At 71.4% G+C, this 41,443-nt stretch carries 39 protein-coding genes, 3 tRNA genes, 2 rRNA genes and 1 pseudogene; 40 read left to right on the top strand and 5 right to left on the bottom strand.

Annotation, left to right across the window (positions count from 1 at the left end):
- The 20 genes from AWQ70_RS35560 to AWQ70_RS35465 form a co-directional block, all read left to right on the top strand.
- A 23S ribosomal RNA gene (locus AWQ70_RS35560) occupies positions 1 to 74 on the top strand; the annotation flags it as partial.
- Between the two features lie 120 nt (positions 75 to 194).
- Positions 195 to 311 (top strand): 5S ribosomal RNA (gene rrf / locus AWQ70_RS35555).
- Between the two features lie 547 nt (positions 312 to 858).
- Positions 859 to 1,263: a VOC family protein gene (locus AWQ70_RS35550; protein ID WP_067186335.1), complete on the top strand. Its 405-nt coding sequence runs from the start codon at positions 859 to 861 to the stop codon at positions 1,261 to 1,263.
- A 164-nt stretch (positions 1,264 to 1,427) separates the two neighbouring features.
- Positions 1,428 to 2,711, top strand: a complete 1,284-nt coding sequence (locus AWQ70_RS35545) for a bifunctional folylpolyglutamate synthase/dihydrofolate synthase (RefSeq protein WP_067186340.1) — start codon at positions 1,428 to 1,430, stop codon at positions 2,709 to 2,711.
- Between the two features lie 50 nt (positions 2,712 to 2,761).
- On the top strand, positions 2,762 to 3,124 hold the full coding sequence (locus AWQ70_RS35540) for a DUF4233 domain-containing protein (RefSeq protein WP_067186333.1): 363 nt from the start codon (positions 2,762 to 2,764) through the stop codon (positions 3,122 to 3,124).
- A gap of 11 nt (positions 3,125 to 3,135) precedes the next feature.
- On the top strand, positions 3,136 to 4,653 hold the full coding sequence (locus tag AWQ70_RS35535) for a hypothetical protein (protein ID WP_067186331.1): 1,518 nt from the start codon (positions 3,136 to 3,138) through the stop codon (positions 4,651 to 4,653).
- Positions 4,654 to 4,771: 118 nt separating this feature from the next.
- On the top strand, positions 4,772 to 5,182 hold the full coding sequence (gene ndk, locus AWQ70_RS35530; RefSeq protein ID WP_067186329.1) for a nucleoside-diphosphate kinase: 411 nt from the start codon (positions 4,772 to 4,774) through the stop codon (positions 5,180 to 5,182).
- Positions 5,183 to 5,378: 196 nt separating this feature from the next.
- Complete coding sequence (locus AWQ70_RS35525) at positions 5,379 to 6,410, top strand: rod shape-determining protein (protein ID WP_067186327.1); 1,032 nt, start codon at positions 5,379 to 5,381, stop codon at positions 6,408 to 6,410.
- Positions 6,411 to 6,419: 9 nt separating this feature from the next.
- Positions 6,420 to 7,514, top strand: a complete 1,095-nt coding sequence (gene mreC, locus AWQ70_RS35520; protein WP_067186325.1) for a rod shape-determining protein MreC — start codon at positions 6,420 to 6,422, stop codon at positions 7,512 to 7,514.
- Positions 7,515 to 7,519: 5 nt separating this feature from the next.
- The gene (mreD, locus tag AWQ70_RS35515) at positions 7,520 to 8,023 is read left to right on the top strand and encodes a rod shape-determining protein MreD (protein WP_067186323.1); all 504 of its coding nucleotides are present in this window, start codon (positions 7,520 to 7,522) and stop codon (positions 8,021 to 8,023) included.
- 13 nt (positions 8,024 to 8,036) lie between these two features.
- A complete protein-coding gene (gene mrdA / locus AWQ70_RS35510; protein ID WP_067186318.1) occupies positions 8,037 to 10,100 on the top strand; it encodes a penicillin-binding protein 2 in 2,064 nt (687 codons plus the stop codon).
- The gene (gene rodA / locus AWQ70_RS35505; protein ID WP_067186316.1) at positions 10,097 to 11,275 is read left to right on the top strand and encodes a rod shape-determining protein RodA; all 1,179 of its coding nucleotides are present in this window, start codon (positions 10,097 to 10,099) and stop codon (positions 11,273 to 11,275) included. The genes mrdA and rodA overlap by 4 nt, the downstream gene beginning before the upstream one ends.
- A gap of 59 nt (positions 11,276 to 11,334) precedes the next feature.
- On the top strand, positions 11,335 to 13,257 hold the full coding sequence (locus tag AWQ70_RS35500) for a TIGR03960 family B12-binding radical SAM protein (RefSeq protein WP_067186314.1): 1,923 nt from the start codon (positions 11,335 to 11,337) through the stop codon (positions 13,255 to 13,257).
- 105 nt (positions 13,258 to 13,362) lie between these two features.
- The gene (locus tag AWQ70_RS35495) at positions 13,363 to 14,094 is read left to right on the top strand and encodes a TIGR03936 family radical SAM-associated protein (RefSeq protein WP_067186312.1); all 732 of its coding nucleotides are present in this window, start codon (positions 13,363 to 13,365) and stop codon (positions 14,092 to 14,094) included.
- A 268-nt stretch (positions 14,095 to 14,362) separates the two neighbouring features.
- Positions 14,363 to 17,059: an Rne/Rng family ribonuclease gene (locus AWQ70_RS35490; protein ID WP_444543152.1), complete on the top strand. Its 2,697-nt coding sequence runs from the start codon at positions 14,363 to 14,365 to the stop codon at positions 17,057 to 17,059.
- Between the two features lie 188 nt (positions 17,060 to 17,247).
- Positions 17,248 to 17,562: a 50S ribosomal protein L21 gene (rplU, locus tag AWQ70_RS35485; protein WP_067186310.1), complete on the top strand. Its 315-nt coding sequence runs from the start codon at positions 17,248 to 17,250 to the stop codon at positions 17,560 to 17,562.
- Positions 17,563 to 17,600: 38 nt separating this feature from the next.
- Positions 17,601 to 17,858, top strand: a complete 258-nt coding sequence (gene rpmA, locus AWQ70_RS35480) for a 50S ribosomal protein L27 (protein ID WP_061257314.1) — start codon at positions 17,601 to 17,603, stop codon at positions 17,856 to 17,858.
- A 114-nt stretch (positions 17,859 to 17,972) separates the two neighbouring features.
- Positions 17,973 to 19,325: a GTPase ObgE gene (obgE, locus tag AWQ70_RS35475; protein ID WP_067186308.1), complete on the top strand. Its 1,353-nt coding sequence runs from the start codon at positions 17,973 to 17,975 to the stop codon at positions 19,323 to 19,325.
- Between the two features lie 13 nt (positions 19,326 to 19,338).
- A complete protein-coding gene (gene proB, locus AWQ70_RS35470; RefSeq protein WP_067186306.1) occupies positions 19,339 to 20,457 on the top strand; it encodes a glutamate 5-kinase in 1,119 nt (372 codons plus the stop codon).
- A gap of 20 nt (positions 20,458 to 20,477) precedes the next feature.
- The gene (locus AWQ70_RS35465) at positions 20,478 to 21,734 is read left to right on the top strand and encodes a glutamate-5-semialdehyde dehydrogenase (protein ID WP_067186304.1); all 1,257 of its coding nucleotides are present in this window, start codon (positions 20,478 to 20,480) and stop codon (positions 21,732 to 21,734) included.
- 78 nt (positions 21,735 to 21,812) lie between these two features.
- Here the strand turns inward: AWQ70_RS35465 and AWQ70_RS35460 are convergent, their stop codons facing one another.
- Positions 21,813 to 22,487 carry a LuxR C-terminal-related transcriptional regulator gene (locus AWQ70_RS35460; RefSeq protein ID WP_067186302.1) on the bottom strand — a complete coding sequence of 225 codons (675 nt, stop codon included), beginning with the start codon at positions 22,485 to 22,487 and terminating at the stop codon, positions 21,813 to 21,815.
- A 189-nt stretch (positions 22,488 to 22,676) separates the two neighbouring features.
- Between AWQ70_RS35460 and AWQ70_RS40085 the strand changes: the two genes are divergently transcribed.
- From AWQ70_RS40085 to AWQ70_RS35450, 3 genes are read left to right on the top strand one after another with little or no spacing between them, the layout of a single operon-like run.
- Positions 22,677 to 22,844, top strand: coding sequence for a hypothetical protein (locus AWQ70_RS40085; RefSeq protein WP_169808794.1), 168 nt, complete (start codon positions 22,677 to 22,679; stop codon positions 22,842 to 22,844).
- Complete coding sequence (locus AWQ70_RS35455) at positions 22,844 to 23,281, top strand: DoxX family protein (RefSeq protein WP_067186300.1); 438 nt, start codon at positions 22,844 to 22,846, stop codon at positions 23,279 to 23,281. Before AWQ70_RS40085 ends, AWQ70_RS35455 begins: the two co-directional genes overlap by 1 nt.
- A 59-nt stretch (positions 23,282 to 23,340) precedes the next feature.
- Positions 23,341 to 24,930 carry a serine/threonine-protein kinase gene (locus AWQ70_RS35450; protein WP_067186298.1) on the top strand — a complete coding sequence of 530 codons (1,590 nt, stop codon included), beginning with the start codon at positions 23,341 to 23,343 and terminating at the stop codon, positions 24,928 to 24,930.
- Between the two features lie 17 nt (positions 24,931 to 24,947).
- On the opposite strand, the gene AWQ70_RS35445 is transcribed toward AWQ70_RS35450, so the two are convergent.
- Entirely contained in the window at positions 24,948 to 25,958 is a 1,011-nt protein-coding gene (locus AWQ70_RS35445) for a M48 family metallopeptidase (protein ID WP_067186296.1), read from the bottom strand.
- A gap of 97 nt (positions 25,959 to 26,055) precedes the next feature.
- Between AWQ70_RS35445 and nadD the strand changes: the two genes are divergently transcribed.
- The 11 genes from nadD to AWQ70_RS35390 all read left to right on the top strand — a co-directional run bounded on the left by nadD (position 26,056) and on the right by AWQ70_RS35390 (position 34,294).
- Complete coding sequence (nadD, locus tag AWQ70_RS35440; protein ID WP_084518166.1) at positions 26,056 to 26,667, top strand: nicotinate-nucleotide adenylyltransferase; 612 nt, start codon at positions 26,056 to 26,058, stop codon at positions 26,665 to 26,667.
- Between the two features lie 206 nt (positions 26,668 to 26,873).
- Entirely contained in the window at positions 26,874 to 27,278 is a 405-nt protein-coding gene (rsfS, locus tag AWQ70_RS35435; RefSeq protein ID WP_067186291.1) for a ribosome silencing factor, read from the top strand.
- A gap of 34 nt (positions 27,279 to 27,312) precedes the next feature.
- Positions 27,313 to 27,948 (top strand): histidine phosphatase family protein, encoded by a 636-nt coding sequence (locus AWQ70_RS35430; RefSeq protein WP_067186289.1) that lies wholly within the window; start codon positions 27,313 to 27,315, stop codon positions 27,946 to 27,948.
- 97 nt (positions 27,949 to 28,045) lie between these two features.
- Positions 28,046 to 28,118 (top strand) — tRNA-Ala (locus tag AWQ70_RS35425).
- 123 nt (positions 28,119 to 28,241) lie between these two features.
- On the top strand, positions 28,242 to 28,598 hold the full coding sequence (locus AWQ70_RS35420; protein ID WP_067186287.1) for a hypothetical protein: 357 nt from the start codon (positions 28,242 to 28,244) through the stop codon (positions 28,596 to 28,598).
- A complete protein-coding gene (locus tag AWQ70_RS35415; protein WP_067186285.1) occupies positions 28,595 to 28,975 on the top strand; it encodes a hypothetical protein in 381 nt (126 codons plus the stop codon). The genes AWQ70_RS35420 and AWQ70_RS35415 overlap by 4 nt, the downstream gene beginning before the upstream one ends.
- Before the next feature lie 102 nt (positions 28,976 to 29,077).
- The gene (locus tag AWQ70_RS35410) at positions 29,078 to 29,704 is read left to right on the top strand and encodes an SRPBCC family protein (RefSeq protein ID WP_067186283.1); all 627 of its coding nucleotides are present in this window, start codon (positions 29,078 to 29,080) and stop codon (positions 29,702 to 29,704) included.
- 130 nt (positions 29,705 to 29,834) lie between these two features.
- Complete coding sequence (locus AWQ70_RS35405; protein WP_084518165.1) at positions 29,835 to 31,115, top strand: CynX/NimT family MFS transporter; 1,281 nt, start codon at positions 29,835 to 29,837, stop codon at positions 31,113 to 31,115.
- 54 nt (positions 31,116 to 31,169) lie between these two features.
- Complete coding sequence (locus tag AWQ70_RS35400) at positions 31,170 to 31,961, top strand: SAM-dependent methyltransferase (protein WP_067186338.1); 792 nt, start codon at positions 31,170 to 31,172, stop codon at positions 31,959 to 31,961.
- Positions 31,962 to 32,108: 147 nt separating this feature from the next.
- The gene (locus AWQ70_RS35395; protein ID WP_067186281.1) at positions 32,109 to 32,882 is read left to right on the top strand and encodes a dienelactone hydrolase family protein; all 774 of its coding nucleotides are present in this window, start codon (positions 32,109 to 32,111) and stop codon (positions 32,880 to 32,882) included.
- A gap of 419 nt (positions 32,883 to 33,301) precedes the next feature.
- Positions 33,302 to 34,294 carry a DMT family transporter gene (locus tag AWQ70_RS35390; RefSeq protein WP_067186278.1) on the top strand — a complete coding sequence of 331 codons (993 nt, stop codon included), beginning with the start codon at positions 33,302 to 33,304 and terminating at the stop codon, positions 34,292 to 34,294.
- A gap of 148 nt (positions 34,295 to 34,442) precedes the next feature.
- On the opposite strand, the gene AWQ70_RS35385 is transcribed toward AWQ70_RS35390, so the two are convergent.
- Positions 34,443 to 35,270, bottom strand: coding sequence for an SMP-30/gluconolactonase/LRE family protein (locus AWQ70_RS35385; protein WP_067186276.1), 828 nt, complete (start codon positions 35,268 to 35,270; stop codon positions 34,443 to 34,445).
- 273 nt (positions 35,271 to 35,543) lie between these two features.
- Between AWQ70_RS35385 and AWQ70_RS35380 the strand changes: the two genes are divergently transcribed.
- Positions 35,544 to 35,616: transfer RNA gene (locus tag AWQ70_RS35380), tRNA-Ala, on the top strand.
- Between the two features lie 116 nt (positions 35,617 to 35,732).
- Here the strand turns inward: AWQ70_RS35380 and AWQ70_RS35375 are convergent.
- Entirely contained in the window at positions 35,733 to 36,533 is an 801-nt protein-coding gene (locus AWQ70_RS35375; protein WP_067186274.1) for an endonuclease/exonuclease/phosphatase family protein, read from the bottom strand.
- Positions 36,534 to 36,789: 256 nt separating this feature from the next.
- Here AWQ70_RS35375 and AWQ70_RS35370 point away from each other — a divergent pair, with 256 nt between their 5' ends.
- From AWQ70_RS35370 to AWQ70_RS35350, 5 genes are all read left to right on the top strand, one after another.
- Positions 36,790 to 37,332 (top strand): L,D-transpeptidase, encoded by a 543-nt coding sequence (locus AWQ70_RS35370; RefSeq protein ID WP_067186271.1) that lies wholly within the window; start codon positions 36,790 to 36,792, stop codon positions 37,330 to 37,332.
- Between the two features lie 85 nt (positions 37,333 to 37,417).
- Complete coding sequence (locus AWQ70_RS35365) at positions 37,418 to 38,254, top strand: polysaccharide deacetylase family protein (RefSeq protein WP_084518163.1); 837 nt, start codon at positions 37,418 to 37,420, stop codon at positions 38,252 to 38,254.
- 160 nt (positions 38,255 to 38,414) lie between these two features.
- A complete protein-coding gene (locus tag AWQ70_RS35360) occupies positions 38,415 to 39,866 on the top strand; it encodes a vWA domain-containing protein (RefSeq protein ID WP_067186267.1) in 1,452 nt (483 codons plus the stop codon).
- Positions 39,867 to 39,943: 77 nt separating this feature from the next.
- A tRNA-Ala gene (locus tag AWQ70_RS35355) sits at positions 39,944 to 40,016 on the top strand.
- Positions 40,017 to 40,256: 240 nt separating this feature from the next.
- A complete protein-coding gene (locus AWQ70_RS35350) occupies positions 40,257 to 40,883 on the top strand; it encodes a DUF2087 domain-containing protein (RefSeq protein WP_067186265.1) in 627 nt (208 codons plus the stop codon).
- A gap of 18 nt (positions 40,884 to 40,901) precedes the next feature.
- On the opposite strand, the pseudogene AWQ70_RS40080 reads toward AWQ70_RS35350, so the two are convergent.
- Positions 40,902 to 41,443, bottom strand: a pseudogene (locus AWQ70_RS40080) (DUF6297 family protein); the annotation flags it as partial.

The following is a 41,443-nucleotide window of genomic DNA, read 5'->3' as shown; positions in this document are numbered from 1 at the left end:
GGTTGATAGGCCGGAGGTGGAAGCGCGGTAACGTGTGGAGCTGACCGGTACTAATAGGCCGAGGACTTGACCATAAGGTTTTGCTCGCGTCGACTGTGCGATTCAGAGACTGCAAACAGTCCTGCCCGCACGCACACATGGATGGATGGATGTGTGTTTGGTGTGTGGGTGGCTGGTTGTGTGTTTCATAGGGTTACGGCGGTTATAGCGGTTGGGAAACACCCGGTTACATTCCGAACCCGGAAGTTAAGCCTTCCAGCGCCGATGGTACTGCACTGGGGACGGTGTGGGAGAGTAGGACGCCGCCGGACAATTGTTGGAGTTGGGGGTCACCTTTGGGTGGCCCCCTTCTTCGTTTTCTGGGTGTTTGTTGTTGTGTTTGTGGGGGTCTTCGGGCCCCCTTTTTTTGTTGTCCGCCGGGGAGGTCCGGGACGGCGCTGTGCCGCGGTGTGGGGTGGCTTGGCCGGCGCGCTGGCTTTGTGCGGGCTCCGGGGGCGGGGGGTGTGGGGGCAGTCAGCCGGCAACGCCTGCCTGCGCTGCACGCCCTCCGTACGTCGACGGTCGCGCCGCCGGTGTGGCCGGCCGGTGCGAGCCGATAGAGCTGCTGATGCGCTGATGCGCTGGGGCGGTGGGCGCGGTTGCCGGCTCGCGCCGAGGCCTTGTGTTTGGGGCCGCCGCCACGCGTGCCGGGCGATCCCGGCCGTACGTTGAACATGGCGGTCAGGCTGGGCCGCGCCGGGTTGAGTTGCCGGCGTGGCCCGGCCGGTGGGAGTCGGCCGGGGTTCCTACGCGGCGGACTGCGGCCGGGGGCCTGCCAGATCTTCAGGGGCCGCGGTGAGAATAGTGAAGGGATCGCTGATGAGACCGACGACCGGGATGCTGCACCACGTCGAGCTGTGGGTGCCCGACCTGCGACGCTCGCTGGTCAGTTGGGAGTGGCTCATGGAGGCCCTCGGCTACTCCGCCTTCCAGGAGTGGGCCGAGGGCCGTAGCTGGCGGCTGGGATCGGTCTACATCGTCCTGGAGCAGTCTCCCGCTCTCAGCGACGAACGTCATGACCGCTGCCGACCTGGGCTGAATCATCTCGCCTTCCACGTGGAAAGCCGTGCTCTGCTCGACGTGTTGGTCGATCAGGCGGGCGCTCGCGGCTGGACGTTGCTTTTCCCCGACCGTCACCCCTACGCCGGTGGCGACCAGCACTATGCCGCGTATCTGGAGAACGCGGACGGGTTCGAGGTGGAGCTCGTGGCGGCCGACGTCTGAGATCGGCCCCATGAAATGCCGCATCGCCGGTTCGTCATTCGCCATGCCGAGCGGGCGAGGTCGCCCCGGTGAGGGGCTCCACCTGCCGATGTCCTCGCGGCGGCGGCGATCCGGGCTGACAGTAAGGTTGATGCGTGGAGTATCGAGAGGTCGAACAGGCCATCATGCGCAGGGGAGTCGAGTGGGATTTCACTCCCACGCTCGACAGGATCACCGCCTTGGTGGAGCTGCTCGGTGACCCTCACAAGGCGTACCCGATCATTCATGTCGCCGGGACGAACGGCAAGACGAGCACCGCGCGGATGATCGAGTCGCTGCTGAGAGAGCGCAATCTTCGGGTCGGCAGGTTCACCAGCCCGCACCTGAACTCCATGCGCGAGCGCATCAGCGTCGACGGTGTCCCCCTCTCCGAGGAGCGGTTCACCGAGGTGTACGAGGACATCGCGCCGTACCTGGAGATCATCGACGCCAAGGTCGGGAAGCTCAGCTTCTTCGAGACCCTGACAGCCATGGGCTTCGCCGCGTTCGCGGACACGCCCGTGGACGTGGCCGTGATCGAGACCGGGATGGGCGGCACCTGGGACGCGACCAACGTCGCCGACGGTGTCGTGTCGGTGATCACACCGATCTCGCTTGACCACACCGACTATCTCGGGCCGGACGTCGAGACGATCGCGGGTGAGAAGGCCGGCATCATCAAGGCCAAGTCGACGACCGTACTCTCGCAGCAGCCGCTCCCGGCCGCCGAAGTGCTGATGCGTCGAGCGGCGGAGATGGGCGCGACGGTCGCGCGGGAAGGTCTGGAGTTCGGCGTACTGCACCGCGAGCTGGGCATGGGCGGACAGCTCCTCCAACTGAAGGGCCTGAAGGGCGTTTACGAGGAGGTCTTCCTGCCTCTGTACGGCGCGCACCAGGCGAGCAACGCGGCGAACGCGCTGGCCGCGGTGGAGGCCCTGACCGCGGGGGAGGAGCCTCTCGGTGACGAACTGGTGCGGCAGGCGTTCGCCCAGGTGACCAGCCCGGGCCGGCTCGAGGTGGTCCGGCGCGGGCCGACGGTGGTCCTCGACGCCGCGCACAACCCGGGCGGCATGGAGGCCACCGTCGACGCGATCTCGGAGTCGTTCGGCTTCACCCGGCTCGTCGCCGTCGTCGCCGTCATGGCGGACAAGGACGTCGACACGATCCTGGAGTTCCTCGAACCCATCGTCGAGGAGATCGTCGTGACGAGGAACTCCTCGCCCCGGTCCTTGGCGCCCGCGGATCTCGCGGCGAGGGCGGAGAGCGTGTTCGGCGTGGATCGGGTCCACGAGGTCGCCCGCCTGGACGACGCCATCGACGTCGCGGTCGGTCTGGCGGACCAGGGTGACGAGTTCGGCTCCGGCGTGCTGATCACGGGGTCCGTCGTCACCGCGGGCGACGCCCGCGTCCTCCTCAAGGCGGACCGATGACCCGGGGCGGAGCGATGGCGCAGGGTGGAGCGATGACTCAAGGCGGAACGATGAGCGGCGGACGCGGCGACGGCAGGTTCGAGGTGACACCGGGAATGCGCCGGCTCGGCGCCAGCGTGCTCGGCATGGAGGCGATCGTCGTCGCGTTGTTCACCCCGGTCGCGATCGCGGTGGCGCACATCGAGACCGCCGTGGCCGTGACGGTGGGCATCGGGCTGGCCGTGCTGTGCGTACTGGCCGCGGGCATGCTGAAACGGCCCGCGGGCTACATCGCGGGCAGCGTCGTACAGGTGCTGGCGATCGCCACCGGGTTCCTCGTGCCGACGATGTTCGTCCTGGGCGTGCTCTTCACGGCGCTGTGGATAACCGCGATATTCGTCGCTCGCCGTGTCGAAGGGGCGACGAAGCGCTAAAGTCGGCCAGCATGGCCGTCCCCCCGATTCCTCAGGCCCGGGCCGCCGTGCCCGCTCGTGCCGTACGCGTTCCCCTGCTGCTCGACGTCGTGGTCGGGCTCCTCGTCGCGGTCGCGCTGCCCTTGGCGATCGTGGCAATCCCGAACACCATCTCCGTCGTGGCCGCGCTGCTGCCGCCGGACGCCTCGCAGATCGCCATGACGCGGGCGCACGGCCTGGCGCTGCCGGTCATGCTGCTGGCCGTACCGCTCGCGGCGATCGCCGTACGGCGGTTCCGCGCCGCGCCGATCCTGGTCGCGGGGCTCACGCTGCTCGCCGCGGCGGACGCGGCGGGCGGTTACGCGGGCTCGGCCGTCGCGGTCGGCGCGCTGCGCGTCCTGCACGGCGTCGGCGCGGGCATGCTGCTGCCCGCGACCCTCGTCGCCGTGTGGGAGCGTCCGCGGCGCAGGTTCCTGCTCCCGCTCTGGGCGGGGATGCTGGCCGCGAGTCTGGCCGGGGCGCAGGCCCTCGCCCTGTGGCCGCTGGCCAGGGCGACCGCCTGGCAGGTCACGCTCCAGCCCTATCCGCTCCTCACCGGTGTCGCGCTGGCGCTGGCCGCCGTGTACCTGGTGCTCTGGATCGTCACCAGGGACGGCGCCGACGGCGGGGACGCCGACGCGGGGCGGCCCTCGGCGTCGGAGCGCAGCCGGCTGACACTGGCCGCCGTCCCGTCGGCCGGCATCGCCGTACTGGGGGTCGGGACGACGTTCGACTGGCCGCCGGTCCTGGTCATCGCCGCCGCGGCGGTCGCGGTGGTGGCGATGCTGGGGCTGGGCGCGGTCGCCGCGTTCGAGGGGCCCGGCGGGCGGGCGCTGGCCTTCACCGGCGTCGCCGTCGGGCTGGTCGTCCTGCCGACCGCGGCCCAGGCGACGTACGTGGAGATGGGCGGCGTGCGCGGGGGGCCGGGGCTCTCCGGGCTGTGGCTGCCCTTCACTCTGGCCGCGGCCGTGGCGCTGGTCGTCGCCTGGGGTGTGGGAGCCGTGGCCGAGGAACGGGCCGGGAGATACGTCGGAGCCGGGCTGGTCGCGGTGGTGGCCGGTCTCTGCGCGATCAGGCTGCTCGCGCCGACCCCGGACGGCCCGCTGCTCGTGGTGCCGTTCGCGATGCTCGCCGGGGGCTCCGCGGTCGCGCTGGTCGCCGCGCTGCGGCCGGTGCGGATCGGCACGGCGCTGTTCGGCCTGTCCCTGTGCTTCCCCGCCGTGCTCGCGGGCTTCCTGATGGGAACGGGCATCCAGCTCATCCGCCTGCGTGAGGTGGCCCGGTCGGGCGACCCGACGAAGCCGGAGCCGATCGCGCAGGCGTTCGTCGACGCGCTGTGGACGTGGGCCCTGGTGGGCGGGTTCGCCGTCGTGGGCATCATCGTGATCGCGTCCTGGCTGGGGCGGAGGGAACCGGGACCGTCGCCCGATGCCGCGGTGCTGGTTCCGTCGCCCACCCCCTCGCCGGAGGAGAAGGGCATGGAGAGCGGGGAAACCTCCTCAGACCGGTAAGCTGCGGGATGCACGGAGCACCCGAGCGAGCGCGGCCATGGGCACGCCTTGCTGCGGAGAGCCGACTTTTCGCAGCCGTCGCCGAGAACGGCTGAAGATCGCAACAGAGGAGATTCTCGTGTCGGAGCGCACGCTTGTCCTGATCAAGCCGGACGGTGTCCGTCGTGGCCTCATCGGTGACGTCATCGGCCGCATCGAGCGCAAGGGCCTCAAGGTCGTGGCGATGGACCTGCGCACGCTGGACGCCGAGACCGCCAAGACGCACTACGCCGAGCACGCCGAGCGTCCGTTCTTCGGCGAGCTGGTGGAGTTCATCACGTCCGCTCCGCTGGTCGCGCTCGTGGTGGAGGGCCCGCGGGCCGTCGAGGCGTTCCGCGCGCTGGCCGGTCTGACCGACCCGGTGAAGTCGGCCCCCGGCACGATCCGCGGCGACCACGCTCTGGAGATCGGCGAGAACGTCGTCCACGGCTCCGACTCGCCCGAGTCCGCCGCCCGCGAGATCAAGATCTTCTTCCCCGACCGCTTCTGAGCGCTCGACCACAGGAGAGGCCCCGGCTCAAACCGGGGCCTCTCGTGTTTTCCCAGGTAGTGACGCTTCTGGGGCCCCTGAGCCGGAAGATTTTCCCGCTCGCTGACGGTCTCGATGTGCCGGGCGATGGGTACTACAAGTTACGATTCGAGTGCGATGCGTTATCCCGCAAACCACCTGAAAGGCCTTCTTCAGCATGGGGAGCAAGCTGGCATTCCTGGGCCGTGACATGGCGGTTGACCTCGGCACGGCGAACACTCTCATCTACGTCCGAGGGCGCGGCATCGTTCTGAACGAGCCGTCCGTCGTAGCACTCAACAACTCCACTGGGAAGATCGTCGCGGTGGGGATCGAGGCGAAGCGGATGATCGGGCGAACACCCGGAAACATCACCGCCGTACGTCCCCTGCGGGACGGAGTGATCGCCGACTTCGACATCACGGAACGCATGCTGAGGTACTTCATCCAGCGTGTTCACAAGCGCCAGCGATTCGCGAAGCCGCGCATCATCGTCGCGGTCCCCAGCGGGATCACCGGTGTGGAGCAGCGGGCCGTCAAGGAAGCGGGATACCAGGCGGGAGCCCGCCGGGTCTACATCGTCGAGGAGCCCATGGCGGCGGCGATCGGCGCCGGCCTCCCGGTCCACGAGCCGACCGGCAACATGGTCGTGGACATCGGCGGAGGCACCACCGAGGTCGCGATCATCTCGATGGGCGGCATCGTCACCTGCCAGTCGATCAGGGTCGGCGGAGACGAGCTCGACCAGGCGGTCGTGAGCTTCGCCAAGAAGGAATACTCCCTGATGCTCGGCGAGCGAACCGCCGAGGAAGTGAAGATCGCCATCGGCTCGGCGTACAACGACCATGAGGAGATCCACGCGGAGATCCGCGGCCGGGACCTCGTCACCGGGCTCCCCAAGACCGTCGTGATCTCGGCGGAGGAGATCCGCCGGGCGACCGCGGAGCAGGTCAACGCGATCGTCGACGCGGTGAAGACCACCCTGGACCGGTGCCCACCGGAGCTGTCGGGCGACCTGATGGACCGGGGGATCGCGCTCACCGGCGGCGGCGCCCTGCTCAAGGGCATGGAGGAGCGGCTGCGGGACGAGACCGGGATGCCGGTCCACCTCGTGGACAACGCCCTCGACTCGGTGGCACTGGGATCGGGCAAGTGCGTGGAGGACTTCGAGGCGCTCCAGCAGGTGTTGGTGCCGGAACCCCGCCACTAAGGGGGCGTGATGAGAAATTCCCGCCGCACCCGTCTGATCCTCGGCATCCTCCTCGCCGCGGCTCTGGTGCTGATCACCGTCGGCCACCGCGGCGGCGACTCGTCCGTCGCCGGGCCGTTGCGGCAGATCGCGTCCTCCGTGTTCGGCACGGCCGAGCAGGCGACCACGAAGGTGACGGCGCCGGTGTCGAGATTCTTCTCGATGCTGACCGGCGCCCCCGGCGCTCAGGAGCGCATCGACGGCCTGAAGAAGGAGAACGCCCGGCTCAGGGGCAGGCTGGCCGCCGCCGAGCTGGACAAGGACAGGTCCAAGGAACTCGACCGGATGCTCGGCCTGTCCGGCCTCGGCCGCTACCGGGTCATCGCGGCGCAGGTGATCGCGCGCCGGCACACGCCCGGGCTGGAGGACAACGTCGAGATCGACGTCGGCTCGCGTGACGGCGTGCGCCGGGACATGACCGTCCTGAACGGCGACGGCCTGGTGGGCCGCGTCATCAGGACCGGGCCCGGGACGTCGACCGTCATCCTGCTCACCGACCCCGGCTCGTCCGCCGGCGCCCGCCTGGAGGGCGGCAACGAGCTCGGCGTCGTCAGCGGCGTCACCGAGGACGGCAAGGGCCACGACCTGATCCGGCTGCGCCTGCTCGACTCCACGGTGCCCTTGAAGAAGGGGCGGCGGATCGTCTCCTTCGGCTCCCAGAACGGCGCGCCGTACGTGCCGGGGGTGCCGATCGGCGAGATCGAGCGGGTCGTGGCGACGCCCGGTGAGCTGACCCGGACCGCCTACGCCCGGCCGTACGCGGACTTCACCGCGCTCGACGTCGTGGGCGTGGTGGTGCGGGCGCCCGACCGCGACCCGCGCGACTCGGTCCTGCCGGATGCGCCGGCGAAGGCCGCGCACGGGAAGAAGGACCAGGCCAAGGACCGCAAGGACAAGGCCAAGGCCAAGGACCAGGCGAAGCGGCAGCGGGACGCGTCCGGTGGAGCGCAGGAGCCGGGCCGTGACGCTCGGGAGGAAGCGGCGCAGGAGGGCGCGGCTCAGGAGGATGCGGGCGTCGCTCCGCCCCAGGCGGACACGACACGGCGGGCCGGGGAGAGGGACTGATCGGCATGGCGCGTAACCTGCTCGCCGCGTTCCTCGTCTTCGTCGCCCTGGTCGTGCAGGTGACGGTGCTGAACCGGTTGCCCGTCATGGTGGTGCCCGACCTGGTCCTGCTGGTCGTGATCGCGCTGGCCGCGATCAGAGGCCCGCTCGACGGCGCCGTCATCGGCTTCTGCGCGGGCCTCGCCGCCGACATCCTGCCGCCCGCGGGAGAGGTGCTCGGGCAGTACGCCCTGGTCATGTGCCTCACCGGCTTCGTGGCCGGGAAGCTCGGCGAGCACGTTCCCCTGATCGCCACGGTGGTGTGCGCCGTCCTCGCCCCGGCCTTCACGGTCGGGGTGGGGGCCCTGATCGCGGACGACGGGGTCGGCTGGACCTACATGCGGACGGTGTGGCCGTGGGTGGCGCTGTGCAACCTGATCGCAGCCCCGGTCGTGTTGTGGGCGGTGCGCCGGCTCCACCGCGAGCGGCGGCGGCAGCCCGTACTGGTGCCGAGCTGGAGGCGGATATGAGCGAGGTGGCTCCATGACCCGGATGCGCACGCGATTGATCGTCCTTCAGATCCTCGTCGTTTCGTTGCTCGTGGTCCTCGTCGTGCGGCTCTGGCAGGTCCAGGTGGTGCGCGGGCGGGAGTTCGTGGCGACGGCGACCGAGTTCCGCACCAGGGACGTCGTGGTGCCGGCGCTGCGCGGGGAGATCCTGGACGCGAGCGGCCGGCCGCTGGTCCGCAACCGCACCAGCCTGGTGGTCTCGGTGGACCGTACGACGCTGGAGCGGCTGCCCGACGGGGGAGCCGCCGTCCTGAAGAGGCTGGGAAGGGTGCTCGGCATGCCGCCGGACAAGCTCAAGCAGCAGATCCGTGCCTGCGGCCCCGGCGTGACGCGGCCGTGCTGGCCCGGCTCGCCGTACCAGCCGATCCCGGTGGACGCCCAGGCGACGAACCGGGAGGCGCTGCAGATCCTGGAGCGGCAGGAGGACTTCCCCGGCGTGACGGCGGAAATTCAGCCGGCCCGCTACTACCCCGGCGGGTCGGAGGCGGCCCAGATGCTCGGCTACCTGCAGCCGGTCACCCAGCACGAGCTGGAGAAGCGCGAGGGACTCAAGGCCAGCTTCTCCGGCGTCGACCTGGTGGGCCGGGACGGCCTGGAGGCCACGTACGACGCGGCGCTGCGGGGCACGTCGGGCCTGCGCCGGGTCCAGGTGGACCGGATGGGCAAGCAGATCGCCGTCGAGCAGCAGCGGTCGCCGGTCACCGGCGACACGCTGGTCACCAGCATCGACGCGCGGGTCCAGTCCATCGTCGAGAAGGCGGTGGCCGAGGCGATGAAGAACAATCCGCAGTCCGACGGCGCCGCCGCCGTGGTGCTCGACGTCAAGACCGGCCGGGTCGTCGCCATGGCCAGCATGCCGACGTACAACCCGTCGGTGTGGACCGGAGGCATCGCCGAGCACGACTACCAGCGCCTCCTGTCGAGCAAGTCGGGCAAGCCGCTGATGTCGCGGGCGATCAAGGGCGAGTTCGCGCCGGGGTCGACGTTCAAGATCTCCTCGGTCTCGGCGATGGTCGCGGACGGCTCGCCGCTGCGGGGGACCTACCAGTGCCCCAGCTCGTACAACGTGAACGGGCGCGCCTTCCCGAACGCCGGAGGCATGAGCCTGGGAGCCATCTCGCTGCACACCGCGCTGGTCAAGTCCTGCGACACGGTCTTCTACCGCGCTGGTTTCGAGGAGTGGCAGCGCGACGGCGGCAACACGCCGAAGTCCAAGGTCAAGGAGCCGATGGCGAACATGGCCCGCGCGTACGGGTTCGGGAAGCGGACCGGCGTCGACCTGCCGGGCGAGTCCCCCGGGCTCATCCCGGACCGCGCCTGGAAGCGCAACCTGTGGAACGCCACCAAGGACGAGATGTGCAAGCGGGCGAAGACCGGCTATCCCGAGATCAAGGACGCGGGACGGGCGGCGTTCTCCAAGCGGCTCGCGCACGAGAACTGCGCGGAGGGCTACATCCTCCACGCGTACGAGGCGGCGAACTTCTCCATCGGGCAGGGTGACGTGCTCGTCACGCCGCTCCAGCTCGCCCGGGCGTACGCCGCGCTCGTCGGCGACGGCAAGCTCCGCAGCCCCCGGGTGGGCTGGGCGCTCTTCCGCCCCGACGGCACGCTGGTCAAGGAGATCAAGCCCCCGGTCGTCGGGAAGCTGCCGATCGACAAGGAGACCAGGGACTACATCCGCCGGGCGCTCAGCGAGGTCACCTCCGACGGCACCGCGGCCGGGGCGTTCAACGGCTTCCCGATGAAGGAGGTGCGCATCGGCGGGAAGACCGGCACCGCCGAGGTGTACGGCAAGCGGGACACCTCCTGGTTCGCCTCGTTCGCGCCGGCGGAGAACCCTCGGCTGGTGACCGTGGTGATGGTGTCCCAGGGTGGGTTCGGCGCCGAGTCCGCCGCGCCGGCGGCGAGGAAGATCTGGGAGGGCATCTACGGCCTGGGCAAGAACGAGAAGGGCAAGCGGCTTGAGCCGGCCCTGCCGTCCGGGCGCCCCGTGGAGCGCCTGCCGGTCATCAAGCGGGACGGGACGGTCGCGCAATGATCCAGCAGGCGGCCGTGCGCCGGCGGTCGTTCGCGAGCCGCGCCGTGGGACAGGGATCCGCGATCAGGCGGATGGACGGCCTGCTGCTGCTCGCCGTCGCGGCCCTGTCCATCATCGGGACGCTCCTGGTCTGGTCGTCCACCCGGAGCTGGACGTCGGTCGAGCCGACCGCGATGGTCAAGAAGCACGTTCTCAACCTCTTCATCGGGGCGGCGCTGCTCATGGCGGTCGCCATGGCCGACTACCGGTGGCTGAAGCCCGCCGCGCCCATCGCGTACGGCGTGGCGCTCGTCGGCCTGCTGCTCGTGATCACACCGCTCGGTTCGACGATCAACGGGTCGCACTCGTGGATCCTGCTGGGCGGCGGGTTCGCCGTGCAGCCGTCGGAGCTGGCGAAACCGGCGCTGGTGCTGATGCTGGCGATGCTGCTCACAGAGACGGCCGCGCGGACCGACCGCCCGAGAGCCATCGGCATCGCGCTCTGCCTCGCGGTCGCCGGGGTCGCCACGATCCTGGTGATGCTCCAGCCCGACCTCGGCACCACGATGGTCCTCGCCGTGATCACCGGGGGCGTCCTCGTCCTGGCGGGCGTGCGCAAGCGGTGGATCGCGGTCGTGCTGGCGCTCGGCGTCGGCGGGGCGATGGCGGTGTGGTCGATGGGGCTGCTGAAGCCGTACCAGGTGGCCCGGTTCACCGCGTTCATCAACCCGGCGAGCGACCCGCGGGGGGCGGGGTACAACAGCACGCAGGCGCTGGTCGCGGTCGGGTCGGGGGAGCTCTTCGGCAAGGGCCTGTTCCACGGCGGCCAGACCACCGGGCGGTTCGTGCCGGAGCAGCACACCGACTTCATCTTCACGGTGGTGGGCGAGGAGTTCGGCTTCGTCGGGGCGGTGGCCGTGGTGCTGCTCCTCGGGGTGGTGCTGCTGCGCAGCCTGCGCATCGCCCGGCAGTGCGACGACCGGTTCGGCACGCTGGTCGCGGGCGGCATCGTGTGCTGGCTGGCGTTCCAGACCTTCATCAACGTCGGGATGACGATCGGGATCATGCCGATCACCGGCCTGCCGCTGCCGTTCGTCTCCTACGGCGGCACCGCGACGTTCGCCAACATGATCGGCATCGGGCTGCTCCAGGCGATCCACCTCCGCGACCGGTCGTACGGCAGGGGCGCCGGGTAGCCGCCCCGGCTGTGGACGACGGACCTGGAACCCCTTTCGAAGCGGATACGCTTGATGCCATGTCTGTCGAGTCACTGTTTCCTCGCCTGGAGCCGCTGCTGCCCAAGGTGCAGAAGCCGATCCAGTACGTCGGGGGTGAGCTCAACTCGACGGTCAAGGACTGGGACGAGGCGAGCGTCCGATGGGCTCTCATGTACCCGGACGCCTACGAGATCGGCCTGCCCAACCAGGGTGTGCAGATCCTCTACGAGATCCTCAACGAGCTGCCCGACACGATGGCCGAGCGCACGTACGCGGTGTGGCCCGACCTCGAGGCACTCATGCGGTCCGAAGGCGTGCCCCAGTTCACCGTCGACGCCCACCGTCCGGTTCGCGCGTTCGATGTCCTCGGGGTGTCCTTCTCCACCGAGCTCGGATACACCAACCTGCTGACCGCGCTGGATCTGGCGGGCATCCCGCTGGACGCGGTCGAGCGGACGGACGAGGACCCGATCGTGCTGGCCGGCGGCCACGCCGCGTTCAACCCCGAGCCCATCGCCGACTTCATCGACGCCGCCGTCCTCGGTGACGGAGAGCAGATCGCGATCGCGATCTCCGAGGTCATCCGCGAGTGGAAGGACGAGGGGTCGCCGGGCGGCCGCGACGAGCTGCTCATGCGCCTCGCCTCCACCGGAGGCGTCTACGTCCCGAAGTTCTATGACGTCGAGTACCACCCGGACGGGCGCATCATGCGCGTCGTGCCGAACCGGGCCGGCGTGCCGTCCCGGATCTTCAAGCACACGGTCATGGACCTCGACGAGTGGCCGTACCCGAAGAAACCGCTCGTACCGCTGGCCGAGACCGTTCACGAGCGGTTCAGCGTGGAGATCTTCCGCGGCTGCACCCGCGGCTGCCGCTTCTGCCAGGCCGGGATGATCACCCGTCCGGTGCGGGAGCGCTCGATCACCACGGTCGGCGACATGGTGGAGAACGGCATCCGGGAGTCCGGCTTCAACGAGGTCGGGCTGCTGTCGCTGTCCAGCGCCGATCACTCCGAGATCGGCGACATGGCCAAGGGCCTGGCCGACCGGTACGAGGGCACCAACACGTCGTTGTCGCTGCCGTCCACCCGCGTGGACGCGTTCAACATCGACCTGGCGAACGAGTTCTCCCGCAACGGCCGGCGATCCGGTCTCACCTTCGCCCCTGAGGGCGGCTCCGAGCGCATGCGCAAGGTGATCAACAAGATGGTCACCGAGGAGGACCTCATCCGCACCGTCACCACGGCGTACAGCCAGGGATGGCGGCAGGTGAAGCTGTACTTCATGTGCGGCCTCCCGACGGAGGAGGACGTGGACGTCCTCGGCATCGCCGACCTGGCCAAGAAGGTCATCCACGCGGGCCGCGAGGCGACCGGTTCCAGGGACGTGCGCTGCACGGTCTCGATCGGCGGGTTCGTGCCCAAGCCGCACACGCCGTTCCAGTGGGCCGCCCAGTGCGACCACGAGACGGTCGACCGCCGCCTCCGCGAGCTGCGCGACGCGCTGCGCGGCGACAAGGAGTACGGCCGCGCCATCGGCTACCGCTACCACGACGGCAAGCCGTCGATCGTGGAGGGGCTGCTGTCGCGCGGTGACCGGCGCGTCGCCCGCGTCATCCGCGCCGTCTGGGAGGACGGCGGCCGGTTCGACGGCTGGAGTGAGCACTTCTCCTACGAGCGGTGGATGAACGCGGCCGACAAGGCGCTGGCCGACGAGCCGGTGGACGTCGACTGGTACACCGTCCGCGAGCGCGAGGAGCACGAGGTGCTCCCGTGGGACCACCTGGACGCGGGGCTCGACCGGGAGTGGCTCTGGCAGGACTGGCAGGACGCCAAGGGCGACGTCGAGGTCGAGGACTGCCGCTGGACACCGTGCTACGACTGCGGCGTCTGCCCGACCATGGGGACCGAGATCCAGATCGGCCCGACCGGCAAGAAGCTGCTGCCCCTCACCGTCGTCTGACAGGGGACTTGCGAGCGAGGCTTATCCTGAAAGACGACGGACCGACACCGGAAGGACGACTTAACACTGAAACCCGTTCCTGATGGGCCCCCGCCCGCGCCCACGGTGCAGCGCCTTCGTGTGCGTTACGCCAAGCGCGGACGGCTGCGCTTCACGAGCCATCGCGACATCTCGCGTGCCGTCGAAAGAGCGGTGCGGCGAGCCGATATCCCGGTGGCGTACAGCGCGGGGTTCAGCCCCCATCCGAAGATCTCTTATGCCGGCGCGGCCCCGACCGGGGTGGCGAGCGAGGCCGAGTACCTCGAGATCGGCGTGACCAGGCCGTGCGACCCGCACCGCCTGCGCGCCGACCTGGACGCCTCGCTGCCGCCCGGCCTGGACGTGCTCGACGTGGTCGAGGCGCGCGATAGCGGCCTGGCCGACCGGCTGGAGGGCTCGACGTGGGAACTGCGGCTGCCCGGGGTGGAACCCGAGGTGGCGGCGAAGGCGGTCGAGGCGTTCGTCACCGCCGACCGCGTGGAGGTCGAGCGCCTGACCAAGAAGGGTCTGCGGCGGTTCGACGCCCGCGAGGCGGTGCTGACGCTGGCCGTTCAGGAAGGGCAGGGGAGAGCAGCAGGTCAGGAGCCCGATCGACCGTGTGTCATACTTCGCATGGTCGTTCGGCACGCGACACCTGCGGTTCGACCCGATGACGTACTCACGGGACTGCGTCTTGTGGCGGGCCTCGCGCCGCTGTCACCCCCCGAGGTGACCAGGCTGGCGCAGGGGCCGCTCGACGCGGCGACCGGTGAGCCCGCCGACCCGTTCGATTTCGATCGGGTGGGCGGAGACCGATAAGACTTGCCGCCGAGGCACCGAGAGGGAGCCCGGCGGACCGCGAGAGACGAGAGCTCCCGCGCGGCGCGGAGACGTGCCCGGGAGCTGACGGGAGAGCGCCCGCATGCTCGACAACGAGCCCAATGCCGGGGCTGTGAGCCTTGGCACCGATACGACGACTGACAGGACGACAGGGGGGACGCGGAGCGGAGCCCGTGGCGCCGCCGCGCGCCGTCGTTCGGCGAGCCGGCCCGCGGGGCCGCCGCCCGAGCCCGACGACACCCCGGCAGTGATCACCGTGGCCGCCGCGGCGGCCGAGCCCGAGCGCCCGGTGACCGCCGAGGCCGAGACGGCCCCGCCGCAGGCCGCGACGGCGGAACCGGAGGCCGCTCCGGCCGCCGAGGAGCCGAAGCCCAAGCGGACGACCCGCCGTAAGACCGCCGCCAAGACCGCCGCGGACGAGGCGGAGGAGGAGGCCGCGCCCGCCAAGCCCGCGCGGCGCACCCGCACTCGCAAGGCCGCCGCGGAGCCGGCCGCCGACGCGACCGCCCAGGCCGCCGACACGACCGCGGAGCCCGCCGGCGAGAAGCCGGCCGAGGCGGGCGGCGAAGAGGCCCCGGCCCCCACCCGGCGACGCCGTACGCGCAAGGAGGCGGCGCCGGAACGATCCAGCGCGATGACCGCGGCGGAGTCCGAGGTGGCCGCCGCCATGACCCTGGCGCTGCCGGACGAGGAGCCGCTCGACGAGGTCCCGGCCGAGGAGGCCGAGGGCGCGGCGGACATCGAGGACGCCGAGGCGGTCGAGACCGCCGAGACCGAGACGTCCGACGAGGAGACCGCGGAGGCGGAGAGCGCCGAAGAGGACGCCGTCCAGGCGCAGGGCCGCGGCGTGGTGGCCGACCCGTTCGGGCTGCACGCCCACCGGGTCATCGAGCCCCCGTCGCTGACCTTCCCGGCTCCGGCCGCCGTGTTCCAGCCGCTGTTCCAGGCCCCGGACCCGTTCGCCACCCCGGTGGTCCGCACGCAGCCGGTCGTACCCGCCGAGCAGGCGGAGGAGCAGGCCGAGGACGCGGAGACCGACGAGGGCGCCGAGCACGGCGAGGACGACGGCGAGGCGGGCGGCCGCCGCCGGCGGCGCCGCCGGGGCGGACGCGGCCGCGGCGTCAAGACCCGCGACGGCGAGGAAGGCGACGAGAGCGAGAGCGCGTCCGCCGAGGCAGCGGAGGAGCCCGAGGCCGAGGAGCATCACGAGGCCGAGGACGGCGAGTCCGAGCAGGCCGGCTCACGCCGCCGTCGCCGCCGTCGCAGGCGGGGTGCGGAGGAGGCCGAGCTCACGCCCGACGACCCGCCGAACACGGTGGTGCGCATCCGGGCGCCCCGCGCGACCCGGGCCACGTCCGTGGACGAGGTCCAGGGCGTACGCGGCTCGACCCGGCTGGAGGCCAAGAAGCAGCGCCGCCGCGAGGGGCGCGAGCTGGGCCGCCGCCGCCCGCCGATCATCACGGAGTCGGAGTTCCTGGCCCGCCGCGAGTCGGTCGAGCGCGTCATGGTGGTGCGCCGGCACGGCGGACGGACGCAGATCGCGGTCCTGGAGGACGGCATCCTCGTCGAGCACTACGTCGACCGGGAGGCGAGCCAGTCCTACGTCGGCAACGTCTACCTCGGCAAGGTGCAGAACGTGCTGCCCTCGATGGAGGCGGCGTTCGTCGACATCGGCAAGGGCCGCAACGCGGTGCTGTACGCCGGCGAGGTCAACTTCGACACCGCCGGGCTGGAGGGCCAGCCCAAGCGGATCGAGGCGGCGCTGAAGTCCGGGCAGTCGGTGCTGGTGCAGGTCACCAAGGACCCGATCGGGCACAAGGGCGCACGGCTCACCTCGCAGATCAGCCTGCCCGGCCGCTACCTGGTCTACGTGCCGGACGGCTCGATGACCGGCATCTCCCGCAAGCTGCCCGACAAGGAGCGGACGCGGCTCAAGCAGATCCTGCGCAAGGTCATGCCGGAGAACGCCGGAGTGATCGTCCGCACCGCGGCGGAGGGCGCCTCCGAGGAGGAGCTCAGCCGCGACGTGGCCCGGCTGTCGGCGCAGTGGGAGAACATCCAGCGCAAGGCCAAGTCGGCCAGCCCGCCGGAACTGCTCTCCGCCGAGCCCGACATGACCATCCGCGTGGTCCGGGACGTGTTCAACGAGGACTTCGCCTCGCTGGTCGTCGAGGGCGACGACGTGTGGGGGACCGTGGACGAGTACGTCCGCTATGTCGCCCCGCACCTGGCCGACCGCCTCACCAAGTGGGAGGAGTCGGGCGACGTCTTCGCCAGCTACCGCGTGGACGAGCAGATCGCCAAGGCGATGGAGCGCAAGGTGTGGCTGCCCTCCGGCGGCTCCCTGGTGATCGACCGGACCGAGGCGATGACCGTCGTCGACGTCAACACCGGGAAGTTCACCGGCCAGGGCGGCAACCTGGAGGAGACCGTCACCCGCAACAACCTGGAGGCGGCCGAGGAGATCGTCCGCCAGCTCAGGTTGCGGGACGTCGGCGGCATCATCGTCATCGACTTCATCGACATGGTGCTGGAGAGCAACCGCGACCTGGTGCTCCGGCGGCTGCTGGAGTGCCTGGCCCGGGACCGGACCAAGCACCAGGTGGCCGAGGTGACGTCGCTCGGCCTGGTCCAGATGACCCGCAAGCGGGTCGGACAGGGCCTGCTGGAGGCGTTCTCGACGCCGTGCGAGTGCTGCCACGGGCGTGGACTCATCGTCTCGTCAGAGCCGGTGGAGGCCAAGCCCGAGCCGCGCGGCACGCAGGGCAAGATGGCCATCGAGAAGGCCGTGGCCGAGAAGCTCTCGGCCGGCGAGGGGACGGCTGTCGCCGCGTCCGTCAACGGGAGGGACAGCGTCACCGACGCGCTCCACGCCGACGACGACGCGCTGGCCGGCCAGTCCCGGGGTCCGCGTCGCCGTTCCCGCAGGAAGACGGCAGAATAGGACCTCGTCTTTCCCGGCGTTCCGCCCGGTTCGACCTGGGTACCGGTAATCCGGTACCCTAGTCAACCGGTGCGCCCGGTGGCGCGCCTGGCTTCGCGCGCCTACCCGGTTCGCCGGTCGTTTTCATCGACAGCAGCCTGGATGCGGGGCGCAGCATCTAAGCATTTAGCCAGAAGAAGGGTTCCGCGGTGTACGCGATCGTTCGTTGCGGCGGCAGGCAGCAGAAGGTCTCCGTCGGGGACGTCCTCGAGGTGGACAAGGTCGCCGGCGAGGTCGGCTCCTCGGTGTCGCTGCCGGCGGTGCTCGTCGTCAACGACGGCGATGTCACCACCGACGCTGCCACGCTTGACAGGTTCCAGGTGACCGCCGAGATCCTCGGCGAGACCAAGGGCCCGAAGATCCGCATTCTCAAGTACAAGAACAAGTCCGGCTACAAGAAGCGCCAGGGTCACCGCCAGCGGTACACCCAGGTCAAGGTCACCGGCATCAACCCCGGACAGTAAGGATTTCCCGGGGGATGTCCCCCGAAAGGGAGTGAATCATGGCACACAAGAAGGGCGCCTCGTCCACCCGGAACGGCCGCGACTCCAACGCCCAGCGTCTGGGTGTGAAGCGCTTCGGTGGTCAGCTCGTCAACGCCGGTGAGATCATCGTCCGCCAGCGCGGCACGCACTTCCACCCCGGCGACAACGTCGGCCGTGGCGGCGACGACACGCTGTTCGCCCTCGCGGCGGGCCACGTGCAGTTCGGCACCAAGCGCGGCCGGCGCGCGGTGAGCATCGTCCCGATCGCGGAGTGAATCCGCTCGGCAAACGGTTGTAGATGAGGCGGATCGAGTTCTCGGTCCGCCTCATCTCTTTTCTGAGGGGAAGCGCGGTGACAGCGCGCCGCTCCCCTCCCATGAGGGGAAGCAATGGCTGATTTCGTCGACAACGTCATCCTCCACATCAAGGCGGGTGACGGCGGTCATGGCTGCGCTTCCATCCACCGGGAGAAGTTCAAACCGCTCGGCGGCCCGGACGGCGGGAACGGCGGCCGCGGCGGGGACGTGATCCTGGAGGTGGATCCCAACACGGCGACCCTGCTGGAGTACCACCACCGCCCGCACCGCCGGGCGGGCAACGGCAAGCAGGGCATGGGGTCGAACCGCGACGGCGCGAACGGCGAGACGACGATCCTGAAGGTTCCGAACGGCACCGTGGTGAAGGACGCCGCCACCGGCGAGGTGCTGGTCGACCTCGTCGGCGCCGGCACCCGCTACGTCGCGGCGCAGGGCGGCTTCGGCGGCCTGGGCAACGCCGCGCTCGCCAACGCCCGGCGAAAGGCCCCCGGCTTCGCGCTGCTCGGCGAGCCGGGCGACGAGGCGGACATCGTCCTCGAGCTCAAGACCGTCGCCGACGTGGCGCTGGTCGGCTTCCCGAACGCCGGCAAGTCCTCGCTCGTCGCCGCGCTCTCGGCCGCCCGGCCGAAGATCGCGGACTACCCGTTCACCACCCTGATCCCCAACCTCGGAGTGGTCACGGCCGGAGACACGGTCTTCACCGTCGCCGACGTGCCAGGGCTGATCCCCGGCGCGTCCGAGGGCAAGGGGCTCGGCCACGAGTTCCTGCGGCACGTCGAGCGCTGCTCGACCATCGTGCACGTCCTCGACTGCGCCACCCTCGACCCGGGACGCGACCCGCTGAGCGACGTCGACGTGATCGAGGCCGAGCTCGAGGCGTACGGGTCGCTGCAGGACCGGCCGCGGATGGTCGTGCTCAACAAGGTGGACGTCCCCGACGGGCGTGACCTGGCCGACATCGTCCGCCCGATGCTGGAGGAGCGCGGGCTGCGGGTCTTCGAGATCTCCGCCGCCTCCCACGAGGGCCTGACCCCCCTGGCGTACGCGATGGGGGAGATGGTGGCGCGGGCCCGGGCGGAGGCGCCGATCGAGGAGCCGACGCGCCTGGTCATCCGGCCGCGCCGCCTCGGCGAGACCGGTTTCGCGGTGCGGCGGGTGGACGAGAACACCTTCCAGGTCACCGGGGAGAAGCCGGAGCGCTGGATCCGCCAGACCGACTTCACCAACGACGAGGCCGTCGGCTATCTCGCCGACCGCCTGGAGCGGCTCGGCGTCGAGGAGGCGCTGGTCGGGGCGGGCGCCCAGGTCGGCGCCGAAGTGATCATCGGCCCGATGGAGGGCGGATACGTCTTCGACTGGCAGCCGTCCCAGGGCACGCACACCAGGGTGGCCGGGCCGCGCGGCACGGACAGCAGGCTCGCCTGAGAGGGGGACGGCGATGAGCAGGGATCGGGTCGGCACGGCGGCACGGCTGGTGGTCAAGGTGGGGTCGTCGTCGCTGACGACCCCGCAGGGCACCATCGACGTGGACAGGGTGGACGCGCTGGTCGACGTGCTGGCCGCGCGCCGCCTGGCCGGCGCGCAGATCGTGCTGGTCTCCTCCGGCGCGATCGCGGCCGGGCTCGGCCCGCTCGGGCTCAGAAGCCGTCCCAAGGACCTGGCCACCCAGCAGGCGGCGGCCTCCGTCGGGCAGGGTGTGCTCGTCGCGCGCTACACCTCGTCGTTCGCCCGGTACGGCCTGCGGGTCGGGCAGGTGCTGCTGACCGCGGACGACATGATGCGCAGGTCGCACTACCGCAACGCCAGGCGCACGCTCGCCCGGCTGCTCGAACTCGGCATCGTCCCCGTGGTCAACGAGAACGACACCGTCGCGACCGACGAGATCCGGTTCGGCGACAACGACCGGCTCGCCGCGCTGGTCGCCCACGTCACGTACGCCGACGCCATGGTGCTGCTCTCCGACGTGGACGCCCTGTACGACGGCGACCCCCGCAAGGAGGGGGCCCGGCGGATCACCGAGGTGCGCGGGCCCGAGGACCTGGAGGGCGTCGAGCTGGGCACCTCCGGCCGGGTCGGCACCGGCGGCATGGTGACCAAGGTGCAGGCCGCGCGCATCGCCACCGGGGCGGGCGTCCCGGTCGTGCTCACCGCGGCCGCGCACGCGGCGCACGCGCTGGCCGGAGACGACGTCGGCACGTACTTCCACCCCGTGGGCCGCCACCCCGGCACCCGGCTGCTGTGGCTGGCCCACGCCGCCACCGGCCAGGGGCGGCTCCACCTCGACGGCGGCGCGGTCGACGCGGTCGTCGGGCGGCGCAAGTCCCTGCTCCCGGCGGGGGTCGTCAAGGTCGAGGGCGACTTCTCCGCGGGCGATCCGGTGGACCTGTGCGGCCCCGCCGGCACCGTCGTGGCGCGCGGGCTGGTCAACTACGACGCGACCGAGATCCCCGAGCTGCTCGGCCGGTCCACACGGGAGCTGGCCAGGGCGCTCGGTCCGGAATATGAACGCGAGCTGATCCACCGGGACCACATCGTCATACTGGGGCACCACCACTAGCGAGTTCTGGAGTGCGGAGCATGTCTGAGGTAGAAGACTTCCTGAAGGTCGCCCGGGCGGCGAAGGACGCCGCCACCGTGCTGGCGCCGCTGCCGCGCGCGCCGAAGGACCTCGCGCTCCGTGCCGTCGCGGACGCCCTGGTGGCACGCTCGGCCGAGATCGTCGAGGCGAACGCCGACGACGTGGAGAGGGCCCGCGCGGGCGGGGTCTCCGAGGCGATGATCGACCGGCTCCGGCTCGACGCCGGACGCGTCGAGAAGATCGCGGCGGCGGTGCGCGAGGTCGCGGAGCTGCCGGACCCCGTGGGCGAGGTGGTGCGGGGCGGCACGCTGCCGAACGGGCTCGAACTGCGCCAGCTCCGGGTGCCGCTCGGCGTCATCGGGATCATCTACGAGGGCCGGCCGAACGTGACCGTGGACGCCGCCGCCCTGTGCCTGAAGAGCGGGAACGCCGTGCTGCTGCGCGGCTCGTCCAGCGCGTACTCGTCGAACACGGTCCTGGTCAGGATCATGCAGGAGGCGCTGGAGGCGACGCGGGTGCCGGCCGCGGCCGTGCAGCTCGTGCCGGGCCAGACGCGGGAGTCGGCCAAGCATCTCATGCGGGCCCGCGGGCTGGTCGACGTGCTCATCCCGCGCGGCGGCGCGTCGCTGATCAACAGCGTGGTGGAGGAGTCCACCGTTCCCGTCATCGAGACCGGCGTCGGCAACTGCCACGTGTACGTGGACGCCGACGCCGACATCGAGACCGCGCTCACGATCCTCGTCAACGCCAAGGCGCAGCGGCCCTCGGTGTGCAACGCGGCCGAGACCCTCCTCGTGCACGCCGACATCGCCGGGGAGTTCCTGCCCAGGGCGCTCACCGCGCTCAAGGACGTGGGCGTGACCGTGCACGGCGACGAGCGGGTCCGCGCGTACGGCGCCGACGTCGTGGCGGCGACCGAGGAGGACTTCTTCGCCGAGTACCTGTCGCTGGACATCGCCGCCGCGGTGGTCGACTCGCTCGACGACGCGGTCCGCCACATCAGGACGTACGGCTCCGGCCACACCGACGCGATCGTCACCCGGTCCCAGGGGGCGGCGCGGCGGTTCGTGGCGAACGTGGACTCGGCCGCGGTCGCGGTCAACGCCTCCACCCGGTTCACCGACGGCGGCGAGTTCGGGTTCGGGGCCGAGATCGGCATCTCGACCCAGAAGCTGCACGCCCGCGGCCCGATGGGCCTGCCCGAGCTGACCTCCACGAAGTGGGTCTACACGGGCGACGGGCACGTCCGGGACTAGTGCCCCTCGCGGCGTCTCCCCGGTCCGCGCCCGCCCGCCCGACGCGTCGTGCGGCGGACGGGCGGGACCGCAGGAGGATCAGACGCGGGCCAGCATCCGGCGCGACCCGAGGCCCGCGTCCCTCGCCCGCAGCGCCGCGTCGGTGCGGCTCGGCGCCTCCAGCTTGCTGAGCACGTTGCTCACGTGGTTGCGCACGGTCTTGGGCGCCAGGCGCAGCTCCCGTGCGATCTCCGCGTTGGACCGGCCGTCGGCGAGGTGTTCCAGGACCTCGTGCTCCCGCTGGGTCAGTCCGGGGAACGGCGTCCGCGCCGTCGGGTCGCCGAGGTGGGTCAGCAGCCGCGGCCCCACGCCCCGGCCGAACACCATCTGTCCCAGCGCGACGGAGCGGACCGCCGCCGCGATCTCCCCGGGGCAGGCGCATTTGAGCAGGTGCCCGTACGCCCCCGCGCGGAGCGCGGCGAACAGGTCCCCCTCCGACCAGCCCGTGCCCATCGTGATGATCCGTACGGCGGGGCACCTGCGCGTCAGGTAGTCCACCGCCTCCGGCATGGCGACGTCGATCAGGGCGACGTTCGGGCGGAGCCGTACCGCGAGCCTGATGGCGTCGAGCGGCTCCGACGCGGCGCCCACGACGGTGACGTCGCCGGCTTCGTGCAGTGCGTACCGGACTCCCTCGGCGTACAAAGGATGCTGGTCGGCCACCAGGACGGTGACGTGCCGGGTGCCCCGCCCGGTTGTGTGGTCGGTGTCCATGTGGGGTGAACCACCGCTTTCTTGGTTGCTTCTCCCGATGAGGACCGCGCGCCCCCGGCGCCGGCCTGGGTCAAGAATGAGCCCGCTCGCTTGGGAATGACTTGTGGTTGCCTGCCGTGACGATCAACGTTGCGCAAAGTAACCCGCGTGTCACTAGGGGAGGCGGCGCCGTGCGGCTTTGCTGTGCCCATGGAAATCGTGGTCGCCCTTGGCATGGCGGTGGGCGTGGTCGTCGCCGCGGACCGGCTCATGTTGTGGCTGGAGAGCCGTGGGCACGTCAACTGGCGGCGCACCGGGCCCAGGAAGCTGAGCGCGGAGCCGGAGACGGAGCTGGAGCTCCTCTTGAAGGACTCGTGATGAAACGGGCGCTCTACGCCGTGGCCGCGTTGATCGGCAGGGCGGTGCTCGGGGGCGTCTTCATGACGCACGGATGGGAGAAGTACGGCAACGGGGTCGACGCCACGGCCGCGCAGTTCGCCTCGGCGGACGTCCCCCTGCCGCACATCTCGGCGGTCTTCGCCATCATGGCCGAGCTGGGCGGGGGCTGCCTGCTGCTCCTCGGCCTGCTCACGCCCGTCGCGGGCACGGCGGTCGCCATGGTGGCGGCGGGTGCCTTCCTCTATGTCCACGTGCCGCACGGCGTCGCCGACGGCGGCCTGGAGCTGGTGCTCGCGCTCGGCGCGCTGGGAGTGGTCATCGCGGTCGCCGGGCCCGGCTGGCTGAGCCTCGATCACCTGCTCATCGGGCGGGTCAGGGCCCGCCGCCGCGGCGAAATCGTCCACGCGTCGGTCTGATATCCGCTCGGCGCGCCTTCCCGGATTCGTCCGTCCGCGCCGCTATGGTTGTCCCTCCTATGGGTGGACGTCTGGGGCGGGTCGGCCCGTACGCGCTGCTGGAGCGGCTGGGCCGGGGCGGCATGGGCGAGGTCTACCTCGCGGCCAACCGCCGGGGCGAGCAGGTCGCGGTCAAGATGCTCCGTGACCCGCTCGGGGACGACCCGGACGCGCGATTACGCCTTGAACGCGAGGTACGGGCCCTACGCCGGGTGGAGAGCCCGTACGTCGCCCAGGTCCTGGACGCCGACCTGTCCTGCGATCGGCCCTATCTGGTGATGGAGCACATCGAGGGCGAGACGCTGCTCGACGCGGTGCGTCGCAGGGGGCCGCTGCCCGAGCCGGAGCTGATCTCGCTGGCCCGCGACCTCGCGACGGCGTTGGCGATCACGCATGCCGCGGGCGTCGTCCACCGGGACCTGAAGCCGGCGAACGTCCTGATGGGCGCGGAGGGGCCGGTGCTCATCGACTTCGGCATCGCCCAGGTCCTCGACGCGACCAGGCTGACCATGACCGGGACGTTCCTCGGGACGCCGGGGTACGCCGCGCCCGAGCTGTTCGCCGACGAGACGGTGGGGCAGCCGGCCGACGTGCACGCGTGGGCCGCGACGGTGGCGTTCGCCGCGACCGGCCGGCCCACCTTCGGCCGGGGGACCGCCGAGTCCCAGATGTACGCGGTCCTGCACGGTCAGGCGGACCTCGCCGGGGTGCCCGCCGCACTGCTGCCCCTGATCAGGGCGGCCCTGCACCGGGATCCGGACAGGCGTCCCAGGGCCGCGGTCCTGGCCGGCCGGCTGGCCCGGCTCGCCCGTGCTTCGGCCGAGCCCGTGTGCGAGGAGGGCCGGCGCGCGGACGGCAGGCGCGGTGCCGGACGCCAGGGCCGGTCCGGGCGGCCTCCGCGTGTCCGCCGGGCCGACCGCCCCGCCCGCTCGGACCGTTCCGGCCGTTCGGAGCGTTCGGGCCGTTCGGAGCGGGGGGACCGGCCGCGGCAGGCCGCGCGGACCGTCGCCTCGGCGTCGGTGGCCGAGCCGGTGGCGGACACGGCGGCGGTGGAGAGGGTCGCAGTGGACAGGCCGGCGAGCACGATGCCGCGCCTTCCCCGGGGAAGCGCCGTGCTGCTGGTGCTGGCGCTGCTCGCGATCCCCTGCGTGGTGGCGTCGCTCGTCTATCCGCTCGCCACGTTCGCGATCACGGGCGCGCTCGCGGTGCTCACCAGGGCGCTGTGGAGCGGTCACTGGCTGGTGCGCGGGCGGGAGTCGGCCAGGGTCCGGGGGTTCCTGCGGGTGGTGACCTTTCCCCTGACTCTGGCGGGGTCGCTCGTCTCGGCCGTGGCCTGGCCGGGACTTCCGGCCGCGGCCGCGGCCTTTGCGGCGCTCTGGCTCACGGCCGGAGCACGCCTGGAACCCGAGTGGTGGACCCAGGCGGTGCCCGTGACGGTCGCGGGGGTCGCCTTCGGCGTCGTCACCGGCGGGATCATCGGCCGTGAGGTCGAGCGCGTCGGCGCTCGGGTGCCCGAGCTGCGGAGAGAGGGCCTGCGGGCGCTCGCCGTGCTCGGCGGCTTCGTGGCGTTGTGCGCCGCGGCCGTGCGAACGGTGGCGTTCTTCGTCTAGGGAGTGTCGGACACGACCTAGTTGTCCCTGCGGGCGAACTTGTTGAAGATGCGCTCTCCCGCGTTGACCGCGCCCTCGGCGACGTCGCGCAGGACGCCGATGAACGGGTCCTGCGACTGGGCCCAGGACTCGCGGTAGGAGTTGGCGGCAGCCTTTACCTCTTCCGTGAGCTTGGCGTTGGCGTCGTCGGCGCGGCGGGGGTAGTCCCCGGCCAGGATGGTCTCGTACTCGCCGTCGCGCCGCCAGCGGTCGAGCTCGGCGACCCGGGTGACCGCGAACGGGTGGGTCGTGCCGAGGAGGTTGAGGACCTTGAGCAGGCCGTCGCGGACGTCGCCGCCGGTGTCGTACTCGCGGGCCTGGTCGAGGAACGCCTCGATGTTCATCTCGTGCAGGCGCGAGCCTCCGGCGAGCTTCATCAGGGCGCGCAGCGCCGCGTCGGGGTCCTGCCCGGCGAGCAGGCCGCCGCGGTCGGCCGACATCTCGGCCTTGCGCTGCCACTCCTCCAGGGCGGCCACGATGACCCGCAGGCCGATGTAGCCGAGCGGGATCCAGGCGACCCGGGTGGCGAGGCGGGTGAGGATCTCCAGCATCGTGCCGTAGACCGCGTGGCCCGACAGGATGTGGGAGGTCTCGTGCCCGATGACGAAGCGGAGCTCCTCCTCGTCCATCAGGTCGAGCAGGCCGGTGGAGACCACGATGAACGGCTCGTCGAAGCCGATGGCCATGGCGTACGCCTTGGGGTCCTGCTGCACGTAGATCTCGGGGATCCGGTGCAGGTCGAGGATGTACGCGCTGTCGCGGCCCATGTCGTGGAGGCCGCGGAACTGCGTGTCCGTTGTGCGCACCGCGGACGCCAGGAACATCAGGCGCAGGCGGCGCTCGCTGAACAGCCCGGACATACGTTTGAGCACCGAGTCGAACCCGCTGAGCGAGCGCATCGCGACGAGCGCTGAACGGTCTGCGGGGTGTTCGTAGGCGCGGGAGCTGATGCCGGGCAGCTGCACGCGATTGCGATCGGGAGTGGTCATGCCCCGAATGCTATGTCGGTGGGACTGGCCGCGCGCGGGCCTGTGTTTTGGAGGGGTACCTCCTGTCTCGCGTGACCTGCAGGCTAGGGTCCGTTTCATGAGAAATGGGGCGGCGACCAGACGGCTGGGCATCATGGGAGGGACGTTCGACCCGATCCACCATGGTCACCTGGTGGCCGCGAGCGAGGTGGCGCACCACTTCAAACTGGACGAAGTGGTGTTCGTGCCGACCGGGCAGCCGTGGCAGAAGGCGCACAAGACGGTCACCGCCGCCGAGGACCGCTATCTGATGACCGTCATCGCGACGGCGTCGAACCCCCGTTTCTCCGTGAGCCGGGTCGACATCGACCGTCCCGGGCCGACGTACACGATCGACACGCTGCGCGAGATCTCGGCGATCTACGGTCCGGAGGTGGAGCTCTACTTCATCACCGGGGCCGACGCGCTGGCGCAGATCCTGAGCTGGCGGGACGTGGACGAGCTGTTCACGATCGCCCATTTCGTCGGCTGCGACCGGCCGGGGCACGCGCTCCTCGACCCCGGCCTGCCCGAGGGACGGGTGAGCCTGATCGAGATCCCGGCGTTGTCGATCTCCTCGACCGAGTGCCGCGAGCGGGTCGCCGCGGGGGAGCCCATCTGGTACCTCGTCCCCGACGGCATCGTGCAGTACATCAACAAGCGGGGCCTGTACCGCGACCAGGCCGGCTGACCAGGCCGGCTGACCAGGCCGGCTGACCCGGGCGAGGCGGCGCGGAGGGGCGGAATCGCCAGGCAGGTGCCGTACGTTGATACGGCGGGGCCGCGTCCGGATAGTGTCGGGCGCGAAAACGGGATTGAATCGCCCGCCGTCCGGCGGGCACCCTTGGAAGAGCCGATCGAGACTCGTGCCCCGGCAATGGAGGACAGAACCGCATCGTGACCGCATCTGAGAGATCGCTGCAGCTCATCAGCGTGGCCGCCGAGGCCGCAGCGGAGAAGCTGGCCGACGACATCATCGCCTACGACGTGAGCGAGCAGCTCGTCATCACCGACGCGTTCCTGCTCTGCTCCGCCTCCAACGACCGTCAGGTCCGCGCGATCGTGGACGAGATCGAGGAACGGCTCCGCGTCGAGGCCGACGCCAAGCCGGTCCGCCGTGAGGGCGAACGGGAGGGGCGCTGGGTGCTCCTCGACTACATCGACATCGTCGTCCACGTCCAGCACGAGGAGGAGCGCACCTTCTACGCCCTTGAGCGGCTGTGGAAGGACTGCCCCTCGATCGAGCTTCCGGAGAGCGTCACCAGGGTTGCCGCGCAGCGGGCCGGCGGGGCGGCCCGGTGAGCGAACTGCTCGAGCCGGCCACGGGGACGTCCGCGTGAGCCGGCGGGTGGTCTGCCTGCGCCACGGACAGACGAGATGGAACGTCGAGCAGCGGTTCCAGGGACACAGCGACATCCCCCTGGACGCCACCGGGGTCGCCCAGGCGGCGCGGGCGGCGTCCCTGCTGGCCGCGCTCGGGCCCACCGCGATCGTCTCCTCGGACCTGCAGCGCGCGTACGACACGGGGGCGGCTCTGGCCCGGATCGCCGGCCTCGGCGTGCTCGTGGACAAGGACCTGCGGGAGCGCGGCGGCGGCGCGTGGGAGGGGCTGACCCGGGAGGAGATCAGGGCGGGCTGGCCGGTCGAGTACGAGGCCTGGGAGGCGCCCGGCGGCGAGGCCGTGGCCGACGTCGCGGAGCGCGTGTCGGAGGCCATCCGCCGGTGGGTCGCCCAGCTGCCGGATGACGGGCTGCTGGTCGTCGCCTCCCACGGGGCGGCGCTGCGGCTCGGCATCGCCCGGCTTCTCGGCCTGCCCGAGGAGCTGTGGTCCGCCCTCGGCGGCCTGTCCAACTGCTCGTGGTCGGTGCTGGAGGAGGGCCGCCGGGGGTGGCGGCTGCTCGAACACAACGCGGGAACGCTTCCCGAGCCCGTGAGCAGCGACGACAGGCCCGACACCATCGCCGGAGGCTGACCCGCGCGGCGGCCGCCAGGTGTCGATTAGGTAAACGGCGAATGGTCGCTATATGCTCCTCGGGCGCCGCGTCGAGAGAACTCGAACGCGGTGACCAGGGGCTATAGCGCAGCTGGTAGCGCACCTCCATGGCATGGAGGGGGTCTGGGGTTCGAGTCCCCATAGCTCCACCTCGATCACACACTCCGCACGGCGGGCCCCCGGGCCCCCCGTCCACAGCCGCCGGAGGCGGAATCGGAGGCGGCCACGGCCGGCGGTAGCCTACTGGCCATGCTCCCGAACCCCTGCGCCCGATGAGCGGCGCCTATTCCGGCTGGCTGATCGGCGCCGCCCTGTTGCTCGCCCTGATCAGCCTGATCACGGCGATCCGGAACCGGCCCATGGGCCTCGTCCTGCTGGCCGGGCTCGCCCTGATCGAGGTGGCCCTGCTCGTCCAGGCGGGTCTCGCCGTGGCGCGGCTGTCCGAGGTGAAGCAGGAGACGGCGACGTTCATCGGCTATCTCGCCGGGACCGTCGTGATCCCGCCGGCCGCCGTGTGGTGGGGCAAGGCGGAGCGCACCCGCTGGGGGCCCGGAGTGATCGCGGTCGCCGGGTTCACCGTCGCCGTCATGACCGGGCGGCTCCTCCAGCTCTGGAACGGCACGGCGTGAACGCTCCGGTGAGATCGGGACCGGGCCGGGTCCTCGTCGCCGTCTACGGCGTCTTCGCCCTCGCGGCCTCCGCCCGCGCCGCCGTGCAGATCGCGACGCGGTTCGACGAGGCGCCGCTGGCGTACCTGCTCTCGGCGCTGGCCGCCGTCGTGTACATCGTGCTCACTGTGGCGCTGGCCCGCGGCGAGCGGCGGCTCGCCCTCGGGGCGTGCCTCGTCGAGCTCGTGGGGGTGCTGGTCGTCGGCACGCTGAGTCTCGCCGACTCGGCGGCGTTCCCGCACGCCACGGTCTGGTCGGGGTACGGCGCCGGCTACCTGTTCGTGCCGCTCGTCCTGCCGGTGCTCGGGCTGTTCTGGCTGCGCCGCAACGCGTCCTGAGGGGCGCGGGTCTAGTGGTGATCCGTACCGGCGAATCCGACTAGACCGGGTCTGTGCGGGCAGAGCGATCCTCCGAAGTCACGAGGACAGGAGGAGACAGGCATGAGCTCGATCGAACACTCGGTCAACGTGAACGTGCCGGTGCGCACCGCCTACAACCAGTGGACCCAGTTCGAGAGCTTCCCCGAGTTCATGGAGGGCGTGGACTCCGTCAAGCAGGTCACCGACACCCGGACGTACTGGGCGGTCGAGATCGGCGGGGTGCGGCGCGACTTCGACGCGGAGATCACCGAGCAGCACCCGGACGAGCGGGTGGCCTGGCGCTCGCTGGACCGGCCGCACCAGTCGGGGGTGGTGACGTTCCACCGCCTCGACGACGCGCACTGCCGCGTCACGCTCCAGTTGGAGTACGACCCGGAGGGGCTGGCCGAGACGGCCGCCGACCTGCTGCAGATCGTACGCAGGCGGGTCAAGGGCGACCTGGAGCGCTTCAAGACGTACATCGAGTCGCGCGGCACCGAGACCGGCGGCTGGCGCGGTGACATCCCCGCTCCCCATCAGGAGGGCCGTTCCGGCGGCTCCGGTTCCGGGACCGGATACGACATCGGCGAGCCGATGCCGCCTCAGCCGGTGAATCCGGAATATCCGCCGAAGTCGCCGCTTCCCGCGCCCGGGCCGGGCCCGGTCCCCCCGGAGGGCGGCCCCGGGACGACGCTGCCGCGCGCCTGAGCCCCGGCGCTCCGGCCACCGGAGGGACCGGTGTTACGAGAGCGTTTGCGGTTCGTGTCGTGATTGAGCTCTCTGCTACAGTTGTCGAGTCATAGGATGATTCGACAGCGAAAAGAGGGTTTGCACCGGCATGACCGCCGTCGTCGCACGCAGGGGCCGAACGGGTTCGGTCGCCTGGCTCGTCGCGCTCGGTATCGTTCTCGCGGCGCTCAATCTCCGTACCGCCGTGACCAGTGTGGGTCCCGTGCTCGACCAGGTCAGCGCGGCCCTCGGCATGTCGGGTGTGGCGAGCGGACTGCTCACCACGCTGCCGGTGCTCTGTTTCGCCCTCTTCGGAGCGATGACTCCCGCGCTGTCCCACCGCGTGGGCGAGCACCGGCTGCTGCTGGCCGCGCTCGTCCTGCTCGGGGCGGGGTTGTGGATCCGCTCCGTCGTCGGCAGTTCGGGCGTGTTCCTCGTGGCCAGCGCCGTGGCGCTGTCCGGCGGCGCGATCGGCAACGTGCTGATCCCGACGCTGATCAAGCGCCACTTCCCCGCGCGGGCCGGCGTGATGACCACTGTCTACTCGACGGCCCTGGCCGTCGGGACCATGCTCGCCGCCGCCGCGACCGTGCCCATCCAGCGGGCGGCGGGCGGCAACTGGCACGTGGCACTCGGTGTGTGGGCGGCCCTGGCCGCCGTGTCCGCCATTCCGTGGCTTGCGCTCCTGCGCAGTGAGCCGGAGCGGCACCGAGTCCGCGGGGCGGGGCCGGGCGAGCTGGTACGCAGCAGGCTGGCCTGGGCGATCGCCGCGTACTTCGGCACCCAGTCCCTCATCGCGTACGTCATGTTCGGCTGGCTTCCCCAGCTCCTGCAGGACAACGGCTACACGTCGGGGGAGGCGGGGACGGTCCTCGCGGTGTTCACCGGCCTGGGCATCCCGATCTCGATGCTCGTCCCGGCCGTCGCCGCCAGGATGGCCGACCAGCGGGCGCTGGTCGTCGCCTTCTGCGGCGCGTACGTGATCGGGTTCGCCGGGCTGCTGACCGGGCGGGGGCTGTGGGTGTGGTCGATGCTCGTGGGCGTGGGCATGGGGTCGTTCCCGCTCGCGCTGGCGATGCTCGCGCTGCGCACCCGTACGGCCGAGGCCACGGCCGCGCTGTCCGCGTTCGGGCAGAGCGCCGGCTACCTGATCGCCGGCGCGGGTCCGCTCGCGGTGGGCGTGCTGTACGAGCTCAGCGGCGGCTGGACGGTCCCGTTCGTGCTGCTGTTCGCCGTGGTCGCCGCCCAGGTGGTGTCCGGCTGGTACGCGGGGGCGCCGAAGTTCATCGAGGACGAGCGGCGGCCGGCGGCGGGGTCCGACGGCGAGGGGGAGCGGGCACCCCGTACGGTTTGCGTCTCCGCGGGGGCGTCGCAAGTCGCACGGAATTAGGGGATTTCGCCCAGCGGACCCCTTACGATCTTCCTCAAAACCTGAGGAGTGATCGTGTCTGACCCCATCGCGCCGACCGGTGTGAACCCGAACGTCCCGAACGCCGCCCGAATGTACGACTACTACCTGGGCGGCAAGGACAACTTCGCCGTGGACAGGGAGATGGGCGATCTCGTGCTGGGGATCTTCCCCCAGATGAGGGAGATCGCCCTGCAGAGCCGCGAGGCCATCCGGGAGATCGTCGAGCACCTCGCGGCGCAGGGGGTCAGGCAGTTCCTCGACCTCGGATCCGGGATGCCGACCCGGGAGAACGTCCACGAGATCGCGATGCGGGTCGCTCCCGACTCGCGTGTCGTGTACGTGGACCATGACGAGGTGGTCTGCGCTCACGGCCGCGCGCTGCTGGCCGAGCCGGAGCGGGTGGCCATGGTGCACGCGGACGTCCGCGACCCGCGCGCCGTGCTGGACCGCCCCGAGGTGCGGGGACTGATCGACTTCGACCGTCCGGTCGGCGTGCTGATGATGTTCCTGCTGCACCTGATCCCCGACGAGGACAAGCCGCACGACTTCGTCGCCGAGTATCGCGACGCGCTCGCGCCGGGCAGCTATCTGGCGGTCGCGCACGCGGGCAGCGACGCCCGGCCGGAGACGATGGCCCGGATCAGCAAGCTGTACGAGCAGGCGAACTCGCCGTTCCGGCCGCGCTCCCGCGACGAGGTCGCCGCGTTCTTCGGCGACTTCGAGCTGATCGCGCCGTGGGACCTCAACATCCCCGAGGACCTGCCGATGTTCATGGACGAGGACCTGGCCAAGACCGGCTATTGCGGCCTGGGACGCAAGCGCTGAGCCCGGCTCGGCGGGACCGAATCAGAGAGAAATGCAATATTAATCGGGCGGTGGCCGGTAATTTATTTTCCTTTGATATGATGAGAAAATAGGTTATGTGCGGTTATTAGCATTGCGGGTGTAATCCGATCTGAGAGGAATCCGCCCGTGTGCTACGACGCCGACGCGCTGCCGCCCGTGTACGGGGCTCCCGTCACCACCGCCGCGTCCGCCCGCCTGATCCTGAACTCCGCCGACGGCGCCGGTTTCGCCGCCTGCCACTCCCGTCCCGGACGGGCGTCCGGCGTGGGGGTGCTGGTGCTGCCCGACAACCGGGGGCTGTCCGGCTTCTACGAGCGGTTGACCGTACGGCTCGCGGAGCAGGGGCACCACGCGCTCGCGATCGACTACTTCGGCCGGACCGCGGGCACCGAGCCGAGAGATCCCGCCGCGTTCCCCTTCATGGAGCACCTGGGCGGACTCACCAGGGAGGGCCTCTACGCCGACATCGCCGCCGGGGCCGACCGGTTGCGGGCGGAGGGGTGCGCCGCGGTGGTGTCGCTCGGTTTCTGCTTCGGCGGCCGGATGGCCTTCACCTCGGCGCTGCCCCGCTTCGGCCTGGCCGGGGCGATCGGCCTGTACGGATATCCCGACGTGCTCTTCGGCGCGGACGGGCCCACCCAGCTCGCGCCCGAGCTGACCGCGCCGATCCTCGGCATGTTCGGCGGAGGGGACGAGGGCATCCCCGCCGGCACGGTCGCCGCGTTCGACGCCGCGCTCACCGAGGCGGGGGTCGAGCACGAGATCGTCACCTATCCCGGCGCGCCGCACGGGTTCTTCGAGCTGGGGATGGAGGAGTTCGCCGGCGCCTGCGCGGACGCCTGGTCGCGCACGTTGGCGTTCCTGGCCGAGCGCGGCCGGACCACGCCTGACGCGGAGTGAACGAGGTGGCCGCCCGAGGCGACCTGACCTCGCCTCGGGCGACCACGAAGCAAGAGTACGGCCTGACACCACTCTTCGGAAATTCCCTTCGGCGGTCTGTTGTCCAGAATATTGATTCGTTTCTGAAATGAGGAGTTCCAGGCGGATCGGCGTACGCGCCGGTGGCGCGGGAACGTCCTTGATCATCGGATGGAAAACCGCTTTGTCGCGTTCGTCGTGACGCCGGTGACCGCACGCCCCCGGGAAAGCCGATGCCGCGACGCGCCGCGCCGCGATAGCGTGCCCCCGTGCGATTGATCGTCTCCCCGCCGCCCGCCCGATAGCGGGCGGACCCTCTCGTGAGCCGGACCCGGGTGGTCCGGCCGGTGGTGGCTGCCCGCTTCCCGGGCCTTTTCCACCACTCACCATGAGAGACATCAATGACGCACGTTCCTTCCCTGCCCGTGCGGCGGGGCCTGATCTTCGTGTCCGCCGCCGGGGTCGCCTGGGGAACCGGGGGAGCGGTCGGCGACTTCCTGCGGAGGGCGGGCGACCTCGGCCCGGTGGCCGTCACCTTCTGGCGGTTCGTCATCGGGGCCGCCCTCCTGCTCGCCGTGACGTACCTCGGCCGTACGACCGGCTCCCGGCGGGTGGTCCGGCCGCGATCGTGGCGGAAGGTCCTGGCGCTCGGGATCGCCACGGCCGTCTCGCAGGTCGCGTACTTCGCCGCCATCGCCGAGAGCGGCGTCGCCCTCGCCACGATGGTCGCGATGGGGGCGAACCCCCTGTTCGTCGCGGCCGGCGCCCGGCTCGTCCTCGGTGAACATGCGGGCCGCGCGGCGAACGCGGGCATCGGCGCGGCGGTCGCGGGCCTGGCCCTCCTCACCGGAGGCCCGCTGCTCACCGGGGGCTCCGCGCTCACGCACGGCGAGTTCTCCCCGGTGGGCACGGGCTACGCCGTCCTTTCGGGAGCGGCCTACGCCGCCGTGACGCTGCTGAGCGGCGCCGGGCGCTCCTCCGGCGAGGGGGCTCCCCAGGGGGCTCCCGGGGAGACGATGGGCTGGTCCTTCGTGGCCGGCGCCGTCTGCCTGCTGCCCTTCGCGGCGGTCGACGGCGTCCTTCCCTCGGGAGCCGACCCCGGCGCGGCGGCGCTGGGGCTGCTCTATCTGGGGGCCGTCCCGACCGCGCTCGCGTACGGGTTGTTCTTCGCCGGCCTGGGGGTGGTGAGCGGCACCACCGCGGCGGTCGTCGTCCTGCTCGAGCCGCTGGTCGCCGCGCTCATCGGAGTCGTGTCGCTGGGCGAGCGCCTCACCGCGCTCCAGCTCACCGGCGCCGCGCTGCTGATGGCCGCCGTCTATCGGCTCGGGCGGGCCGAGCTGGCCGATCGCCGGACGGGGGAGGGCGACGCCGCGGGGGAGTACGAGCACCCCTGATCCCGCAGGTTCCGTTCCGTCGGACGGGGGAGAGCGACGCCGCGGGGGAGCGCGAGCACCCCTGATCCCGCGGGCTCCGTTTCCCGGGGCGTTCTCCCATGGTGCGGGTTCCCTGTGCGGGGCGGGTTCTCCCCGTCCGGGGCGCGGGCTATCCGGCGAAGAGGCGCTCGGGGAGACCCACGCCCGCGCCGGGAAGCACGAACAGCGACCCGGCGAGCGGCTGCCCCTCCTTCGACTCGGAGGTGATGTAGAGATCGGTCAGGCCGCGGCCCCCGAAGGCGCACGCGGTCGGCCGGTCCACCGGCACGTCCACCGCGCGGTCCAGCCGTCCGTCCGGGGCGTACCTGCGCACCTGGCCGCCGCCCCAGACGGCGACCCACACGCAGCCGTCCCCGTCGACGGTGAGCCCGTCCGGAGAGCCGCCGTCGATCGCGGCGAACTCGCGCCGGCCCGACAGTTCGCCGCTCGGCGCGTAGTCGAAGACGTCCACCCGCCCGGTGGGTGTGTCGGCGTAGTACATCAGCGTGCCGTCCGGGCTCCACCCGATGCCGTTGCTGATCGTCACGCTCTCCAGGACCGTGACGACCGCGCCGTCGGGATCCACGCGGTAGAGCCGACCGCCGCCCCGCGCCTGGTCGTACCGCATGGTGCCCGCCCAGAGACGCCCCTGCGGATCGACCGCCGCGTCGTTCCCGCGCACACCGTCGCGCGCCAGATCGGCGAGCCAGCGGAACCCGCCGTCCGGGTCGAGCAGCCCCACCCCGTCGACCAGGTTGAGCACCAGCCCGCCGTTCGCTCGGGGCCTGGCCGCGCCGACGTGTTGCGGCGCGTGCCGTACGGTGTCGGACCCGGTCGACGGGGAGAAGCGGTGGATCTCCGCGGCGGGGATGTCCACCCAGAGCAGCTCGCCCGTCTCCGCAAGCCAGGTGGGGCTCTCGGCGACCTCGGCCCGGGTTCTCAACGCGATCTCGACCACGGCTCCCGACCCTAGCCGAATGATCCTTGCCGGGTTCCCGGTCACGCGCACGAGGTACGCCGCGGTGTCGTCGATGTGCTCGGCGTCCGCCTCGGACCGGCACCCGTCCTCGGCATCGGCCGCGCCGGCATGTCACCCAGGTCGGCAGGTCACGATGGCCGGCGAACTGTTCGCCGCTCATGAAGCCCGGACGTATCAGGGGCCCGGATGTGGCATCGCCGCGTTCGGTTACCGCCCGGAGGGCCGATTCCTATACACTGACTTGCGTCGCAAGGGGCTATAGCGCAGCTGGTAGCGCACCTCCATGGCATGGAGGGGGTCTGGGGTTCGAGTCCCCATAGCTCCACCGAGAGCCGTTCTCGAGACGGCTGGATCGAAGTCGACGGGATCCCGTCCGATCATCTGATCGGACGGGATTTCGTCTTTCCGGGGAGCGCCCGGCCGCTGGACGGGCGCTTCCGGCTAGTGAAGGTCGAGCATCAGGGCACGGTGGTCGGACACTTCGGGTTCGGCGACGATCTCGAATCGCCGGACGGCGGCGGGCTCGGATATCAGCAGATAACTCGCATGCCGTAGCGGCTTGGGATAGCGGGAGGTCCTGGTGTCGGCGTCCCGGACCAGATCGACCAGCCCGAGCCCCGCGAGGACCTGGTGCGTCTCGCTGTCGGGCAGCAGGTTGAAGTCGCCGCACACCACCGTCAGGTCGCCGTCCTCGCGCGCGACCGTGATGAGGTCCGCGAGCCGTTTGGCCTGCGCCCGCCGATCGGGAGTGTCGCCCTTCCCGCGCGGGTCCCGCAGGCCGTGCACCTGGACGACGGTGACGAACCGCTGCGACGGGCGGTCGAAGACCCGCACGGCCTGAGCGGCGCGGGGGCGACCGTCGGTCGGCCATTGATCCTGGTGTTCGACGTAGTCGCCGTGCACGAACGCCGATCGTGTGCCGACGACGGGAAGCGTCTCGGCGACGAAGGCCGCCAGTCCGAAATCCTGCTGGTGCGAACGTCCCTCGTGGTCGCGGACCGGCCCGGCGTCGCTGGCGGTGAAGAGCGCGTGGTGGCGGGGGAGCAGCGAGCGGACGTCGGCCAGCAGGTTCGCTCGCTGCGGCAACGACCGGTCGGCGTCGTCGAAGCGGGTCCAACCGCCGGCCGCCGCGGTGTGGGTCACCTCCTGGAGGCACAGGATGTCGGCGCCGCACGTGCCGAGCCAGCGGGCGAGTTCTTCGAACATCGCACCGCCCCAAGCGTTGAGACTGATGATTCGCACGGGATACGAACCTAGTGCCCCTCCCGTAAGTCTTCGCCGCGAGGGCCGTCGCAGGGCCGGCCTCACGGCGTCGTCGCCCCACCCATGAGGACTCCCCGCACGCTCGGGGTTTCACCTGGGGGCCGATCTTCGCCCACCGGTTCGTTGCACGAAGGCGGGTTCCTCGCCCAGATTTGCCGCATCTATCCCGACTTGCTCCCGATGAGGGAGTGATGTCGGAATATTCTGGTTGTGGAGAGAGCGACGGTGATCAGAAGTGGTCCGCCAGCGCCGAAATTCACCCACACGAGCTCGTGACGCCGCCCGGTTCGCGCTGGCCGGCGCACTGACGGCCGCCCTGACGCTGGGCCTCGCTCCGGCCCGGGCGGCCTCCGTCGGCCAGGTCACGACGCTCGACGCGGCGACGCACCAGATGACCGTCACGGAGAACGGCCGGACGGTGATGACCTTCACCGCGGGCTTCGGAAAGCCCGGCTTCCGTACCCCGAACGGAACATTCCACGTGATCGGCAAGGACGCGGACATCAGGATGACTTCGTGCAGCGCGAGCATCACCTGCGACCCGCGTAATCCCAACTACTACGACCGCGAGGTCCACTGGGCGGTGCGCCTGACCGGCTCAGGCCTGTTCATCCACGCGGCGCCCTGGGACGACGCCATCGGCCAGGTCGACAGCTCCCACGGCTGCGTCCACCTGAGCACGGAGGACGCCCACCGCTTCTACGATTCCAGCCGGATCGGCGACACGGTGATCATCAACAACACGGGCGGTCCCGTCGGCGGCCCGACCGGCCCGTGACACCGAGGGGACGGGGTGCCGGGCTCGCCGTCGCCCCAGGCGTTTCGTGGCGGCGCCGCCCTCGCCTGGCCGTACGATGCCGATCATGCTGAGGCGGCCGGCTCTCCTGATGTCAGTGCTCCTGGTCTCCGGATGCGCCGCCCACGTGCCGTCCGGAGGGGACACCATGGCGCCGCGTCCGATGGCCGCGGGCGCGGGCCGGGAGACCGCGCGGCCGGCGGAACCGTCTCCGCGCCCGTCCCCCGCGGCCTCGTCGCTCGACCCGGTACGCCACGGGCCGCGGAAGACCGCCATGGTCGCACTGACCTTCGACGCCGACATGACGTCCTACATGGAAGGGCAGCTCGACCGGGGAGAGGTGGACTCCTACGCGAACCCGCGCCTGATCGCGGAGTTGCGGCGGCTCAAGGTGCCCGCGACGTTCTTCATGACGGGCCTGTGGATCGAGCGCTATCCGCGCGTGGCGGCCGGCCTCGCCGCCGACCCCCTGTTCGAGGTCGCCGACCATTCGTACGACCACAAGGCGTTCACCACTCCCTGCTACGGCCTGGGCCGTACCGACGACATGCGGCGGAGCCTGCGCAGGACCGAGGCTCTGCTCGACCGGCTCGACCCCCGGCATCCGCGGTTCTTCCGCTTTCCGGGAGGCTGCTTCGACAGGGCGGCGCTCAAGGCGGTCGCGGCCGAGGGCCTGACCCCCGTCCAGTGGGACGTGATCAGCGGGGACGCGTTCGCGACCTCCGCGGACGCGATCGTCCGGCAGACCCTCGCGGGGGTGCGCGGCGGCTCCGTCGTGGCGCTGCATCTGGGCGGCGGGAAACCCTCGGGGCTGACCGACGACGCGCTCCCGGCGATCGTGCGCGGGCTCGGGGAGCGGAAACTTCGCCCGGTCACGCTCTCCACGCTGCTCGGCCGCCGGTAGGCCGTCGCGCCGCCTCCCGCCCGAGCGGCGACGGACCATGACATCGCCTCTGACCTGATGTCACGCGATGAGCACGTTTTGCCGTCGCTTCCGTGACGGGCCCGGCTTCGCCGTACGGGATGGCGTCGTAAGGGCGAAAGGAAGCCGACGGAGGTGCCGGATGAAGCCACGTTTATCGGTCCTTGCGGGGATAGCCCTGCTCTCAGTCGTCCTCGCCGCCTGCGGAGGCGGGGGAACGCCGTCGTCGGCCGGACGCGCCGCGCCCGGCGACCAGGCCGCGCCCGCCGCGAGGCCGGAGCGCGACGCCACCGCCGAGCAGATCTCCACGTTCGCCCTCGACGTCGACACGGCGTCGTACGGCTACGCCCGCCGGACCATACGGGAGGGCAGGCTGCCCGAGCCGACCCAGGTCAGGATCGAGGAGTTCGTCAACTCCTTCGGGCAGGACTACGCCGAGCCGGACGACAACGGCTTCGCCGTCCACATGGACGGGGCGCGCACGGACGGGGCGGTGCTGCTCCGGGTGGGGCTGCGCACGCGCGGCGTCGGCGCGGAGCAGCGCAGGCCGGCCAATCTGACGTTCGTGGTGGACGTCTCCGGGTCCATGGCCGAGACCGGCAGGCTCGACCTCGTGCGCGACGCCCTGCACACGCTCGTCGACCAGCTCATGCCCGGAGACCAGGTGTCGATCGTGTCGTTCAGCGACACCGCGCGGCTGATCAGCCCCATGGCCCCCGTGGAGGAGCGGGCGCGGCTCCACGGCGCGATCGACGAGCTGCGCACCGAGGGCTCGACCAACCTGGAGGACGGTCTCGTCACCGGTTATCAGGAGGCGTCCCGGGCGTTCCGGTCCGTCGCCGTCAACCGGGTGATCCTGCTCTCCGACGGGCTCGCCAACACCGGCGAGACCCAGTGGCGCGCCATCCTCGACCGGGTCGGCGACTACGCGGCCAAGCAGGTCACGCTGCTCTGCGTCGGTGTGGGCCGCGAGTACGGCGACGAGCTGATGGAGCAGCTCGCCGACAACGGCGACGGCGCCGCCGTCTACGTCAGCGGCCAGGAGGAGGCGCGGAAGGTCTTCGTGGAGCGGCTCCCGGCCAACCTCGACCTCCGCGCCCGCGACGCCAAGGCGCAGGTCGTCTTCAACCCGGCCACCGTCGAGTCGTACAGCCTGCTGGGGTACGAGAACCGGGAGCTGACGCCAGAGGAGTTCCGCGACGACTCGCGCGACGGCGGAGAGGTCGGGCCGGGGCACTCCGTGACCGCGCTCTACTGGGTACGGCTCCGGGCCGGGGCGTCCGGGCAGCTCGCGACGGCGACGGTGCGCTGGCTCGACCCCGACAGCCGCAGGCCCGCCGAGGTCAGCCGCAGCGTGGAGACCGGGGACGTGCGCGGCGACCTGTGGACGAAGGCGCCGCTCCGGCTCCAGGTCGACGCGGCGGCCGCGGCCTTCGCGGAGTATCTGCGGTCTCCGTGGACGGAACGCGGTGAGCGGTTCGGCCTGGGCGTCACCGACCTGGCGGCGCACGCGGCCCGCCTCGCCGAGGCCACCGAGGACCCCGACGTGGCCGAACTGGCCGATCTGATCCGCCGCGTACGTTCTCTCGGCTGATCGGTTACTGCCTGGGGCGAGATGTCCTATACACTGGCGTGGCGCCGCGAGGGGGAAACCGTCGCGGACGTCACCAAGGGGCTATAGCGCAGCTGGTAGCGCACCTCCATGGCATGGAGGGGGTCTGGGGTTCGAGTCCCCATAGCTCCACCGAAAGGAAACGCCCCGTTCCGGTGAGGAACGGGGCTTTCGCTTCTCCGGCGTCCTCCCCGCCCGCGTCGCCGGGCGCCCGTTAATTCGTTTGCCGCCCGCCCGGCGCCCTCCTAGCGTGAGGATCGGGAACCGGATCACGCCCGTGCCGGCCGTCGTGCCTTGTCCGATGAGGTGCCTTCGTACGGGGGATCGGCTCCGGCCGGAGCCGTACGGACAGGGAGAACGAAGGGAGATCCCGTGCACGCGGAACGGAAAGGCGATGAGGCGCCCCTCGACCCGGCGATGACCCCCAAGACTCTGGTGGGGCTGCTGGCCCAGCCGAGCCGGATGCGCGTCCTCGCGGCGATCGCGCTCGGAGCGGCCACTCCCGCCGCGGTGGCCGAGGCCGCCGGGGTGCCGGCGAAGGAAGCGGCGCGAGCCGTCCGGCGGTTCCAGGAGCACGGACTGGTCGTTGCGGGCGGGCAGGGGCTCGACGTGGACTACGCGCTGCTCAGGGACCTCTCGCGCCGGACGGCGGCGGAGAGCGCGGCACCCGGCGGCGAGGGCGGGGAGTCCGGTCTGTGGCCCTTCGTGCAGGGCGACCGGCTGATCAAGCTTCCGGCGCGGCAGAGCCGCCGCCGCGCGGTCCTCGAACACGTGGTGGCCCGCTCGTTCGATCCGGAGGCGGAGTACGACGAGCGGGCCGTCAACGAGAGGCTCCGCGCCTGGTGCGAGGGCGGCGAGGCGGACCACGCCGCCGTCCGCCGGTACCTCGTCGACATGGGCATCCTCGCCCGGGGCAACGGGGTCTACCGGATCAAGGGGGAGACGCCCCCCGAACCGGGCATCGCCGAACGTCACGTCAGGTCGATGGGTCTCGAATAGAGGCCCCGGCCCCGGGCCTCACCTCCGGCGGCCGCGCCGGAGGAAGTCGCCGACGATCAGGACGGTCGCGACCGCCTGGGCCGTCAGGAATCCCGCCGTCTCCGCGGGCTGGAGCAGCAGGGCGGCGAGCGCGGGGGCGCAGCCGAGCACGGCCACGTCGATCCCGGTGACTCCCCAGAAGAGCGGGCCCAGCGGGACCGGACCACCGGGGGTGTCGAGCACCGGCAGCGAGTGGTCGATCGGGCCGCGCCCCGCCATCCGCAGTGCGGCGACGGCGATCGGCGGGGCGCACAACGGGGCGAAGGCCCACCACGACGCGCCCCCCGCGACCGGGACGGCGCCCGGCGCCGCGAGGACGAGCGCGCCGAGGGCGACGGACAGCCAGGCGACGGCCAGCAGCGCTGGCGGGATCGCCCGCGCGGCCCGCGTCGCCTCCCGCGCGGCACCGATCATCCTGCCGAGACCCGCGTCCACCGTGTCGGACCGGACGCCCGCGGTGGCGGAGGCGGCGGCGGTGAGAGCGCCGGCGAGCAGCGCGGCGGCGACCGGCGGTGTGAGCC

It is taken from the genome of Microtetraspora niveoalba (assembly GCF_001570405.1).
Lineage (GTDB): Bacteria > Actinomycetota > Actinomycetes > Streptosporangiales > Streptosporangiaceae > Microtetraspora > Microtetraspora niveoalba.
This window is presented reverse-complemented; position numbering and strand designations above follow the sequence as displayed.

What these genes read in the sequence shown, in the direction of transcription:
- obgE (WP_067186308.1), top strand. Translation starts at nt 17,973, where the DNA reads ATGGCTGATTTCGTCGACAACGTCATCCTCCACATCAAGGCGGGTGAC.
- AWQ70_RS35545 (WP_067186340.1), top strand. Translation starts at nt 1,428, where the DNA reads ATGCGCAGGGGAGTCGAGTGGGATTTCACTCCCACGCTCGACAGGATC.
- AWQ70_RS35500 (WP_067186314.1), top strand. Translation starts at nt 11,335, where the DNA reads ATGTCTGTCGAGTCACTGTTTCCTCGCCTGGAGCCGCTGCTGCCCAAG.
- AWQ70_RS35535 (WP_067186331.1), top strand. Translation starts at nt 3,136, where the DNA reads ATGGCCGTCCCCCCGATTCCTCAGGCCCGGGCCGCCGTGCCCGCTCGT.
- AWQ70_RS35405 (WP_084518165.1), top strand. Translation starts at nt 29,835, where the DNA reads ATGACCGCCGTCGTCGCACGCAGGGGCCGAACGGGTTCGGTCGCCTGG.
- AWQ70_RS35450 (WP_067186298.1), top strand. Translation starts at nt 23,341, where the DNA reads ATGGGTGGACGTCTGGGGCGGGTCGGCCCGTACGCGCTGCTGGAGCGG.
- AWQ70_RS40085 (WP_169808794.1), top strand. Translation starts at nt 22,677, where the DNA reads ATGGAAATCGTGGTCGCCCTTGGCATGGCGGTGGGCGTGGTCGTCGCC.
- AWQ70_RS35460 (WP_067186302.1), bottom strand. Translation starts at nt 22,487, where the DNA reads ATGGACACCGACCACACAACCGGGCGGGGCACCCGGCACGTCACCGTC.
- mreD (WP_067186323.1), top strand. Translation starts at nt 7,520, where the DNA reads ATGGCGCGTAACCTGCTCGCCGCGTTCCTCGTCTTCGTCGCCCTGGTC.
- AWQ70_RS35420 (WP_067186287.1), top strand. Translation starts at nt 28,242, where the DNA reads ATGAGCGGCGCCTATTCCGGCTGGCTGATCGGCGCCGCCCTGTTGCTC.
- AWQ70_RS35465 (WP_067186304.1), top strand. Translation starts at nt 20,478, where the DNA reads ATGTCTGAGGTAGAAGACTTCCTGAAGGTCGCCCGGGCGGCGAAGGAC.
- AWQ70_RS35550 (WP_067186335.1), top strand. Translation starts at nt 859, where the DNA reads ATGAGACCGACGACCGGGATGCTGCACCACGTCGAGCTGTGGGTGCCC.
- AWQ70_RS35445 (WP_067186296.1), bottom strand. Translation starts at nt 25,958, where the DNA reads ATGACCACTCCCGATCGCAATCGCGTGCAGCTGCCCGGCATCAGCTCC.
- mrdA (WP_067186318.1), top strand. Translation starts at nt 8,037, where the DNA reads ATGACCCGGATGCGCACGCGATTGATCGTCCTTCAGATCCTCGTCGTT.
- AWQ70_RS35525 (WP_067186327.1), top strand. Translation starts at nt 5,379, where the DNA reads ATGGGGAGCAAGCTGGCATTCCTGGGCCGTGACATGGCGGTTGACCTC.
- AWQ70_RS35540 (WP_067186333.1), top strand. Translation starts at nt 2,762, where the DNA reads ATGAGCGGCGGACGCGGCGACGGCAGGTTCGAGGTGACACCGGGAATG.
- AWQ70_RS35390 (WP_067186278.1), top strand. Translation starts at nt 33,302, where the DNA reads ATGACGCACGTTCCTTCCCTGCCCGTGCGGCGGGGCCTGATCTTCGTG.
- proB (WP_067186306.1), top strand. Translation starts at nt 19,339, where the DNA reads ATGAGCAGGGATCGGGTCGGCACGGCGGCACGGCTGGTGGTCAAGGTG.
- nadD (WP_084518166.1), top strand. Translation starts at nt 26,056, where the DNA reads ATGAGAAATGGGGCGGCGACCAGACGGCTGGGCATCATGGGAGGGACG.
- AWQ70_RS35410 (WP_067186283.1), top strand. Translation starts at nt 29,078, where the DNA reads ATGAGCTCGATCGAACACTCGGTCAACGTGAACGTGCCGGTGCGCACC.
- rpmA (WP_061257314.1), top strand. Translation starts at nt 17,601, where the DNA reads ATGGCACACAAGAAGGGCGCCTCGTCCACCCGGAACGGCCGCGACTCC.
- AWQ70_RS35360 (WP_067186267.1), top strand. Translation starts at nt 38,415, where the DNA reads ATGAAGCCACGTTTATCGGTCCTTGCGGGGATAGCCCTGCTCTCAGTC.
- mreC (WP_067186325.1), top strand. Translation starts at nt 6,420, where the DNA reads ATGAGAAATTCCCGCCGCACCCGTCTGATCCTCGGCATCCTCCTCGCC.
- AWQ70_RS35455 (WP_067186300.1), top strand. Translation starts at nt 22,844, where the DNA reads ATGAAACGGGCGCTCTACGCCGTGGCCGCGTTGATCGGCAGGGCGGTG.
- AWQ70_RS35365 (WP_084518163.1), top strand. Translation starts at nt 37,418, where the DNA reads ATGCTGAGGCGGCCGGCTCTCCTGATGTCAGTGCTCCTGGTCTCCGGA.
- rodA (WP_067186316.1), top strand. Translation starts at nt 10,097, where the DNA reads ATGATCCAGCAGGCGGCCGTGCGCCGGCGGTCGTTCGCGAGCCGCGCC.